This window comes from uncultured Tateyamaria sp. (assembly GCF_947496075.1).
Classification (GTDB): domain Bacteria; phylum Pseudomonadota; class Alphaproteobacteria; order Rhodobacterales; family Rhodobacteraceae; genus Tateyamaria.
The window spans coordinates 1-57436 of the sequence record NZ_CANMBJ010000008.1 but is presented as its reverse complement, the minus strand read 5'-3'; the positions used below and the strand labels follow the sequence as shown (position 1 = coordinate 57436).

55 protein-coding genes (1 of these 55 cut by a window edge) are annotated in these 57436 nt (G+C 59.0%); 23 read left to right on the top strand and 32 right to left on the bottom strand.

Annotated features, from left to right (window positions below):
- The 15 genes from pqqE to Q1A51_RS23465 form a co-directional block, all read right to left on the bottom strand.
- On the bottom strand, positions 1-600 hold the 5' portion of the coding sequence (pqqE, locus tag Q1A51_RS23535; RefSeq protein ID WP_299606566.1) for a pyrroloquinoline quinone biosynthesis protein PqqE. Its footprint begins 486 nt before the window's first position; the window shows 600 of its 1086 coding nt (coding positions 1-600); its start codon is at positions 598-600; its stop codon lies off the left edge, out of view.
- A complete protein-coding gene (gene pqqD, locus Q1A51_RS23530) occupies positions 584-862 on the bottom strand; it encodes a pyrroloquinoline quinone biosynthesis peptide chaperone PqqD (RefSeq protein ID WP_299606569.1) in 279 nt (92 codons plus the stop codon). The genes pqqE and pqqD overlap by 17 nt, the downstream gene beginning before the upstream one ends.
- Positions 859-1605, bottom strand: a complete 747-nt coding sequence (pqqC, locus tag Q1A51_RS23525) for a pyrroloquinoline-quinone synthase PqqC (RefSeq protein ID WP_299606572.1) — start codon at positions 1603-1605, stop codon at positions 859-861. The genes pqqD and pqqC overlap by 4 nt, the downstream gene beginning before the upstream one ends.
- Positions 1602-2489, bottom strand: coding sequence for a pyrroloquinoline quinone biosynthesis protein PqqB (gene pqqB / locus Q1A51_RS23520; RefSeq protein WP_299606576.1), 888 nt, complete (start codon positions 2487-2489; stop codon positions 1602-1604). The genes pqqC and pqqB overlap by 4 nt, the downstream gene beginning before the upstream one ends.
- A gap of 14 nt (positions 2490-2503) precedes the next feature.
- Positions 2504-2611: a pyrroloquinoline quinone precursor peptide PqqA gene (pqqA, locus tag Q1A51_RS23515; RefSeq protein ID WP_076630733.1), complete on the bottom strand. Its 108-nt coding sequence runs from the start codon at positions 2609-2611 to the stop codon at positions 2504-2506.
- A gap of 108 nt (positions 2612-2719) precedes the next feature.
- Entirely contained in the window at positions 2720-4069 is a 1350-nt protein-coding gene (locus tag Q1A51_RS23510; protein ID WP_299606581.1) for a sigma-54 dependent transcriptional regulator, read from the bottom strand.
- A gap of 4 nt (positions 4070-4073) precedes the next feature.
- On the bottom strand, positions 4074-4199 hold the full coding sequence (locus tag Q1A51_RS23505) for a hypothetical protein (RefSeq protein ID WP_299210100.1): 126 nt from the start codon (positions 4197-4199) through the stop codon (positions 4074-4076).
- A 3-nt stretch (positions 4200-4202) separates the two neighbouring features.
- Positions 4203-5477, bottom strand: a complete 1275-nt coding sequence (locus tag Q1A51_RS23500; RefSeq protein WP_299606584.1) for a c-type cytochrome — start codon at positions 5475-5477, stop codon at positions 4203-4205.
- Positions 5458-6645, bottom strand: a complete 1188-nt coding sequence (locus tag Q1A51_RS23495; RefSeq protein WP_299606586.1) for a formate dehydrogenase subunit gamma — start codon at positions 6643-6645, stop codon at positions 5458-5460. The genes Q1A51_RS23500 and Q1A51_RS23495 overlap by 20 nt, the downstream gene beginning before the upstream one ends.
- Positions 6646-6788: 143 nt before the next feature.
- Positions 6789-7397: a formate dehydrogenase FDH3 subunit beta gene (fdh3B, locus tag Q1A51_RS23490; RefSeq protein ID WP_039689579.1), complete on the bottom strand. Its 609-nt coding sequence runs from the start codon at positions 7395-7397 to the stop codon at positions 6789-6791.
- Positions 7398-7409: 12 nt separating this feature from the next.
- A complete protein-coding gene (locus Q1A51_RS23485) occupies positions 7410-10307 on the bottom strand; it encodes a formate dehydrogenase subunit alpha (protein WP_299606589.1) in 2898 nt (965 codons plus the stop codon).
- A gap of 176 nt (positions 10308-10483) precedes the next feature.
- Positions 10484-10669: a twin-arginine translocation pathway signal protein gene (locus Q1A51_RS23480; RefSeq protein WP_299210108.1), complete on the bottom strand. Its 186-nt coding sequence runs from the start codon at positions 10667-10669 to the stop codon at positions 10484-10486.
- Positions 10670-10724: 55 nt separating this feature from the next.
- Positions 10725-11348, bottom strand: a complete 624-nt coding sequence (locus Q1A51_RS23475) for a molecular chaperone (RefSeq protein ID WP_299210110.1) — start codon at positions 11346-11348, stop codon at positions 10725-10727.
- A complete protein-coding gene (locus Q1A51_RS23470) occupies positions 11348-11911 on the bottom strand; it encodes a DUF3306 domain-containing protein (protein ID WP_299606592.1) in 564 nt (187 codons plus the stop codon). The genes Q1A51_RS23475 and Q1A51_RS23470 overlap by 1 nt, the downstream gene beginning before the upstream one ends.
- On the bottom strand, positions 11908-12441 hold the full coding sequence (locus Q1A51_RS23465; protein WP_299210125.1) for a DUF3305 domain-containing protein: 534 nt from the start codon (positions 12439-12441) through the stop codon (positions 11908-11910). Before Q1A51_RS23465 ends, Q1A51_RS23470 begins: the two co-directional genes overlap by 4 nt.
- Positions 12442-12802: 361 nt before the next feature.
- Between Q1A51_RS23465 and Q1A51_RS23460 the strand changes: the two genes are divergently transcribed.
- Positions 12803-14749, top strand: a complete 1947-nt coding sequence (locus Q1A51_RS23460; protein WP_299606595.1) for a 4Fe-4S binding protein — start codon at positions 12803-12805, stop codon at positions 14747-14749.
- Here the strand turns inward: Q1A51_RS23460 and Q1A51_RS23455 are convergent.
- Positions 14743-15474: a hypothetical protein gene (locus tag Q1A51_RS23455; protein ID WP_299606598.1), complete on the bottom strand. Its 732-nt coding sequence runs from the start codon at positions 15472-15474 to the stop codon at positions 14743-14745. The genes Q1A51_RS23460 and Q1A51_RS23455 overlap by 7 nt on opposite strands.
- Positions 15475-15531: 57 nt before the next feature.
- Here Q1A51_RS23455 and Q1A51_RS23450 point away from each other — a divergent pair, with 57 nt between their 5' ends.
- From Q1A51_RS23450 to Q1A51_RS23435, 4 genes are read left to right on the top strand one after another with little or no spacing between them, the layout of a single operon-like run.
- Entirely contained in the window at positions 15532-15723 is a 192-nt protein-coding gene (locus Q1A51_RS23450) for a DUF6494 family protein (RefSeq protein ID WP_299606600.1), read from the top strand.
- 3 nt (positions 15724-15726) lie between these two features.
- Positions 15727-16788: an Mrp/NBP35 family ATP-binding protein gene (locus tag Q1A51_RS23445; RefSeq protein ID WP_299671579.1), complete on the top strand. Its 1062-nt coding sequence runs from the start codon at positions 15727-15729 to the stop codon at positions 16786-16788.
- Positions 16785-17495 (top strand): biotin/lipoate--protein ligase family protein, encoded by a 711-nt coding sequence (locus Q1A51_RS23440; protein ID WP_299606411.1) that lies wholly within the window; start codon positions 16785-16787, stop codon positions 17493-17495. Before Q1A51_RS23445 ends, Q1A51_RS23440 begins: the two co-directional genes overlap by 4 nt.
- Positions 17492-17977: a DUF6505 family protein gene (locus Q1A51_RS23435; protein WP_299606414.1), complete on the top strand. Its 486-nt coding sequence runs from the start codon at positions 17492-17494 to the stop codon at positions 17975-17977. The genes Q1A51_RS23440 and Q1A51_RS23435 overlap by 4 nt, the downstream gene beginning before the upstream one ends.
- Before the next feature lie 113 nt (positions 17978-18090).
- Here the strand turns inward: Q1A51_RS23435 and Q1A51_RS23430 are convergent, their stop codons facing one another.
- The 5 genes from Q1A51_RS23430 to Q1A51_RS23410 all read right to left on the bottom strand — a co-directional run bounded on the left by Q1A51_RS23430 (position 18091) and on the right by Q1A51_RS23410 (position 22700).
- Positions 18091-18894 (bottom strand): substrate-binding domain-containing protein, encoded by an 804-nt coding sequence (locus Q1A51_RS23430; RefSeq protein WP_299606415.1) that lies wholly within the window; start codon positions 18892-18894, stop codon positions 18091-18093.
- Entirely contained in the window at positions 18891-19607 is a 717-nt protein-coding gene (locus tag Q1A51_RS23425; RefSeq protein WP_299606417.1) for an ATP-binding cassette domain-containing protein, read from the bottom strand. The genes Q1A51_RS23430 and Q1A51_RS23425 overlap by 4 nt, the downstream gene beginning before the upstream one ends.
- A complete protein-coding gene (locus Q1A51_RS23420; RefSeq protein ID WP_299210119.1) occupies positions 19601-20305 on the bottom strand; it encodes an ABC transporter permease in 705 nt (234 codons plus the stop codon). Before Q1A51_RS23420 ends, Q1A51_RS23425 begins: the two co-directional genes overlap by 7 nt.
- A gap of 203 nt (positions 20306-20508) precedes the next feature.
- Complete coding sequence (locus Q1A51_RS23415; RefSeq protein WP_299606419.1) at positions 20509-21498, bottom strand: ParB/RepB/Spo0J family partition protein; 990 nt, start codon at positions 21496-21498, stop codon at positions 20509-20511.
- A complete protein-coding gene (locus Q1A51_RS23410; protein ID WP_299606421.1) occupies positions 21495-22700 on the bottom strand; it encodes an AAA family ATPase in 1206 nt (401 codons plus the stop codon). Before Q1A51_RS23410 ends, Q1A51_RS23415 begins: the two co-directional genes overlap by 4 nt.
- Before the next feature lie 618 nt (positions 22701-23318).
- Here Q1A51_RS23410 and Q1A51_RS23405 point away from each other — a divergent pair.
- From Q1A51_RS23405 to Q1A51_RS23330, 16 genes are all read left to right on the top strand, one after another.
- Positions 23319-24335 (top strand): replication initiation protein, encoded by a 1017-nt coding sequence (locus tag Q1A51_RS23405; protein WP_299606424.1) that lies wholly within the window; start codon positions 23319-23321, stop codon positions 24333-24335.
- 9 nt (positions 24336-24344) lie between these two features.
- Positions 24345-26306, top strand: coding sequence for a cache domain-containing protein (locus tag Q1A51_RS23400; protein ID WP_299606427.1), 1962 nt, complete (start codon positions 24345-24347; stop codon positions 26304-26306).
- Between the two features lie 368 nt (positions 26307-26674).
- Positions 26675-28648, top strand: coding sequence for an acetate--CoA ligase (acs, locus tag Q1A51_RS23395; protein WP_299606430.1), 1974 nt, complete (start codon positions 26675-26677; stop codon positions 28646-28648).
- On the top strand, positions 28648-29334 hold the full coding sequence (locus Q1A51_RS23390; protein WP_299606433.1) for an adenylate kinase: 687 nt from the start codon (positions 28648-28650) through the stop codon (positions 29332-29334). Before acs ends, Q1A51_RS23390 begins: the two co-directional genes overlap by 1 nt.
- A gap of 259 nt (positions 29335-29593) precedes the next feature.
- Positions 29594-29878, top strand: coding sequence for a DUF4212 domain-containing protein (locus tag Q1A51_RS23385; RefSeq protein WP_299209996.1), 285 nt, complete (start codon positions 29594-29596; stop codon positions 29876-29878).
- Positions 29879-29883: 5 nt separating this feature from the next.
- A complete protein-coding gene (locus Q1A51_RS23380; RefSeq protein ID WP_299606436.1) occupies positions 29884-31668 on the top strand; it encodes a sodium:solute symporter family protein in 1785 nt (594 codons plus the stop codon).
- Positions 31669-31773: 105 nt separating this feature from the next.
- A complete protein-coding gene (locus Q1A51_RS23375) occupies positions 31774-33594 on the top strand; it encodes a DUF294 nucleotidyltransferase-like domain-containing protein (RefSeq protein ID WP_299606439.1) in 1821 nt (606 codons plus the stop codon).
- Between the two features lie 3 nt (positions 33595-33597).
- Positions 33598-34116 carry a hypothetical protein gene (locus Q1A51_RS23370; RefSeq protein ID WP_299606442.1) on the top strand — a complete coding sequence of 173 codons (519 nt, stop codon included), beginning with the start codon at positions 33598-33600 and terminating at the stop codon, positions 34114-34116.
- Position 34117: 1 nt separating this feature from the next.
- Positions 34118-35527, top strand: a complete 1410-nt coding sequence (locus Q1A51_RS23365) for a 3'-5' exonuclease (protein ID WP_299606444.1) — start codon at positions 34118-34120, stop codon at positions 35525-35527.
- 63 nt (positions 35528-35590) lie between these two features.
- Positions 35591-35860, top strand: a complete 270-nt coding sequence (locus tag Q1A51_RS23360) for a type II toxin-antitoxin system ParD family antitoxin (RefSeq protein WP_299606448.1) — start codon at positions 35591-35593, stop codon at positions 35858-35860.
- Positions 35844-36203 carry a type II toxin-antitoxin system RelE/ParE family toxin gene (locus tag Q1A51_RS23355; RefSeq protein ID WP_299606451.1) on the top strand — a complete coding sequence of 120 codons (360 nt, stop codon included), beginning with the start codon at positions 35844-35846 and terminating at the stop codon, positions 36201-36203. The genes Q1A51_RS23360 and Q1A51_RS23355 overlap by 17 nt, the downstream gene beginning before the upstream one ends.
- Positions 36204-36297: 94 nt before the next feature.
- On the top strand, positions 36298-36900 hold the full coding sequence (locus Q1A51_RS24395; protein ID WP_366870337.1) for a hypothetical protein: 603 nt from the start codon (positions 36298-36300) through the stop codon (positions 36898-36900).
- 167 nt (positions 36901-37067) lie between these two features.
- Positions 37068-38132 carry a hypothetical protein gene (locus Q1A51_RS23345; protein ID WP_299606457.1) on the top strand — a complete coding sequence of 355 codons (1065 nt, stop codon included), beginning with the start codon at positions 37068-37070 and terminating at the stop codon, positions 38130-38132.
- Positions 38129-39643, top strand: a complete 1515-nt coding sequence (locus tag Q1A51_RS23340) for an ABC transporter ATP-binding protein (RefSeq protein WP_299606460.1) — start codon at positions 38129-38131, stop codon at positions 39641-39643. Before Q1A51_RS23345 ends, Q1A51_RS23340 begins: the two co-directional genes overlap by 4 nt.
- A gap of 12 nt (positions 39644-39655) precedes the next feature.
- Positions 39656-41239 carry a HAMP domain-containing sensor histidine kinase gene (locus Q1A51_RS23335; RefSeq protein ID WP_299606462.1) on the top strand — a complete coding sequence of 528 codons (1584 nt, stop codon included), beginning with the start codon at positions 39656-39658 and terminating at the stop codon, positions 41237-41239.
- Between the two features lie 99 nt (positions 41240-41338).
- The gene (locus tag Q1A51_RS23330; protein ID WP_299606465.1) at positions 41339-42010 is read left to right on the top strand and encodes a response regulator transcription factor; all 672 of its coding nucleotides are present in this window, start codon (positions 41339-41341) and stop codon (positions 42008-42010) included.
- A gap of 114 nt (positions 42011-42124) precedes the next feature.
- Here Q1A51_RS23330 and Q1A51_RS23325 read toward each other — a convergent pair whose 3' ends face one another.
- Genes Q1A51_RS23325 through Q1A51_RS23295 form a run of 7 tightly spaced genes read right to left on the bottom strand, consistent with a single transcriptional unit; the run spans position 42125 to position 50914 of the window.
- Entirely contained in the window at positions 42125-42862 is a 738-nt protein-coding gene (locus Q1A51_RS23325; RefSeq protein WP_299606467.1) for an amino acid ABC transporter ATP-binding protein, read from the bottom strand.
- 16 nt (positions 42863-42878) lie between these two features.
- A complete protein-coding gene (locus Q1A51_RS23320) occupies positions 42879-43223 on the bottom strand; it encodes a RidA family protein (protein WP_299606470.1) in 345 nt (114 codons plus the stop codon).
- Between the two features lie 3 nt (positions 43224-43226).
- Complete coding sequence (locus tag Q1A51_RS23315; RefSeq protein WP_299606473.1) at positions 43227-45134, bottom strand: propionyl-CoA synthetase; 1908 nt, start codon at positions 45132-45134, stop codon at positions 43227-43229.
- A gap of 10 nt (positions 45135-45144) precedes the next feature.
- Positions 45145-45888 (bottom strand): SDR family oxidoreductase, encoded by a 744-nt coding sequence (locus Q1A51_RS23310; RefSeq protein WP_299606476.1) that lies wholly within the window; start codon positions 45886-45888, stop codon positions 45145-45147.
- Between the two features lie 17 nt (positions 45889-45905).
- Positions 45906-47552, bottom strand: coding sequence for a hydantoinase B/oxoprolinase family protein (locus tag Q1A51_RS23305; RefSeq protein ID WP_299606478.1), 1647 nt, complete (start codon positions 47550-47552; stop codon positions 45906-45908).
- Complete coding sequence (locus tag Q1A51_RS23300; RefSeq protein ID WP_299606481.1) at positions 47549-49636, bottom strand: hydantoinase/oxoprolinase family protein; 2088 nt, start codon at positions 49634-49636, stop codon at positions 47549-47551. The genes Q1A51_RS23305 and Q1A51_RS23300 overlap by 4 nt, the downstream gene beginning before the upstream one ends.
- A 3-nt stretch (positions 49637-49639) precedes the next feature.
- Entirely contained in the window at positions 49640-50914 is a 1275-nt protein-coding gene (locus Q1A51_RS23295) for an FAD-binding oxidoreductase (protein ID WP_299606484.1), read from the bottom strand.
- Between the two features lie 117 nt (positions 50915-51031).
- Between Q1A51_RS23295 and Q1A51_RS23290 the strand changes: the two genes are divergently transcribed.
- Positions 51032-51433 carry a rhodanese-like domain-containing protein gene (locus Q1A51_RS23290; protein WP_299606487.1) on the top strand — a complete coding sequence of 134 codons (402 nt, stop codon included), beginning with the start codon at positions 51032-51034 and terminating at the stop codon, positions 51431-51433.
- Position 51434: 1 nt separating this feature from the next.
- Here the strand turns inward: Q1A51_RS23290 and Q1A51_RS23285 are convergent, their stop codons facing one another.
- Both Q1A51_RS23285 and Q1A51_RS23280 read right to left on the bottom strand, forming a co-directional pair.
- The gene (locus Q1A51_RS23285) at positions 51435-52163 is read right to left on the bottom strand and encodes an IclR family transcriptional regulator (protein ID WP_299671584.1); all 729 of its coding nucleotides are present in this window, start codon (positions 52161-52163) and stop codon (positions 51435-51437) included.
- A gap of 59 nt (positions 52164-52222) precedes the next feature.
- On the bottom strand, positions 52223-54526 hold the full coding sequence (locus Q1A51_RS23280; RefSeq protein ID WP_299606492.1) for a molybdopterin-dependent oxidoreductase: 2304 nt from the start codon (positions 54524-54526) through the stop codon (positions 52223-52225).
- A gap of 203 nt (positions 54527-54729) precedes the next feature.
- Between Q1A51_RS23280 and Q1A51_RS23275 the strand changes: the two genes are divergently transcribed.
- Positions 54730-55371 carry a VOC family protein gene (locus Q1A51_RS23275; RefSeq protein WP_299606496.1) on the top strand — a complete coding sequence of 214 codons (642 nt, stop codon included), beginning with the start codon at positions 54730-54732 and terminating at the stop codon, positions 55369-55371.
- Between the two features lie 117 nt (positions 55372-55488).
- Here the strand turns inward: Q1A51_RS23275 and Q1A51_RS23270 are convergent, their stop codons facing one another.
- Both Q1A51_RS23270 and Q1A51_RS23265 read right to left on the bottom strand, forming a co-directional pair.
- Positions 55489-56577: an amino acid ABC transporter permease gene (locus Q1A51_RS23270; RefSeq protein ID WP_299606499.1), complete on the bottom strand. Its 1089-nt coding sequence runs from the start codon at positions 56575-56577 to the stop codon at positions 55489-55491.
- A gap of 1 nt (position 56578) precedes the next feature.
- Positions 56579-57436 (bottom strand): ABC transporter permease subunit (locus Q1A51_RS23265; protein ID WP_299671575.1); only part of this gene is annotated, 858 nt, incomplete at its 5' end.

The window sequence follows — 57436 nt, the reverse complement described above, 5'->3', positions numbered from 1 at the left end:
GCTCGGCTGCAAGGCGGCCCGGTTGACCAAAGCCCAACCCTGAAACTGAACGCAGGCAATCTCGATCCGACGCGCGCCCAGCCGCAAGGCCATGTCGATGGTAGCAGGCAAGTCATCCAGGTTCTCGCGGTGCATCACCGCGTTCAGGGTCAGGGGAAAGCCAATGTTCGAGATGATCTCGGCCACATGCATCTTGCGGTCAAACCCACCCTTGTACCCGCCGATCCGGTCGGCCATCGCTGCCGTCACACCCTGCAGCGACAGCTGCACATGATCCAAGCCAGCCTCGTCCAGCGCATGCAAACGACGCTCGGTCAAACCGATGCCCGAGGTGATGAGGTTGGTGTACAGCCCCGCCTCACGCGCGGCGGCAACCAGTTCAACCAGATCGCGCCGCGACGCGGGTTCACCCCCCGACAGGTGCAGTTGCAAGACACCCAGCTTTGCCGCCTGCTTGAAGGTGTCCGCCCATGCCTCGGTACTGAGCTCCGTTTCCTTAGCAAGCAACTCGGTCGGGTTCGAACAATAGGGACAGGCCAGCGGGCAGCGGTGCGTCAACTCGGCCAGCATCGCCATGGGGGGATCAACGCGGATGGACATGCACCATCCCCTTGTCCCGCAAATCCTCGACAAACGCGATCACATCGGGCGCGATCACATCCACTGGTGCGTCATACACAGACGACAAATCGGCCGAGATCTGATCAAGGCTCGCCACCCCATCCAGACGACCCAGCACCGCCGTACCCACCTGATCCAGCACCAGAACCCGCTCGGGTCCCAAGAGCACATCAACCTTGCGCACCGCATCAAATTGCGTACGCACGCCACGCGGCAGGAAGGGCACGTCGGCCCCCGTCATGACGCCAGTCCCTCTCCCGGCTGCCACCCGCCAGGCGGGACGCGCCCCGGCTCAACATAGGCGGACCAAAGCGCATCCAACTGCGCCCACAGCACCTCGGTCTTGAAGGTCAGCGCGCGAACAGCGGCATCCTGATCCGCTTTCGTTACCGCGTGGTCCATCACCCATTGCAGACCAAAGGCGACGTCCTTCGGCGCTTCGGTCAGCCGGTTCTGGAAATAGGACAGCGTCTCACTGTTCGCGAAATCATAGTGCTCCAACAGCCCAGAAATCCGGTTCTTGTGGATGGCTGGCGCGAACAGTTCGGTCAGCGATGAGGCCACGGCGGGAAGCAGCGGTTCGTCCCGCACAAAGCGCACATAGGCATCCACGGCAAAGCGGGTGGCAGGCAATATCCCCACCTCTGACGCGACATAGTCGGGGTCCAACCCCACGCCCTCGGCCAACTTCAGCCACCGCGCAATTCCCCCTTCACCGGGCGCAGAACCATCATGGTCCTCAATCCGTGACCGCCACGCACGGCGCAGGTTGGGATCGGACACACGCGACATGAATGCTGCATCCTTCATCGGGATGCGCGTTTGATAATAGTAACGATTGATGACCCATGCCCGCACCTGATCCGGCGTGCATCCGCCGGAATGCAGCAAGTGGTGAAACGGATGCTTGTCGTGATACTGCGCATCGCCAACAGCACGCAGCCGCGCCTCGAACACCTCCGAGCTGTCAGGTTGATCGGTCATAAGGTGATCTCCATCCCGTCAAAGGCAATCTCCCATCCCTTGCCCAAGACCTCAGCCCGCTCGGGGCTGTCAGGTTGCAGGATGGGGTTCGTGTTGTTGACGTGAATGAACACTTTGCGCCCGCCCACATCTGACAGGCGGGTGAGACTGCCCAGCTCACCGTTCAACGGCACGTGGCCCATCCGGGCCCCCGTCTTTTCTCCAGTTCCGGTCCGTTGCATGTCGTCATTGTTCCATACAGTGCCGTCAAACAGCAGCAGGTCCACCCCGCCAAGACGATCGATCAGCCAATCAGGGATCGCCGCGCATCCGGGGATGTAAGCGACACGCGCCGACGCGCTCTCCAGCAAAAGGCCAACGGTCTGCTCGCCCACTTCCTCAAGGTTGAGCGTGTCACCTTCGAGGAACAACGCCACCTTCCCCGGCACCGCAAAGGGCGTCACTGTCAATCCGGGCAAGGGTTCAAAGGGCGCCTCAAGCGACACAGCGTGCTGCGCCACAAGGTCCGGGTCCAAGACGCCAAAGACCGAATTGCTGCGCAGGATGTCGAGCCCTGAAGAGGTCGCGTAGACATCAAATGCCGTCTTCTCCCGCAGGGTCAAAAGCCCGGCGATATGGTCGATATCGCCATTCGTCAGCACCACCGAGGAAATCGGTGACCCGCGCAACGTCGACGGGTGCATTTGTGGGCAAGCGTCTACCTGCGCACGGATATCCGGCGACGCATTCAACACCACCCATGCCTGCCCGTCCAGCGACACAGCGACAGAAGATTGGGTCATGCGCGGGATCGCCCCCGCACGGGCATCCGTGCAATTGCGGCAGCCACAATTCCATTGGGGCAGCCCCCCTCCGGCGGCTGCCCCAAGAACAATCAGTCTCATGTAATAAGGTTGGCTTAGATTACGTCGCGCTCAGCGCCGCGATCATCGTCTTCGCCCGGGCCATACATGTTGATTTCCATGCCGCACTTCACTTCGCGTGCCTTGGGTTTTGTCCATGCCATTGCGCATTCCTCCTCTATTGCCTGGATACGATAGCGTCCTGCTAACTAGCTATATATGCGACTTTAGCCCTACGTCGCGGTCGGCACGGATCACGATTGCGCAATCGGTCAGCCCGACCAAGCAGCCATCTTTCGGTCGATCGTCTTACGCGACACGCCAAGACGGCGCGCGGCCTCTGCCCGGTTGCCGCCACACAGGTCCAGCATCCGCAGGATGTGGCGCTGCACCACAAGGTCCAGATTCTCGATGGCCTGCGCGCCGGTGACACTGCCCCCACCCGAAAACTCCTCGGGGAGCGCACCCAAAATGACCGAGCGTTCGATAAGATTGCGCAATTCCCGCACATTGCCCGGCCAGCTATAGCGGCGCAGCTTAAGCAGCGTTTCCTCATCCAGATCCAGCGAGGGCATGGCCAGGGACGCAGAAAACTGCTCCATGAAATGGGCTGCCAGTTCCACAATATCCTCCATCCGATCCTTGAGCGGCGGCATGTGGATCTTGACCACGTGGATGCGATGATAAAGGTCCGCCCGGAACCGGCCCGCCTCTACAGCAGCCTCGATGTCATCGTTGGTGGCAAAGAGGAACCGCACGTTCAGGCGTATCTCGCGTTCGGCTCCAACGGGGCGCACCTTCTTATCTTCCAGTACACGCAACAGCGCGGCCTGCACTGTTTCCGGCATCTGCGCGATCTCATCGAGCAACAGCGTGCCACCATCGGCGAGCAGCAGCAGCCCTGGTTTCAAACGGTCCTCCGCCTCAACCACACCGAACAGCTCCTCTGCAAAACGATCAGGCTGGATCGTTGCGCAGTTCACAGGGACAAAGGGCGCATCCGCCCGATCCGACAGGTCGTGCAAATGGCGGGCAGCCATTTCCTTGCCCGTGCCACTGGCCCCGGTGAACAGCACAGGTGTCGGCAAGGGTGCCAGCCGCGACAGTATCGCGCGCACGTCTTCCATCGGTTCGGAGTTGCCCAGCAACTTGCCATGCCCGTTGCCGCTGGAAAGCTCGCGGCGCAGCAGGGTGTTGTCGCGCTGCAGATACTTGCGATCCAGCGTGCGGGCCACGGCGCTCAGGATCTGGTTGGCGCGGAAGGGTTTCAACACGAAGTCGCTGACGCCCGCACGCAACGCCGCGATGGCAGTCTCAAGATCGGCATAGGCCGTGATCAGGATCGCGTCAGCAAACAAGCCCTTGCGCTTTTGTTCGGTCATCCAATCCAGCCCGGTGCCGCCCGGCATCAGGTTGTCGATGATCACCAGATCATATTGCGCCTCGTCCAGTGCCATGGTTGCCTGCGCAGGCGACCCCACAGCGTCCACACGCTTTACCCGCGTTTCAAGCGTCTTGGTCAGGAAATGGCGCATCCCCGGTTCATCATCGATCACCAGGACCGAGGCACCGGCCAAAGACGTGCCATAGATGTCCGGCGTGGATTTGTGCGGGGCGTTCATGGGATCAGTCCAACCTCACGGCATCGCCTGAACCACGGGTCTCGGATGAAAAACCCAATTCTTGCAGCGCGAAATACGAGCCCACGGAAATCACGATCAATGCGGCAAAGCCCAGCATCATGGCTTTCATGGTTCACTCCTTTTGTGTGGCCGTCCGCAGAAAGGCGATCAGGTCCGCCCGATCCTGCGCCCCGGCGATCACCTGCATCGGCATCTTGGAGCCGGGGATATAATGATCGGGACCCTCGTCAAAGAGGGCATCGATGGTCGTGTCGTCCCAGACAATCGCAGACCCGTCGAGCGTTGGCGAGTACCGATAGCCGGGCACGACCCCTGCCCTGCGCCCGAACACCCCATGCAGGGTTGGTCCCGCCTTGCGCGACGGCCCGTTCTCAAGACTATGGCAGATCGAACATTTGCGCATGAACTGCCGTTCGCCATTGCTCATCGTGTCGGCATTGCGCAGGAAGCTGCGCGTGTCCCCGCCCGCCGGATCATAGGTATCCAGCAGCGCCACGGGCCAAGCATAGATCACGTCGTCGATCCCACCGGCATGGATCACGGTGCCATCCTCCGAAAAAGCCAGTGCCCAAACCGGCCCCTGCCGCATCGCGCGAAAATCGCGCGTGATCTGCCAGTCGTTGGTGTCGACCACCATAATGTGGCCCTCACCATCGCCGATGGCCAGTTGTCCGGTCGATGCGTGAAGTTCCATCGACAGGATCGGACGGCGGTCGAGGGTGAAGTCATGCCGCGCTTCGCCCGTTTCGGCATCAATGACGCGCGTACCGCCATCGACCGCGCCATAGGCGAGCCAGCTGTCACCCACAACAAGGCGGTTCACGCCAAATCCATGGCGTACCAAAGGGCGCGGCGTGTCTCGGGTCGCCATGTCATAGCGCAACACATCGCCCTTGGACGTCGCGGCATACAGGAACGCACCATCGGCCGAATACGCCACCGCATTCACCCCGGCACCGGGATAGGGCAGCGTCTCCGCCTCTCCTGCCCCCAGAGGCCACAGCACGATATCACCATCCCACGACCCGGCAGCGATCACCAACCCATCGGGGGACGCCGCAAGCGATGTCACCTTGCCCTTGTGCTGCCCGATCTTGCGCGGGCTGTCGCCCCAGTGCCATACGGCGAAATCATCGCCGCCCGTCACCAGTGCACCGGTCGTATCTTCGGCAATCGCCGTCACGGCGGCATCATGCCCTTCCAACCATTCCGGCGCTTGGCCGTTCCAAACCCCGACGGAGTTGTCGAAACTGGCTGAAGCAAGCGTGCCATCTTCGGTCACGACAAGCCCCATGACCGGCCCACCATGCCCTTTATATGTGGTGAACTCTTGCGCCCCGGCGGGCAGCGCGATGCACAGGAACAGGCTACTCAGCAGGCGTCGCATCTTTGGGGGCCGCCTTGCCTTTTGCCTCCAGCTCCTCCAGCCACAGCGAATGGTGCTGCCGGGCCCACGCTTCGTCCACTTCGCCCGATCCCATCGCGTCATAAGCGCCCTCCATACCCACCGAGCCGATATAGATGTGGGCAATGATGATCGCCATCAGAACAAAAGCAACGATGGCGTGCCAGGCTTGGGCGTATTGCATCTCTTCATGCGGGGCCATTGCCGTGGGCAACGGACCATAGATGGGCAAGCTCTCGATCCCGACACTGCGCATCAGGTCAAAGGTCTTCATGAACATCGGGAAGTCAAAGGGGAATAGCAGCGAAACCCCCGACAGCGAGATTGAGCCGCCCAACAGGATCACAGACCAGAAGATGATTTTTTGACCGCCGTTGAACTTCTTGGCCGGCGGGTGCTTGGACCCCACGATACCGCCCGCTTGTGCAAACCACGTGATGTCGGTGCGGTTCGGAATGTTGTGCCAGACCCACATGACGAATACCGCCACCAGCGCCACGATAAAGGCCCACGCGACATTGTTGTGAATGTATTTGGACGCCATCAGCAGGGTCGCATTGAACTCTTTCGAGATATACGGCGCGATGAACATCCGACCAAACAGGGTCAGCAAACCGGTGATGCCCAGCAGGATGAACGATCCGGCCAAAAGCCAGTGAGCCGCACGCTCGAAGGTCTTAAAGCGGGTGACGGTGTGCCCAGTCTTTTCATAGTCCAGCCTGATGCGACCCCGCAGGACAAAGAACACGATCAACAGCGCGATGGTGCCCAAAAGCAGATAGCCACCGTATTTGGCCAGCGGTCCCTTGCGGAACTCCAGCCACGCCATGCCACCATCCTGCACAAGGACGGTTGCAACCTCCCCCCCTGCAGACACCGTAATGTCTGCCGATCCATAGCGTAGCGCACGCCACAGGTCAGGATCAGACGCGCCACCCAATGTGCCAAGCTGGCCCGTCAGGTCGCGCGCGTTTCCGGCAGCATCCCCGGTCTTGGGTGCAACCTCTTCTCCGCGCTGACGGGCCATGATGTCTTCAAGCGTCTGCGCCCCACCCGTGGCGGACCGGTCCGGCGTTGGGGCCGTGTCCTGTGCCATGGCGGGCAGAGCCAAAAACAATGCTGTAATCGCAATCAGAAGGGTTCGCATCATCGTCCTCGATTGGTGCAAGGAACCGTCTTCCTCGAAAGAAAACGGAACGGAAACTTTGTAAGTTTCAGGGCAGATTTTAGAAATCCGCACCCGGAATCAGAAGGCGCGATTGCGTATCGCGCCTTCCGTCTTGTCGATGTGGATCAGCCGTCCTGACGACCGTAGGCTGAACCCCAACCCCAAGCACCTGAGCCGAAACCGCGCGCCACGACGCGTTCGCGGTAGATGGCCGACACCACGTCGCCATCCCCGGCCAAGAGCGCCTTGGTAGAACACATCTCGGCGCAGATGGGCAGCTTGCCCTCTGCGATCCGGTTGCGGCCGTACTTGGCGAACTCCGCGGTCGAGTGGGTTTCCTCGGGCCCACCGGCGCAGAATGTACATTTGTCCATCTTTCCGCGTGAGCCAAAGTTGCCAGCCTGCGGGAATTGCGGCGCGCCGAAGGGGCACGCGTAGAAGCAATAGCCACACCCGATGCAGAGGTCCTTGGAGTGCAGAACCACACCTTCCTCGTTCTGGTAAAAGCAGTCCACAGGGCAGACCGCCATACAAGGTGCATCGGAACAGTGCATGCAGGCCACGGAAATCGACCGTTCACCGGGATCACCATCGTTGATGGTCACCACGCGGCGGCGGTTGATGCCCCAGGGCACTTCATGCTCGTTCTTACAAGCCGTGACGCAGGCGTTGCATTCAATGCAGCGCTCGGCGTCGCATAGGAACTTGGCTCTCGCCTGTCCTCCTAATGCCATGTCGTTTCCTCCTTACGCTGTCCAGATTTTGCAGAGAGTCGCTTTGGTCTCCTGCATCTGGGTTACTGAATCATAGCCATAGGTCTGGGCGGTGTTGGTGCTTTCGCCCAACACGTATGGATCGGCGCCCTCGGGATATTTCGAGCGTTGATCCTCACCCTGGAAATGACCGCCAAAGTGGAAGGGCATGAAGGCCACGCCTTCGCCCACCCGGTTGGTGACCATCGCCATAACCTTGACCTTGCCGCCTTCGGGTCCTTCGACCCAGACCTGACTGCCGTCCCGCACGCCCAGATTGTTGGCGTCGCGCGGGTTGATCTCGACAAACATGTCCTGCTGCAACTCGGCCAGCCACGGGTTCGAACGGGTCTCGTCCCCGCCGCCCTCGTATTCGACCAGTCGGCCGGATGTGAGGATGATCGGGTAGTCCTTCGAAAAGTCCTGTTTCTGGATCGAGGCATACAAGGTCGGCAGCCGGTAGGCGTGACGGTCCTCGTATGTCGGATAATCCGCAACAAGATCCCTGCGGTTGGTATACAGCGGCTCGCGGTGCACCGGGATCGGATCGGGGAAGGTCCAGACGACCGCGCGGGCCTTGGCGTTCCCGAAGGGCGCACAGCCATGCTTGATCGCCACCCGCTGGATGCCGCCCGAAAGATCGGTCTTCCAGTTGGTTTCGGGACCCGCGACCGCATCAATCGCAGCGCGTTCATCGTCCGTCAGATCACCGTCCCAGCCAAGGTCCATAAGCATCTGCATCGTGAACTCAGGATAACCATCCTGAATCTCCGACCCGACGCTATAGACCCCTTCGGCCAGCAGGTTGTCACCGTCCCGTTCGACGCCAAAGCGCGCGCGGAAGGTCAGACCACCTTCAGCCACAGGCTTGGACATATCATACAGGTTCGGCGTACCCGGGTGGTTCATCTCAGCCGTGCCCCAGCTGGGCCATGGCAGACCATAATAGTCGCCATCTGCCGGACCACCAATGGCCTGCAGCGTCGTCCGATCGAACGTGTGCTGGTTTGCCATGTGCTTCTTGAGCCGCTCAGGTGACTGACCAGTATAGCCAATGGTCCACATGCCGCGATTGATCTCGCGCAGCGTGTCTTCTGGCTCAGGCGTCAGGCCGTCCTCTTCCAACTTGATGTTGCGGAAGATGCGGTCGTGGAAACCGAACTTCTGTGCGAACAGCGCGATGATCTCGTGATCGGGCTTGGACTCGAACAGCGGGTCTATGATCTTTTCCCGCCACTGCAGCGACCGGTTCGATGCCGTGACAGAGCCACGGGTTTCGAACTGCGTCGTGGCCGGCAACAGGTACACCCCGTCGGTCCGATCATGCAGCACGGCAGACACGGTCGGGAAGGGGTCGATGACAACCAGCATATCCAGCTGTTCCATCGCCTTCTTCATCTCGACCATGCGGGTCTGCGAGTTCGGGGCGTGGCCCCAAAGAACCATGGCACGCACCTTGTTCGGGTTGTCCATGTTGTCCGGGTCTTCAAGAACACCATCGATCCAGCGCGAGACAGGAATACCGCTGAGGTTCTGCAGCGCCTTTTCCTTGCCATCCACACCGGTGGTCGTCGCAAACTGGTCAGCCAGCCATTCAGGGTCTTCACCCCAAACGCGGGCCCAGTGGCCCCATGCACCTGCCGACAGGCCGTAGTAGCCGGGCAGCGTGTGGGACAGAACACCAAGGTCCGTGGCACCCTGCACGTTGTCGTGGCCGCGGAAGATGTTGGTGCCGCCACCGCTGGTGCCCATGTTGCCAAGGGCCAGCTGAAGCACACAGTAAGCACGGGTGTTGTTGTTGCCGTTGGTGTGCTGCGTGCCACCCATACACCAGATCACTGTGCCGGGGCGATTGTTGGCCATGGTCCGCGCAACGCGCTTGAGCTGCGAACCGGGGGCACCGGTGACACGCTCAACTTCCTCGGGCGTCCACTTGGCCACTTCTTCCTTGATCTGGTCCATGCCCCAGACGCGGGTGCGGATGAATTCCTGATCCTCCCAACCGTTGTCGAAGATGTGCCAGAGGATCCCCCAGACCAGCGCCACGTCAGTGCCTGGACGGAAGCGCACATACTCGTCCGCATGGGCTGCGGTGCGGGTAAAGCGCGGGTCACACACGATGACAGGGGCGTTGTTCTGCTCCTTGGCGCGCAGCAGGTGCAGCAGGGACACGGGGTGTGCCTCAGCCGGGTTGCCGCCGATGATAAAGATCGCCTTGGAGTTATGGATGTCGTTGTAGCTGTTGGTCATGGCGCCGTAGCCCCATGTGTTCGCAACACCCGCAACGGTGGTCGAGTGACAGATACGCGCCTGGTGATCCACGTTGTTCGTGCCCCAGTAGGCCGCGAACTTGCGGAACAGGTACGCCTGTTCGTTGTTGTGCTTGGCTGACCCCAGCCAGTACACACTGTCCGGGCCGCTTTCTTCCCGGATGTTCATCATGCCGCCGCCGATCTCGTCGATCGCCTGCTCCCAGCTGATTCGCTTCCATTCCCCGTTTTCTTTCTTCATCGGGTACTTGAGGCGGCGCTCGCCGTGGGCGTGCTCGCGGACCGATGCGCCCTTGGCGCAGTGAGCACCCAGGTTGAACGGGCTGTCCCAGCCGGGCTCCTGCCCCGTCCAGACACCGTCCTGCACTTCCGCCACGACCGTACATCCGACCGAACAGTGCGTGCACACCGATTTCTTCAAATCCACTTTGCCCGCTGCCGCCGTGGCAGCGCTGGCCTGGGTGACAGTCCCGCCTGTCGCAGCAATTGCCGACAAGCCCCCGATCACCAGTCCCGACCCGCGTAAGAACGCACGCCGGTCTACCGAAGCATTCGCCGCTTCAGTCAGGATACTTGTCCGCTGGGGGCGTCGCGCAACCCCGTTGGTCTTTTTCCTAAGCATGTTGCATCTCCCTTGCTTGCTTCCCGCCTGCGCGGGTCACTCGCTTGGCTTCCTTTGGGTCTCAGCAGTCGGGCGTCACGCAACCAGTCGCTGATCTCCTGCCTCGTCCGGGCTTATTCCCGGGCGCGGCCTTCCCTCCCGTCGCGCGCTGTACCGCGCGCGCAAAGTCACGCCGCTCAGAAGCGGGCGCTGTCAAAATACGCGCGCGTGTGCGCGGTATCCTGCATCTTCTCAGAGGTCAGATCCGGCTCCGCCGCCTCTGCCTGCGCACCGGTCGCAACCGCCACCGCCGCAATCGGCGCTGTGGTCGAGGCCAGCTTTAGAAAGTCGCGGCGCGATGCACCGTCTTCTTTCTTGCTCATCGACAAGTCTCCTCTCGATGTTGTGGGGCAGTTGCCCGCCCCCTTCTGACGCCGATCACTCGGCGCCGCTCATCCGGAAGGCTTCCGCCTCCACAGACATGAAAATCCGACCCACTGTGCCCACAGGTGTGTAGAAGACCGATGTCTTCGCCTCTTCCAGGTCGGTAAAGAAATGTCCGGCCCATGGGCCAATATGTTTGTTGAAGAACTGCTTTTGCGCATTGATGTCCGCAGGTGTGCCAAAACGACCCACGATCATGGCGGCCATCATCTCCATCAGGCTGGCAATGCTGTCTTCGGGTTCGAACACGGTCTCAGACCGCTGCATACCTTTGGTGGCCATGTCCTGACGCAACAGCGCCAGCGGCTTTTCATTGAGAAAGCCGGTCAGATAGTAGCTGGCAAAGGGCAGCAACTCGCCCCGGCCCAAGCCGATGAACAGCTTGTTGAATTCGGATTCAGCCGCCTTGGGCTTGGTAACCCGCGCCAGCTTGGACAAGGTGCCGATGGCCTGACCCAGATCAGTATCGTCGCCAGTCAGCCCAGCCGTCTGCGCGAGCAGCATCTCGTCTGGCGGTCCGGCCAGCAATGCGCCGAGGAAGTTGTAAAGGTCCGCACGGGCGCGGTCCATGTCGGCGATTTGAATGTCTTCAGCGGCTGTCACGGTCTTGTCTTCCATTATGCTGTATCAAAGGCGAAGCGCATCCGGCGCTGCGGCATTGCGGTTGGTTCGGGTTCCGGATCTGGCAGCGGAACAGGATGAGCCGACGCGATCAGCGGCACCTCCTCTTCCTCGGCCTCAATCTCTTCGACCTCTTCTTCGGCAGGTACCTCGTCCACGGTCTCCGCCCCGTCTTCCTCGTCCTCAATGAACGCGGTCACCATGCCCTTGCCCACCTGATAGACGGTCTGCATGTTCTCGATGACCGTTGCGGCGTCGGTGTAATCCTCACCGTAGTCCACCAACCCATCCAGATTGGCGAGCAGCGGGTTCAACCGCCACAATCTGCGCAAGGCGCGGGTCTTGAGGCGCTGAGGCAACTCGGCCTTGAGGAAGTCACGCACCGCATCCGCGCTCTCTAACGCCTCTGGCCCTGGCAGGTTCAGCTCTGCCAAGATCTCCTCGTCCGGCCGTTCTTCCAGCTTGGCAACTTCGGCCTCAACAACATGCGCTTCAAGCGCCTGCTCTTCGGCCTCAACCTCGGCACGCCGCCGGGACCAGAAATCACGACCCGAACTCAATGCACCCGCCTCCGCTGCCGCGCGGGCGAGGCATAGATGTCCGCCGCGGTTGCAATGCGCGGATCGCCAATACCGTCCTGCGTCAGGTCCGTGCGCGTCTTGTCACGCTTGCGTTTGACGAACGCTTCGTCCTGGTGGAAGTCGGTGACAAAGCCCTGCACCCACGCCATCAGACCCGCGGGCATTGGTACCTTCTCGACAATCTCTTCGCCGCTGTCGGTGTAATCCTGCGCCTCATAAGGCGACGCGGTGACAAGCACGACTTCAAGCGGCTGATCCCCCGGACACTCCCGCATCACCACATAAATGGCAGGCTCCGCTGCCGACAGTCCATGCAGATACGCCTCGGTCTCTGCACCGTGCAACTCCAACAGCAGCGTGGCGGCATGGTACTCAACCGCTTCCCCTTCTCGGCGCAACTCCTGCCAATCGGCGGATCCGGCGCCCGGCAAAACGGCTACGGCTTTCCAGCTGTAAGAGGCCCAGCGTGTCACACCCGGCAGCCGTCGCAAAACGACGCCCAAAGGCATGGTTCGGTACTGGTCGGGGTTTCGGATCACCCTATGTCCTCCCTTGCCATCATCAAACTGCCAAAAAATTCATCCGAGAAGTGTCTTATGCAGGATTTCCCGTATCGCATTGACGCAAAGGCAGTTTGGCCAGCCTGTCCAAGGGATGCCGCGTCAAAGGGACTAAATGTCTAATTCGAGCGTTTCGCTCGGGAATACGATGGTGTACCGAAACGCGAATCACTTCGCCGTTTTCCATGCCCTTCCGCATGGTGCGATTGCTTGAAAACGGTTTGTGAAGCACCACGAATCAAGTCTAGGCTGGCGCCGGGACGCATGTGGACAGGGGCCGAAAATCAGCCCTGCCGCAAGGGAGGAATACGTGGTCAAATCTTTGATAACATGCGATTGTTTGGGCACCCAGACCATCGATACCAAGGGGCTGTCCGATGCCACGGGTTTGGACGTGCGCCCACCGTGTTCGGCCCTCTGCACCACCCAGTTGGCCCAGGCCGAAGCCGCCCTTTCGGACCCGGATGTAGTTTTTTGTTGTACCCAGGAAGCCCGTGTTTTCGAGGAGCTGGCAGAGGGGTTGGACCGCCCTGCCCCGCCCGTTCTGGATCTACGTGACCGTGCCGGATGGAGCGACGATACCGCCCCGAAACTGCCCAAAATGTCCGCACTCATCGCCGACGCCATGCTGCCCGCCGAGCCGGAAAAAACGCTGGATGTGGTCAGCGAGGGGCTGTGCCTGATCCTTGGGCCATCCGCCGTCGCGCTGGATGCCGCTGAGCAACTCAAGGACCATCTGGGCGTCACCGTTCTGCTGTCCGACTCGGCCGATATTCCCGACACCCGCGCCTATGACGTGGTGGTGGGCAAGCTGCGCCGCGCCTCAGGGGCCTTTGCCCAGTTCGAAGTGGTGATCGACGCCCTGCAGCAGATCGAACCGGGCGGGCGCGGAGCCTTCACCCTGACCGATCCGCGCGACGGCGCCGTGTCGCAATGCGATGTCATCCTGGATTTGCGCGCCGACACCCCCCTGTTTCCGGCCCATGAAAAACGTGATGGGTACTTGCGGGCCGAACCGACCCACGCCCCCGGCGTGGCCGCAGCCATCATGGCCGCCTCGCATCTCACCGGCACGTTCGAAAAGACGCTCTACGTCAAGACAACCCCGCTGCTCTGCGCCCATTCCCGCGCCGAGCAGACGGGGTGCACCAACTGTCTCGACCTCTGCCCGACCGGAGCGATTACGTCTGCGGGCGAACATGTCGCCATCGACCCGATGATCTGCGCGGGCTGCGGGGCGTGTTCCGCCGCCTGCCCGTCCGGGGCGATCACCTACGACGCGCCAGCCGTCGATCGGACCATGCGGCGCGTGCAGACCATGGCCAAGGCGTTCCTCGACGCTGGCGGCACCGCCCCGCGCCTGCTGGTCCACGATGACCACGGCGCCGAAATGGTCCGCCTCTCTGCCCGCCATGGCCGTGGATTGCCAGCCGACGTGGTTCCGCTTGAGATGGCGGCTATTGGTGCGTTTGGCCATGCCGAAGCTGTTGCGGCCCTAGCTGCCGGTTTTGCCAGCGTCACGCTCTTGCCAGGCCCCAAGGCGGATATCCCCGCATTGGAGACACAAATTGCCCTGACCAATGCCATCGCCGGCGAAGGAAAGGCCGCGCTGCTCGACACCCCCGACCCCGATGCGATGAGCGACGCACTTCATGGGGCCGAGGCTCCTGCCCCCGTCGCCACGCCCGTGCGGCCCATGGGCACACGGCGGCAGATCACACGGCAAGCAGCCAAGGCTTTGCACCCCGACACCGACAGCATCGCACTGCAGGATGGCGCGCCTTACGGGGCGGTACTGGTCGATACGGATTCCTGCACCCTCTGCCTGTCCTGCGTGTCGCTCTGCCCCTCCGGCGCGCTTGGCGACAACTCGGACAAACCACAGCTCAGGTTCCAGGAAGACGCCTGTCTGCAATGTGGCCTCTGCGCCAATATCTGTCCCGAGGACGCGATCACCTATGAACCGCGACTGGACCTCACCGACGCAGCCTTGCGCCAAGAGGTGTTGAACGAGGAAGAGCCCTTCCCCTGCATCGAATGCGGCGCGCTCTTTGGCTCAAAGTCGGCCATCGACCGGATCACCGACAAGCTCAAGGATCACGCCATGTTCTCGGGCGACAAGCTGCGCATGATCCAGATGTGCGACAATTGCCGGGTCACGACCCAGTTCCATTCGACCGACAACCCGTTTCAAGGCGGCGAACGCCCCCGCGTGCGCACCACGGACGACTACCTGTCAAAGCGGCGCGATCACTGATGTTCGAGGGGTTTGCCCAGATCGGCAGGGTCCAGCACAGCCACGTAGGCCAGGATCGCTTCAAGATCATCAAGCGTCAGCTCGATGGGCGCGATGGGCGACGGACGGTCGATGGGGAACGGGTCGGTCACGCCTTCAAGCTGGGTAAAGGCCGCGTGGGGTTTCAGCGCATAGAAGCCCGCGAACCGCGACTGCCAATCCTCAAATCCCCGCATCACGAAGAAACTCGGCGTGGAGCCAATACCAAAACCATCCTTGCCCCGCTCGGTCACGTGACAACGCCCACACTTGGCCCAGGACACCCCCTGCCCCGCGATGGCATCACCCGTCATCTCGACCTTGGCCACGACGCGTTCCTGCACCTGCGGCTCGGTGAAAAGCACCTCACCATCGGGTGCAAAACCCTGTACCGTACGGCGGCCGACATCGGACGTCAGCCAATCCGCAAACCGTTGCGCCCCCTTGCCATCGCCGCGCAGATCCATGTGCCACGTCTGGCCCAAACCGGAAAACAGCGCCCTGCCATCCGATCCCAAAACAAGATCGGCGACCGCTGGATCGTCCACAGTTTCGACCCTAACCTGGGTCTTCAGCGAAAAACGCGGGGCAATATGCTTGATAAGCCCACTCTCGACCAACGCAGGCGGGGCATAGAACACCACCCGCTTGTCATCGGCCATTGCCAAACCCGGCAACAAGGCCAAGATCAGAACCAAGATGCGCATTACGGCAGCCTACGGCCCACCGGCGCGATCCGTCAACGTTAGGGAGGGGAAAGCCCCATGAGCGACGATTTCAACATGTCCATGCGCAAGTTCCTGAAGCAGGTCGGCGTGACCTCGCAACAGGCGATCGAAGAGGCGATGCGCAATGCGGGTGGCAGCGGTAAGACCTATGCCGTCAAAGCGGTGGTCACCATCGAAGAGCTTGACATGACCCACGAGGTCACAGGCGAGATCAAGGGACAGGACTGACGCGTGAGCACGAGCAGAGAACAGGTTCTCGAGGTCCTCAAGGGCCTCGACGCGCCGGGGGGCGACATCGTGTCATCCGGCGTCATGCGAGCGTTGAATGTCGATGGCGGCACCGTGCGCTTCGTGATGGAGATCAACCCGGCGCAGGCCGCCACCTATGAAGGCGTGAAAGCTGAGGCCGAAGCCGCCGTGGGCGCGCTCGATGGCATCGAAAGCGTGTCGATTGTGCTGACGGGCCATACGGAAAAGACCCCGCCCCCCGATTTGAAACCGCAGCGCCCTGCCGACCCGAAAGGGCCACAGAAGGTCCCGGGCATTGACCGCATTCTCGCGATCGCCTCGGGGAAAGGCGGCGTTGGTAAGTCCACCGTGTCGGCCAACCTCGCCTGTGCGCTGGCACAACAAGGACGGCGCGTGGGTCTGCTCGATGCGGATGTCTACGGCCCCTCTCAGCCCCGGATGTTGGGCGTGTCTGGTCGCCCCGCCTCCCCCGATGGCAAGACAATCCTGCCGATGCGCAACCATGGCGTCACAATGATGTCCATCGGCCTGATGATGAACGAGGATCAGGCGGTTGTCTGGCGCGGACCCATGCTGATGGGTGCATTGCAACAGATGATGAGCCAGGTGCAGTGGGGTGCGCTTGACGTGCTGCTGGTGGACCTGCCCCCAGGCACCGGCGACGTGCAAATGACATTGGCCCAAAAGTTTGTCGTGGATGGCGCGATTATTGTCTCTACACCGCAGGATGTGGCCCTTTTGGACGCGCGCAAAGGTGTGGACATGTTCCAGCAATTGCATGTGCCGATCGTCGGGATGATCGAGAATATGAGCACGCATATCTGTTCCAATTGCGGGCACGAGGAACACGTGTTTGGGCACGGTGGGGTCAAGGCGGAAGCCCAGAAACTGGACGTGCCGCTGCTGGCCGAAGTGCCGCTGGATCTGCAGATCAGGTTGGCCGCAGATGGCGGCGCACCCGTTACGGTCAGCCAACCTGACAGCCCGCAAGCCAAGGCGTTTCAGGACGTGGCCGCGGGCCTTGTCACAGCGGGGGCGGCATGAGCGACGGATCGCAGGTCACCTTCCCTCCACTGATGTGGGGAGAAGAAGCACCGGACGGCGCCTTTGACCATGCGGTTATGCGAGCAACGCTGGGCTGTGATGCCGGCCTTATCTCTTACAAATTGGGTGCAGCCGAGATGGAGGCCGCGCTGGTCTTTGCACCCGAAGTGCCATTGTCCAAGGCGATTGCCATGTTGCCGCTCTGCGGTGTGGGTTTCCAAAATGCCCTTGGTGCATTGGCACCCCCCGAGGTGGCGGTGCATCTGGATTGGTGGGGCGGCATTCGCGTCAATGGTGCGCGCTGTGGCAAGTTCCGCGCCATGGCTTCGGGAACCGAGCCCACGACGGTGCCGGACTGGCTCGTTGTGGGCTTCACCCTCCCCCTGATCCCGGCGTCCGAGGACACAGGCCTGACCCCGGACGAAACCGCCCTGTTTGCCGAAGGCTGTGCCGAGGTGTCGCCCCCGACCCTGCTCGAATCCTGGTCGAGACACACGTTGAACTGGCTGAACCGATGGGAAGATGAAGGCTCTGCCTCTCTGCACTCGGAATGGCGTGGACTGGCTGAAGGTATCGGGGAAGAGACTGAAAATCAGTCTCTAACCGGTACATTTCTGGGTGTGGACGAAGAGTTCGGAATGCTTCTGCGGGACACAGAGACAACGCACTTGATCCCGCTCACAACTGTGTTGGAGGACCCGTCATGAAACTCGCCCGCGCGATCCATTTCGACGAAAGCGATATGAACGTTTTCGCCTCCCCTGCCCGCACGGGCGAATGGTGCATCTCGGGTGGGTTCGAGTTTTCGAACTGGGGCGAGAGCGACCTGACCGGCAAGGCGCGCCAGGCTTTTGCCAACGGGTGGTTCGGGCTGGAAACCGGGGGGCGTGTGACCTTTGTTGCCGTCACCCAGCTGGAACAGGCAGAGCTGGAAACGCTGACCGCCCTGCTTGCCCAACACTTCGTGACATATTACGGTGCCCCATCCGTTGAGGCGGCGCAACCCGTCGCGACCGAGGAACTGGCGCAGATGATTGATCTCTGCGAGGACCATGACCCCAACACGCTGCTGACGGTCGCACGTGAGCTGACGGAAGCGGGTGTGCGCGAAGCGTTCCGGACAATTCAACCGCAAGACGCCGGGCTGGATCAATTCGCGGTCCACGGGGATACGGATCACGGTCACTGATACTTGTTTCGAATTGGCTTTGCCAATTCGACTGATACGAGAGGGTTGTTATCCGTCCCGTGCGCTCCCCACCGAATTTCCGGTCAGAAGAAGCAAAAGAGCCTTGTCAGAGCCTATTTTGCATTGAATACGAACAGCGTTTCACCGTCAATCATGTACCCGTCAATCAGTGATTGCGCGCGCTCGGATGTTAGCCACTCTTCCAACTTGGCCGTAAGATCAGTTTTGACATGATCATGCCGCGCAGGATTGACCGGCAGGTAAGCGTATTGGTTGAACAGCACCGGATCGCCAGCAAACAGCAGCGCCAGATCACCCTTGTTTCCGAAGTTCAGCCAGCTTGCTCGGTCTGAAAGCACATAGGCGTTCAGGCCCGATGCCGTGTTCAGTGCTGCCCCCATGCCCGCACCGACAGCATTGTACCATGCGTCGAATGTGTCAGCGTCCAACCCCGCATCCACCCACAAGCTCAGTTCTTTCTTGTGGGTGCCGCTGTCATCACCACGACTTACAAAAGCAGCACTGGCGGACCAGATCTTTTGCAGGGCATCAGCGGCCGTTTCGGCCTCGGCAATCGCAGCCGGATCGTCCGCCGGGCCAATGAAGACAAAATCGTTATACATGATTTCACGCCGATGTGTGCCATAGCCACCGTCCACAAATGCATCTTCAGCCGTGCGGGAATGCACGAGGATCGCATCCACATCGCCCGCCTCTCCTAGCTTGATGGCCTGCCCCGTGCCGACCACCAGCAGCTGAACCTCAAGATCGAGGTCCTTTGTAATCTCTGGCAGCAATACATCGGCCAGCCCTGAATTGTGGAACGACGTTGTCACTGCCATACGCATCTGATCAGCCGCCTGCGCGATCCCGGCGGCAAAAACTGCCAAAAACGTGAGTATCAGGGTCTTTTTCATTCCACGATGTCTCCATTCAAAAAGGCCCGTGCTTCGGGCGTTTGCGGCGCGTCAAAGAACCCCTGCGCAGGGCCGGTTTCGTGAACCTTGCCGCCTAGAATGAAGATTACCCGATCCGCAATCCGTCTGGCTTGACCCATGTCATGTGTCGACAAAATAAGACGCGTGCCGTCAGCCTTAGCTTGCAGCAGAATCGCCTCGATCTCGCGCATGGCGCGTCCGTCCAGCGATGCCGTGGGTTCGTCCAGAAACACAAGTGCCGGATCGGTGATCAGAGCGCGGGCGATGGCCAGTTTTTGCTGTTCACCCCCGGACAGAACCATGGCGCGGCGGGTCAGGTGCGCGCCCAATCCGACCCGCTCGGCCCATGTACGCGCCGCCGTCCGCGCAGTCCTTCGATCCGCGCCTCGTAGGCGCAATGGGTACGTCAGGTTCTCTTCGACCGTGCGTCGCAGAACGACCGGTTGCTGAAAGACAAACGCCTGATGATGGCGGGCCGTTTCGGTATCGCAGGCCCATTGCACTGTGCCCCCCGTCAGACGCGCCGTTCCGTGCATAAGGCGCAAAAGCGTTGTCTTGCCGGACCCGTTTGGACCCAGAACCACACACAGCCCCTGCCCATCCAAGGTCAGGTCCACCGGGCCCACCAGCCGCTTGCCACGACGCGAGGTTTCGGCCCCCGTGAGCGTTACGGGAAAAAGCTCGGTCACCATCGGCTGTCCCGCTCTGTCTGACCGATCCAGTGGATGGCAAGGTTGACCCCCAGGGCCAGGGCGATGAGGACGAACCCAAGAGCGAGCGCCAGAGCGAACTCACCCTTGCCCGTCTCAAGTGCTATGGCCGTGGTCAGAACGCGCGTCGCATTGTCGATATTGCCACCCACAATCATGATAGCGCCCACCTCTCCGATCCCGCGCCCAAACCCGGCCAGCGCTGCCGTCAGCAGCGCCCGCCGGGCATCCCAGATCAGCGTGCGCATTTTCTGCACCTGCGTGACATTCATCGAGATCAGCAAATCGTGGTACTCGGCCCACAGCTCGCGCAAGGACTGGTGCGCAATGGACGCTATCAACGGAACAATGATGATCACCTGCGCCACAATCATGGCTGTAGGTGTGAACAGCAGGCCGAGCGCGCCAAATGGACCTGACCGGGACAGAAAGATGTAAACGATCAGCCCGACAACGACCGGCGGCAGGCCCATCAGCGCGTTGAGCAAGGCAATGGTCGCCCGCCGCCAGCGAAAACGCCGCACAGCCAGCATGGCCGCCAAGGGCAGGGCGATCAGACAAGCAATCACCAATGCGGTGAGGGTGACGCGGAGCGAGCGCAGCGCAATCTCTGCCAGCTCTGCATCAAACGTGACGACCAGCCAAAAGGCGTGTCGCAAACCCTCCCATAGATCGACGATGGCCGATCCTCCCGTTGTTTCTTTTTCCTGAAATTGGACGGTTTTGCGCGTGGATACCAGCCCTGTTATGCCAGCCTGTCAGGTTGTCTCTGGCAGAGCCGTGACGAGTACAGTTAGGGGTCAGTTTGTCCGCCAGGCAAAAAAATTGCCCGCGGGCAATTTCCGCGGGCAGGATAAGAATTGCCCATGGGCAATTCTCCGAACTAGCTGTCGAACTCGGCCTTGAGGTAGGCGTCGAACGCTCCCTGCAATTGCATACGGCTCATACCCGCTTCAAATTCGATCCGCACCTTACGGCCTTTCTGAACGACGGCAATGCCCTTGTCATGGACACTCCGGCGGAACACCTTTCCCTCGGGTTCTGCCTTGGGCTGTGCAGGTTTGCCTGCCCGTGACAAACGCCGCATGACTGTGGCTGCATCCACAAAGGATCCACGCCCGGTGCGGGCTCGCGCCTGTTCGCGACCAATGGCGCCCGCTTCTTCCAACACCGCGCGCGCTGTATCCGGCTGTGCCAGAAGCGGCTTCAATTCGCGTGCATTGCGCTCACGGATCTCTCGGATGTTCGGAAAGGCGTCGACAATGGCTTGCGGCAGCTTCGCCAATTGCAGGTAGCGCGACAGCCACGGCTGGCTGACCTCAAGCCGCTCGGCCATCGCCTTTTGCTTGCCGCCATAGTAGCGCGCAACCGCATCCGCATAGTCCAACGCGCGTTCGTAGTCTGAGATGTCTTCGCGGTCGCGGTTCTCGATATCCGCCAGCCGGAAAGCCTCTTCGTCCGACAGCTGCCGCGCTTCCACCAGGTATTTGAACTGCGTGTAGTTGTTGGCACGCAACCAGCTTACAGCGAAGTGCCGACGCGCGCCGCAGATCACTTCGAAATCATAATCCTCGTCATCGACGGGCCGCACTATGGCAGGAAACTCCTGCTGCCCCTGAGAACGGATACCGTCGATCAAGTCGCGGCAATTGTCTTCGGTCAGCAGAGCATAATCTCGGTTATGCCGCTCCCACATGCGGCACCGGGCCGGGTCGATCCAGCGCAGTGTCTTTTCCTCGACCTCTCCAGCCAACCTGTCGCTGATCGCCGTGGTGCGTTTGAGAAAACGGGCACCGGCGCGGTCGGACGCATCGGGCACGGCCTCCAAATCGCTGAGAACATCGTCAAAAATAGCATCATGTTTGCGGGTCATAGCAGTCCCTCCTTGCGCAGCCCTGCGTGATGGCTTGGCCATGTCTTGCGGATCAGCACTTCGATCTCGCGGTTCACAGCGTCCAGATAGGCGCGGCAGCGTTTGTGCGTCTCGGTCCGGGTGGCCGGGCCGGTCAGCTCGTAGACGGTGGACAGGTTCGCCGCGGCATTGTCGATCTCGGCGCTGTCCTTGAGCACCGATTGCAACATGTCGAGGGGGAAGACCGCGTCCATCATCCGTTTGATCGCCATATGCGCTGATTTCGAGTCATTCATCTTGGTTGCGAGGATCTTAACGAAGGCATAATCGCGCGTACCCCCATGGCGGGCGAGCTCGTTGAGCGTGGCACCCAGCATTTTCAAAAAGTGCGCGGTAGAGCCAAAATCGATGTTGTTGGGCGGGGCAGGGATCACCAATGCATCCGCTGCGCGCAACACCGAAAGTGACAGCATCCCGAGGGCAGGGGGTGGGTCCAGCAGTATGACATCGAACCGGTCCTTGATCGTCTCCAACCCGTTGCGCAGGCGGTCGAGCACGAACACCTGTTCGCGGGCCATGCGGGCGGCAAATTCGTATTCCGCGTCATAGAGACCGAGATTTGCAGGGATCAGCGCGATGTTGGGCCAGTAGGTGGCGCGCAGAGCATAGGACAGGTCTTGCGGTCCGCCGTGGCGGAAGAAGGGGTAGAGCGTGTCCTCTTCTTCATCCACGTCCACATCGGGGTTCAGGCCAAAGACAGAGGTGGTACTGGCCTGGCTGTCACAATCAACGACGCAGACGCGGTAACCGCGCAGGGCAAGGTGCTGGGCGAAGTGGCAGACCATCGTGGATTTGCCGACGCCGCCCTTGAAGTTCTGGATGGCAAGGACCATCGCTGGATCGCTGTCGGCGCGGTGGGGCAGGGTACCGAACACCTGCCGCATCCGGTTGACGTCTGCGAGGGAGTATCCCGTGCGGCGCCCTGTGTTAGGGTCTTTTTCCGGCATTGGGAGACGGCCATCTGCTTCGGCATCACGGATCAGCTTGTCACTACGTCCCACCATGTCTGCGGCGCGTTTGACGTTGAAACGCAGATCGAGCGTTTTTTGTGCACCGGGCGCATAGAGCCTATCGCGTAGCCGATCGATCACCGTCGAGGCGCGAGTGGCAAGTTTGTCCAACTCCTCAAGGGAGACGGTGGGAAGGGCGGACTGCTCCATCATGGACCTCTTATGGGGGCGTTGGTCCGAATCATGACGGGTGCAGGCGTTTGCCTCAAGTGCAAACTTTGGAGGATAGGGGCGAAAAAAGCGGAAATTGGATGATAGGCGCCCAATGGTCAGAAATTGAGGGATCATTGCGTTCTGTTCGGAAGTTTAGCGCATCTTAAGCGCGACAGAACCCACTATGTATGTGGTTGGCTTCGGTGAGCCGCCGTTTGCCACAAAACACAATCAAAACCTCAAACAGAAAACACCCCTTTATTCTAATTTCATAGTGTTCAGTGTTCCCGCAGCTCAAAGCGCTGAATTTCATAGGAAAAGAGGCGCTGGGACTTACATTCCGGGGCGGTTCTGCTTACGTCTTGGGACGATAACTCCTACATCTGGGGGAGGCAAAGCTTACGTATCGGGTGGCCTCCAATCCTTACGTTTTGGGTGAGTCTCAGCAGCGACTCAGCCCTTTGATTTTTGGGCGTTATTCGAATCACTTGGCGGGACTGCTGATTCCCTTATGCCCGTTTAACCTTACAAATTGGGTGCCTTCGTTTTCGTGGACGCGTCCCGCGCCTGCTGTTATTCTTACGTCACACTGCCCGTCAGAGGTAAGAGAAGAGCAGCATGGCGGATCGCCCATCTCAAACATACCGGACGATTGACGCCCGGCCAAATGCGCAAAGTCTGGTGAAGCCGGGCGAGCTGGTGGACCTGGTCGAGGTCACGCCGCTGACGCTGGCCGACCGGCGCATCTATAACCAGCTTTTGGAAAACGCGTGGGATGCCATCGAAAAGCCGGTGACCCATGTAATTGCCAAGTCCGATCTGCGTGGGTCGCACAATTCCAATGACAGGGTGGGGGAGTCGGTCGAGCGGCTGATGTCGGCCATCGTCAAGGTGAAGGTCACGCATGAGGGCGAAGATGCTATCGAGCGGGTGCAGCTTCTGGGCGGCAACATCGAAACGACGCGCCGGGATGGTGTGCTAGAATACGAGATCCCGCAGCGGCTGCGGAAGATCATTAAGGACTCGACTGTCTTTGCACGGCTCCAGCGCGAAGTGATGTTTGCCCTCAGCTCCAAATATGCGCTGACCCTTTATGAGATGATCCAGAAGCGCGGGAATCTGCGTTATCGGTCGTCTGAAAAATTTGCGCTTGATGACCTGCGCGGGGTGCTGGGCGTGCCCAAGGGCAAACTGACCTCTTGGTCGAACCTCAAGCTTCGGGCGATTGAACCGGCGGTGGCCGAGGTGAACATGCTTTCGGACTACGTGGTCGAGATTGAGCCGGTGAAGACCGGGCGACGGGTCACACATATCGAGCTCAAGTGGTGGCGCAAGGATGGGGCAGGGACGGCCGAGACGGAGCGTGAGCTGTCCTTTTCCAAGATTGGGCGCAAGGCCCGGATGACCAATACGGCCGAGGACCTGAAGCCCCGGCCTGCGTGGCTTGAGGCCGCGGGTCCGGCGCTGCGCACCGAAACCTATGAAACAGCGCGCCTGCGCTATCCGGGCTATGACATCTACCACGTGGAAAAGGAGTGGCGGTCCTGGTCTGCGGGGAAAGAGCCGCCGCGTGACGCGGACCGCGCTTACCTCGCCTTTTTCCGGAGCTTTGCGGAAAACAACCCGCTGCGCTAGCGTGGACCCATGAACTCCGTTCGTTTCCGTCTGTTGATCCTGGCCCTTGCGCCGATGGTCGTGCTGATGCCGCTGCTCTTGTTTTTGGGCATGACGCGGTGGACGGCGGATTATGACGAGGTGCTGATCGCCAATGTCGAAAGCGATCTGCGGATTGCCGAACAGTACCTGTCACGCTTGATGGTCCAGACAGGGGACGAGTTGCAGGCCGTCGCCGGGTCGGTCGAGTTTGCACAAACGGCCCCATCGGGACGCGATGCATTCTTTGATGATAAGCGCGCGGCGCTTGGTTTGGATTTCCTGTACTTCTTGCCGCGCGCGGACATGACGGATGTCTGGCCTGTCATCCAAAGTGCGGCGCAAGGGCAGGGCCGCACCGAGATCGACATTTTCAGCGGAGAGATGTTGGCCGCAATCTCGCCCGACCTTGCTGAACGTGCGCGTCTCCCGCTGATTGATACAGAAGCCGCCGTGCCGACAGATCGCACGGTCGAGGATCGTGGCATGGTCATCCATTCCGCGATTCCCGTGACCCTGCCGGGGCGCGATGGCGTGCTGGTGGGCGGTATCCTGTTGAACCGCAACCTTGGCTTTATCGATACGATCAATGCACTGGTGTATCAGGACGCTACAGGCGGTGGATCACGGCAGGGGACGGCGACGCTGTTTCTGGAGGACGTGCGCGTGTCTACCAACGTCCGCCTGTTCGAGGATGTGCGCGCGCTCGGCACCCGCGTGTCGGCGGCCGTGCGGGGCAAGGTGCTGGGTGAGGGGCAGACGTGGCTGGACCGCGCATTTGTCGTCAACGACTGGTATATCTCGGGCTATCTGCCGCTGACGGACAGTTTCGGTGACTATGTTGGTATGCTCTATGTCGGATTTCTGGAAGAGCCGTTCACCATAGCCAAGCGCAACGCCTTCCTGGCCATCCTTGGCGCCTTTGTTGCCGTGCTGCTGTTGTCTGCGCCGGTGTTCTTGCGGTTGGCAAAGGGCATCTTTGCCCCGCTTGAACGTATGACCCACACCATGTTTCTGGTGCAGCGGGGCAACCTGTCAGCGCGCAATGGTGAAGAGGGGGGCACGGGTGAGATTGGAGAGGTTGCCGGCCACCTTGATGACCTGCTGGACCAAGTACAGGAGCGGGACCAGGACCTGCGTACCTTGAACGAAGAGTTGAACGTGCGCGTTGAAAGGCGCACGGCCCAGCTACAAAGCGCCAATGAAAAGCTGGAAGAGACGTTTCGCCAACTGGTGATGAGTGAGAAGCTCGCCTCGATTGGTGAGATCACCGCAGGTGTTGCGCACGAGATCAACAACCCGGTGGCCGTCATTCAGGGCAACATGGACGTGATCCGAGAGAGCCTTGGGGAAAACGGTTTCGCCATCCGGACCGAGTTGGGGCTGGTCGATCGCCAGATTGCACGCATTCAGACCATCGTGGGCAAGTTGCTGCAATTCGCACGGCCGGGGGAGTTTGCAGATCTGGAGCAGACTGTGCCGCTGGAGCCGGTGATCACGGATTGTCTTGTGTTGGTCAATCACGTGATCTCGCAGTCGGATATCAAGGTCGAGACGCAGTTTGATGCTGTGCAGGACGTCCGTATTGATCCCGGTGAACTGCAGCAGGTGTTGATCAACCTGATCATGAACGCGGTGCAGGCAATGGGATCGGAGGGGCTGCTGAAATTGCAGACGGAGGATGTTGCGCGTGATGGTGTAGCGGGTGTGTGTGTGATCGTGTCGGATACCGGGCCGGGGATTGCGCCCGATCAAGTCGATGATGTCTTTGCGCCGTTCTACACCACCAAGCAGGCCGAAGGGACCGGGCTGGGCCTGTCGATCTCGCAGACCTTGATCCAACGGGCAGGCGGATTGATCAGTGCGCGCAACCGCACGGGAGGCGGTGCTTGTTTCGAGATTTGGTTGCCCGCCGCGGAACAGGAAACCGACGCTTTGTCGTTCAGTGCGTAGCGCCGAGTCAGGTGTGCACCGGCTACGTGATTCTGGGTATGTGCCTCATACGTCACCGTCGGCTGACAATTTGTCACAGTCAGCACTGTCAACTTGTCTTACGCTAACAGTATACAAACGGATACCGTTCTATTTTTGCGAGAAAATGCTATGCCGCAGAAAAACATGGAAAAATCTGTTCTGATTTAAAAGAGTTTACAAATCGGGTAGTGTCTCAGAACAGAAATTTACAAAAAAACTGTTCAAGACCAGTGCCCAACGCATGATTTTACAAAACCGTGTATGGTCAAATTCGACAGGCGAGTGATGCACGCCCCGGGTGATGAAGCCGATGAAAAGCGGATCTGATCCCAAACCGGAGGAGACACATGAATATTCAAAGCACGCCGAATTCGGCGACCTTCCCCCCATCGGAAGAGACTAAGGCACGCGCCCATTTGGACGCGGAGGGCTATGCCAAGATGTATGCTGCGTCGGTGGATGATGCGGAAGCGTTCTGGGGGGAGCATGGCAAACGGCTGGATTGGATCAAGCCTTATACATCAGTCAAGAATACGTCATTCGAACCCGGCAACATCGACATCCGCTGGTTCGAAGATGGCACGCTGAATGTGGCGGCCAATTGTATCGATCGGCATCTTGAAACACGCGGCGATCAGACGGCGATCATCTGGGAACCGGATGATACGTCCAAGGTAGAGCCGAAACATATTACGTATCGCGACCTGCACAGCTCTGTTTGCAAGATGGCAAACATCCTCGAAGAGCTTGGGGTTCGCAAAGGCGACCGGGTTGTCATTTACCTCCCCATGATCCCGGAAGCCGCTTATGCGATGCTGGCCTGTGCCCGCATCGGCGCCATCCATTCCATTGTCTTTGCCGGTTTCTCCCCGGACGCGCTTGGGGCGCGTATCAACGGTTGTGACGCGAAGGTCGTCATTACCGCCGATTACGCGCCCCGAGGCGGACGAGAGACGCCGCTGAAGTCGAACACCGATGCGGCGCTTCTGCATTGCAAGGACAGCGTGAAGTGTCTGGTGGTGAAGCGGACAGGGGGTCAGACGACCTGGACCGATCGCGACTATGATTACAACGAGATGGCGCTGGAGGCGTCGGACTACGCCGCGCCAGCCGAGATGAATGCCGAAGATCCGTTGTTCATCCTCTACACCTCCGGCTCGACCGGTCAGCCGAAGGGTGTTGTGCACACTTCGGGCGGCTATCTGACTTATGCCGCGATGACCCATCAATACACATTCGATTATCACGAAGGCGACGTGTTCTGGTGCACGGCGGATGTCGGTTGGGTCACCGGCCACAGCTATATCGTCTATGGCCCGCTCGCCAACGGTGCGACCACCATCATGTTTGAGGGTGTGCCGACCTTCCCCGATGCGGGCCGGTTCTGGGACGTGTGTGAACGGCATAAGGTCACGCAGTTCTATACCGCTCCCACGGCCATTCGTGCCCTGATGGGCGCTGGCAATGAATGGGTCGAGAAATACGATTTGTCGTCGCTGCGCCTTTTGGGCTCGGTCGGTGAGCCGATCAACCCCGAGGCGTGGAACTGGTATCACGAGGTGGTCGGCAAGGGGAATTGTCCTATCGTCGATACGTTCTGGCAGACCGAAACCGGTGGTCACATGCTGACACCGCTGCCCGGCGCCACGGACCTGAAACCTGGTTCTGCCCAGCAACCGTTCTTTGGCGTGCAGCCGGTTGTGTTGGACCCGCAAAGCGGGGTGGAACTGGATGGCAACGGCATCGAAGGGGTCTTGTGCATCAAGGACAGCTGGCCCGGTCAGATGCGCACCGTTTGGGGTGATCATGAGCGGTTCGAGAAGACCTACTTCGGGGACTACAAAGGGTACTATTTCTCGGGCGATGGCTGTCGTCGGGATGACGATGGTGACTATTGGATTACGGGTCGTGTGGATGACGTGATCAACGTGTCCGGTCACCGGATGGGCACGGCCGAAGTTGAAAGCGCGCTGGTGGCCCATGCCAAGGTCGCGGAAAGTGCCGTCGTTGGGTATCCACATGAGGTGAAGGGGCAGGGCATCTATGCCTACGTCACCCTGATGAACGGCGAAGAACCCAGCGACGCGCTGCGCAAGGAGCTGGAGGTCTGGGTCCGGACCGAGATTGGTCCAATTGCCAAGCCCGACCTGATCCAATGGGCGCCGGGCTTGCCCAAGACACGATCAGGCAAGATCATGCGCCGCATTCTGCGCAAGATTGCCGAGGATGACTTTGGGGCGTTGGGCGATACCTCGACCCTTGCTGATCCGTCGGTCGTCGAAGATCTGATCGAAAACCGTATGAACCGGAGTGATGTCTGATGGATGGTGCTCAGGTAACGGCCACAGCGCCTGTTTTCATCCTGCTTGGACCGCCCGGAGCAGGGAAGGGGACCCAAGCGCGTATGCTGCAAGACGCCCATGGCTTTGTGCAGCTTTCCACCGGCGATCTGCTGCGGGCCGCTGCGGCTGCGGGCACGGACGCTGGCGAGGCGGCGAAAGCTGTGATGGAAGCGGGCGGGCTGGTGAGCGACGAAATCGTCATTGCCATTCTCAAAGACCGCTTGGGCGATGAGGACTGTGCCCACGGCGTGATCCTTGACGGGTTTCCCCGCACGACCGGGCAGGCTGAAGCGCTGGACGAATTGCTGGCCGAAGCTGGGCAGCACATCAATGCGGCCATCAGCCTTGAGGTTGACGATGCAGCGATGGTCGCCCGTATCTCGGGCCGTTTCACCTGTGGCAACTGTGGTGAAGGCTATCATGACGTGCACAAGCCTACGGCTGTGTTGGGCACCTGTGACAAATGCGGGAGTACCCATATGAAACGCCGGGCCGATGACAATGCCGAAACGGTCGCCCAACGGCTGACCGAGTATCACAAACAGACAGCGCCGCTGATTGCCTATTACGAGGGCAAGGGCGTGCTGCAATCCCTGGATGCGATGGGAGAGATCGACGCAATCGCGGCGACCCTTTCGGGGATGGTGCGGGAGGCTGAGGGCTGACGCCCAAACCCGCCTGACGAAACTGCAAAACGCGGCTGTGTGTGTGGCCGTGGCTGCGCCCCGCGAGGGCGCAGATGGGTCCCCGTGTGCTTGGGTGCCGGGAAAGATCGCTGTGCCTGCCTTGATCTGGGTCATCGCTGACGGCCCCAAGGTGCAGCACAGTGACTGAAATTTCGAAGGCAACCCGCAACATCATTTGGGTGCCATAGACCAAAGGGGCCACGCGCGCCCCGCAACGGAAACGATAGGAGGAGCTACGATGTCGGAGGAAACGACAAACATTGCTCAAGTCACGGAGAGGGACAAAGGCTATTGGGCGGCCAATGTCCGGATGATCTTAATTTCGCTGGTGATCTGGGCCCTTGTGTCCTTTGGCTTTGGCATCGTCCTCAGGCCAGTCCTGAGCGGAATTTCCGTGGGTGGCACGGACCTGGGCTTTTGGTTTGCGCAGCAGGGTTCGATCATCGTCTTTCTGGTGCTGATCTTTTTCTACGCTTGGCGGATGAACAGGCTCGATAAGCAATACGGCGTGGACGAGGAGTAAGAACGATGGACCAGTTTACACTCAACCTGCTGTTTGTGGGCGCGTCCTTTGCGCTTTACATCGGCATCGCTGTCTGGGCCCGCGCGGGCTCGACCAGCGAATTCTACGCTGCCGGTCGCGGCGTGCATCCTGTCACCAACGGGATGGCCACTGCAGCCGACTGGATGTCGGCCGCGTCGTTCATCTCGATGGCGGGTCTGATTGCCTTTACCGGCTACGATAATTCATCCTACCTCATGGGTTGGACGGGCGGTTATGTCCTGCTCGCACTGCTTCTCGCGCCTTATCTGCGGAAGTTTGGCAAGTTCACGGTGTCCGAGTTCATCGGCGATCGTTTCTATAGCTCATCGGCCCGCATGGTGGCCGTGATCTGCCTGCTGGTGGCGTCGATCACCTATGTGATCGGTCAGATGCAAGGCGTCGGCATCGCCTTTGGTCGCTTCCTTGAGATTGATGCGACATGGGGGCTGCTGATCGGGTCTTGCGTGGTGTTTGCCTATGCCGTGTTTGGCGGCATGAAAGGTGTGACGTACACGCAGGTGGCGCAGTACTGCGTTCTGATCACTGCCTATACCATTCCGGCGGTTTTCATCTCGCTGCAACTGACGGGCGACCCAATCCCCGCGTTGGGTCTGTTTGGATCGACTGAAAGTGGTGAGCCGCTACTGGCCAAGCTCGACCAGATCGTGACTGATCTTGGCTTTGCCGAGTACACGGCGGCCCATGGATCTACTCTGAACATGGTGCTTTTCACCTTGTCCCTGATGATCGGGACGGCGGGTCTGCCTCACGTGATCATGCGCTTCTTTACGGTGCCCAAGGTGTCGGATGCGCGTTGGTCCGCTGGTTGGACGTTGGTGTTCATTGCTCTGCTGTACCTGACGGCTCCTGCCGTGGGTGCCATGGCACGGCTGAACATCTCTGAGCTGATGTGGCCCAATGGGATTGACAGTGCTGCGGTGAGTGTTGAGCAGATCGACAGTGACCCGGAATATGCCTGGATGGAGACATGGCAGCAGACTGGTCTTCTGGATTGGGAAGACAAGAACGGCGACGGTCTGATCCAGTACTACAACGACGAAAACGCTGATCTGCAGGCCAAGGCGGCCGAGAACGGATGGGTGGGCAACGAGTTGACTAAGTTCAACCGGGATATTCTGGTGCTGGCGAACCCAGAGATTGCGTCCCTTCCGGGTTGGGTGATCGGCCTTGTGGCCGCGGGTGGCCTTGCGGCGGCTCTGTCCACGGCGGCAGGTCTGCTTCTGGCGATCTCTTCCGCGGTGTCCCACGACCTGTTGAAGGGTCAGCTGACGCCGAACATGTCAGAGAAGTCCGAGCTGCTTGCGGCCCGTATTTCAATGGCGGCGGCGATTGTGGTGGCCGTGATCCTGGGCTTGAACCCGCCGGGCTTTGCGGCCCAGACGGTGGCGCTGGCCTTTGGTCTGGCAGCGGCGTCGATCTTCCCTGCGCTGATGATGGGCATCTTCTCGACCCGCATCAACAATGTGGGGGCTGTGGCTGGCATGCTGGCCGGTCTGGTTGTGACCTTGCTCTATATCTTCTTGCACAAGGGTTGGTTCTTTATCCCGGACACCAACATGTTCACGGATGACAATCCACTGTTGGGGCCGATCAAGTCGACATCGTTCGGCGCGATCGGGGCCATGGTCAACTTCGCCACAGCGTACGTGGTGTCCGGCATGACCAAGGAAACCCCGCAAGAGATCAAGGACCTGGTGGAAAGCGTGCGTATCCCCCGCGGGGCGGGTACCGCAGCCGCGGACCACTAAGGCCCTCGGGCGCATCGCAGTCTCTCTTCCCTGCGATGCGCCTTTTGATCCTGAACCTGTCCGCGATCCTCGTGGGCAGGTTTTTGTCCTTCGCAGGGTGATGTGATGCCTCTTGAGACTGAACACGCGCAATTCCTGGCCTCGGTCCATCCTTATGACGCGCTGAGCGCGGATGATCTGAAGAAACTGGTTGGTCGATGCACGGTCGAGACATTTGCCGACGGCGTGCCCGTGTTTCAGGTCGGGGACGCGATCCGGTATCTTTATGTCATCGTTGCAGGCGAGGTTGAGGTCACGGATGAGACGGATGTGCAATTGTCCCTATTGGGCCCGCGCAACTCATTTGGTGAACGCGCTTTGCTGCGAGGTGGCCCATCACAGCGCACGGCTGTCGCGATTGGTCAGACAACGCTGATCCTGGTACCGGCCCAGGTGTTGCACGAATTGATCCGTGAGCATCCCAAGGTGGCACGGTTCTTTGATCGTCGTCGTCCGGCGCAGGCGGCGGCAAAGGATTTGACGGTTTTACCCGTTGATCAGTTGATGACCCGTGATCCGGTCACATGCCTGCCGGATGATACGATCCGTGCGGCGGCGCAGCAGATGGCACAGCACCATATCTCATCCATCTGTGTGGCGGGGTCGGAGTGTTTTCAGGGGATCGTCACGGTCCGCGACATGAATGCCAAGGTTGTTGCCGGTGGTGTGGCTTCTGGTCAGGCTGTGTCCACAATCATGACGCCCGATCCCCTGACCCTGCCGCCAAGTGCGTTGGGCATGGATGTGCTGCACATGATGATGGAACGGTGCATTGGCCACGTGCCTATTGTCGAAGATGGGCAGCTGTTGGGCATTGTCACTCAGACAGACTTGACACGGTTTCAAGCGTTGTCCTCTGCCGATCTGGTGCGCCGTGTGGCCGAGGCGGACGATGCGTCTGTCATGGCACGTGTCACGGCCGAGATCCCGGCGCTGTTGGCACAGTTGGTGAACATGGGGACTCGGCACGATGTTGTCACGCGTCTGATCACCGATATCGCCGATACCGTGACCCGGCGCTTGCTGTCTTTAGCTGAGGCAGAGTTGGGTGCCCCGCCTGTGCCGTATCTGTGGCTGGCCTGTGGATCGCAGGGGCGGCGGGAGCAGGCGGGTGTGTCGGATCAGGACAATTGCCTGATCTTGTCCGATGACGCGACGGATGCGGACTTGCCCTATTTTGCGAAACTGGCGCGGATTGTTTGCGATGGGCTCAATACCTGTGGCTATGTTTATTGCCCCGGCGACATGATGGCGACCAACCCGCGTTGGTGTCAGCCGTTGTCTGTCTGGCGCGCGTACTTTACCGGTTGGATCGCCAAACCCAATCCCGAGGCGCAGATGCTGGCCTCGGTCATGTTCGATCTGCGGCCTATCGGCGGAGACGAAAGCCTGTTTGACGACCTGCAGGCCGAGACGTTGGCGAAGGCGTCGCGCAACTCGATTTTTGTGGCGCACCTGATTGCCAACTCGCTCAAGCATTACCCACCTTTGGGGATGCTGCGTGGGCTGGCGACCATCCGGTCGGGAGAGCATCGCAATCGGTTGGACCTGAAGCACAATGGTGTGGTGCCGGTCGTTGATCTGGGCCGGGTTTACGCCTTGCAGGGGCAGCTAACAGCAGTGAACACCCGGGCGCGGATCGAAGCGGCAATGGCCGCAGGCGGGCTATCTGCCACGGGTGGCGCCGACCTGCTGGACGCCTATGATCTGATCGCCACTGCGCGGCTGGAACATCAGGCCGCACAGGTGAAGGCGGGGCAGGGGCCAGACAACTACTTGTCGCCTGCGACCCTCTCGGATTTCGAGCGCAGTCACTTGCGGGACGCGTTCGTGGTGGTCAAAACCATGCAGTCAGCCATCGGTACGGGTAAGGGAGCGTTGGGATAGGCCATGTTTGTTGAATTGATCGCCACCATCTTTGCCGGGATCGGCTGTGCAGGCATTGTCATGGTGTTGAACATCGCATTGAACAAGCGCCTGCCCAAATGGTTGATGCCTGTCGCGGCGGGTGCCGGGATGATCGGTATGACCATTTCCAACGAATACACGTGGTTCGGACGCACGGCAGAGCGGCTGCCCGCAGGTGTAGAGATCGCGATGACGGTGGATGAGCAGAGCTGGCTGCGACCCTGGACGCAAGCCTACCCGTATACAAAACGGTTTGTGGCGGTGGACATGGCGACCCTGCGCCGGAACGATGCGCAGCCGGATCAGCGGTTGGTTGATTTGTATTTCTTTGGCCGTTGGTCGCCGGTGAACCAGACACCCATGTTGCTCGACTGTGCCAAAGCGCAGTCGGCCATTTTAATCGACGGCGCAGATTTTTCGACCGATGGTGCGGTTGTCGATGCAGACTGGCAGGCGATGCCCGGCGATGATCCAATCCTGACGATGGTGTGCGAGACCTGACATGTTGACGCGCCTTTCCCTGCGCTTGCGCATTTTCCTGTTTTTCTGCCTTGTGGCGGCAGGCGGGGCAGGGCTGGCGGCAGGGGCGCTGTACTTTGGATGGGTGCGCGCCGAGCCCACATTGCCGACCGGACCATTCGTGACGGCCTTTGTTGTCTTCGCATTTCTCAACACCGGGTTGGCTGTCGTGATCTGGCTTTTGTTCGATGAGAATGTTGCCAAGCCGATCAACACGCTTGCTGCCAACTTGAGGCTGCGGGCACATTCAGGTGTTGAGGGAGAGTTGGATGTGGATGCGGCTCGTTACCTTGGGGATCTTGCTCCGGCTGCGCAGGCCGTATCGCACACGCTTAGCTCAAGCGTCATGGACACAGCATCCGCCGTGGCGCACAAGACTGCGCGACTGCAGGCAGAGGCCGAACGTCTGACCGCTCTCTTGACCGAGATTCCGGTTGCCACGATCATGGTGAACGAGCGTATGGGGATCGTCCTGTACGACGGGCAGGCAGCGGACATCTTGTCTGGCATTGCGCCCCCGCGCCTCAAAGCACCTTTGGTTGACTACTTCTATGCGGCTGATCTGGGGCGGGCGAAGTCCACGCTGAACCAGATGGGGGGCGAGGTGGCCTTTGACCTACGGGACAAGGACGCAACAACGACATTTATGGCGAAGCTGAAGCCGCTGGATGGGGCAGGGTACATGCTGCTGATCGACATGCCCGAGGTGCCCTTGAAGCCCGAGGCGGCGCGCCCGCTGGTCTATGACTTTGATCTCTTGAATGCCGGTGACGGCGTAGACATGCAGGGCACGGCGTTGTCCGAGCTGTGTTTTGTGGCGTTTGATTCCGAAACAACGGGTCTGTCCACTGACAAGGACGACGTGGTGCAGTTGGGGGCGGTACGTGTTTTGAACGGACGGATTGTCGAAGGCGAAGTGCTTGACAGTTATGTCGATCCTGGCCGTCCGATACCCCCTGCATCGACGGCGGTGCACCGTGTGTCGGATGCCCATGTCGTAGGGGCGCCAGATTTCGCCACGGCGGGCCGTGCGTTGCATGGGTTCTGCCATGATGCGGTTCTGGTCGCGCATAACGCCCCATTTGATCTGGCGTTTTTGCGCCGTGCCGAGGGAGGGATGGGTGTGACATGGGATCATCCCGTTCTGGACACCGTCCTTTTGTCCGCGATTGTCTTCGGTACGACCGAAGAACACACGCTGGATGCGCTATGTGACCGCCTTGAGATCATCATACCGTCCGAACAGCGGCACACAGCCTTGGGGGATGCGCAAGTGACTGCGGAAGCATTGGTCAAGCTGATCCCGCTTCTGGAAGGAAAAGGGCTGCGCAGGCTTTCGGATGTGATTGCAGAAAGCAAAAAGCATGGAAGGCTGCTGCAGGATTTGAACTGATGCATCTCTTGCGTCGGACCATTTTGCCCCTTTATACTACTGAGTAGCAATGGGAGACATGCCATGTCTGTGAAAGCCTCTGTATCGATCACGGATCAACAGGATGAGTTTACCCGCCGATTGGTTGCGGATGGGCAATATGCCAGCGTTAGCGCGGTTGTGCAGCGCGGTCTTGAACTCGTCCGGTCCGAGAAAGAGCGTGAAGCGGCAGAGTTGGCCGCGCTACAGGCCTTTTTCGCCGAGCGGGCGGCAGGCCCATTTGTGGCGGCGGATGAGGGACGCGCCCGAACCGAAGGTATGATCGCGGCCAAAACTCGTGCACACAGGGTTTAAGGTACTCCGCAGCGCAGCTTGTGACGCGGATATCGAAGTCATCTTTGATCATCTGTTCCAATCATACCGCGATCTTGGCGAGCCGATTGATGATGCTTTAAATCATGCGGCCAGTCGCGTGCGCGGTGTCGAGGATGCACTAGCCGGTCTGGGCGATGTTCCGTTCCAGGGCACGCTGGTGCCGCAGATCATGGATGGGCTGCGGCATGTGACCAAGGATAGCGCCGTTTTCTACTTTATTTCGGACGCGGAACGGATGGAGGTGCGCGTTCTGGGTATCTTTTTTGGTGGTCAGAACCATCGGTCGCACATCCTGCAACGGATTGTGAAAAACAGCCTGTAAGCTTAATTATGTTAATTTTATAAGCAGTCAGCACCTTGATTTCGCATAGAGTTGCGGAAGATCGCCTGATTGTATCCAGGATGTAGGGCATCGGATGCTGTTCATCTGGCGTTCATCTTTGGTAGTGGCTAACGTTCATCCACACATGCAACTTACTACTGCTTTTGGGGCATACCCTGCATGTAACGCGGGTAGTATCGGGCATAGAATGGTGTACAGAACCAGCAAGCACGCAGATGGCGGTCACGCCATTGCTGCGGCGGACGTATCGGTTCGCCCGCGCAGGCTTCCAAAGAGCCTGCTCTTTGCGCTTGTTGTCAGTTTCGCATCGTCTTCGGCGGCACTTTGTCAATCAGCGAGTTTCCGATCTGTGGACACTAATTCCGACGGAATGCTCAGCTTTGATGAATTGGTGGCGGCCTTTGGGCGCGACGGCGCCAGACAGCTGATGCGAACCAATGACCACAACGGTGACAACAGAATCACCATTGGTGAGATTCGCAGAGGCGCGCGCGACGAACCCGAAGAGGGAACAAGCCGCCGTGGTTCGGATGCCGACGACAACGATGATGACGACGACGATGATGATCGGGATGAAAGAGACGATAATGATGACAATGGCAGCGGCAGCGACGGAGGAGGTGGAGACGGCGGCGGTGATGATGGAGGTGGAGACGATGGTGACAATGATGACTAGGGTGAGAATCCCCCAGCCATTGATTGCGGATACGCTGATCCGGTGAACGCCACCGTTCATCTTGCGTTCATCCACATTTCCGGCAGCGGTTCATTTGTCTGCCGGACAGCCATCATCCGGGTCGGCGAAACAAAGGTCATTCAAACGCTACACTACGGAGCAAACCAATGACCAAGATTTATCCTTTGACCCCCGCCCTCTGCGAGATCGCGAAATGGGCGTTCACAACACGGCGCGTTGATCGCAGCGACGTCCGGGGTCTGTCCGTCAGTTTTCAGACAGCCAAGGCCGGTGATCTGATGCTGTGCGAAATCGTCGAAATCGGCCAACACAAAAAAATGCAACTGGCAGAGCGACGTGTTTCGCTAAGCTATCCCGGAGATCTGGTCGTCGTGTGTCTGGGTGACCGTTATGCGCCTGATCAGTTCCTGGCGAGTGCCATCATCGACGACGATCTGATCGACTTGGTTGCGGGCGGCGGTGTTGCCGGGCGCATTGATGCAGCGCATGACTTTATGGACGATGCCACCCGGTTGAAGCCTTTGGGTCTTTTAACCGGCGAACACGGTCGTGTGATGAATGTCGCGGACTATGCACTGCCGCCTCTGCCAGCCAATGACCGCGTGACGGTGATTGGGGTTTTCGGTGCCTCGATGAACTCGGGTAAGACCACCGCCGCCTCAAGCCTCGCCCATGGGCTTATGCGGTCCGGGTATTCGGTGGCAGGTGTCAAAGCCACCGGTACGGGTGCCTTTGGTGACTTCAACAGTTTTGAGGATGGTGGTGCCCCTGCGCTCGACTTTACCGACGTTGGCATGGCGACCACCTTCCGTAGGCCGCTTGAGCAGATCGAACAGGGTTTTGACACGCTGGTCAGTACGGCAGCCGCGCGCGGTGCCGAAGTGATTGTTGTCGAAATTGCGGACGGTGTGTTTCAGCAGGAAACGCGTGACATCCTGAAGGCCTCGCATATCCGCGATCGTCTGGATGGTATCCTATTTGCTGCCCCCGATGCGCTGAGTGCACTGGGTGGCGTGATGGTACTTGAACGCCTGCAGCTTACGCCATTTGCAATATCGGGAATGGTGAGCTGCTCTCCGCTTGCAACCGCAGAAGCGGCTGAGGTAACCGGCTTGCCCATTCTGTCACGCGAAGATCTTTGGTCGCCTGAGGCGATTGCGCTGCATGTCGCACCATTGATGCGCCGGGACCATCAAGGTGTGGCGGCATGACCCCCCTGCCCTCAATTGCCACTCAGGACCGCGTCATCGATGCGGTCCTGATCATATCGTGCGCCATTGTTCAGGCGATCGCGCTTGCCGTGGGTGCTTTTGCAACACGGGATGCTTTCATGGCGCTTCATTCACAGCAGTCATTGCCCATGCAAACAGTTGCTGAATTAGGGGTCGCCGGACTGGTTGCAGCGTTGTGCCATTTGTTTGCACGCAGGCGTGCTGAGGCTTTGGGGCAGAGCTATGCGATTGCGCTTCGCCGGACACTCTATTCCCAGATCGCCCGCCTTCCGAAAGCGCGTCACGAGGAGCGTCGGGTTGGCGCGTTGTCCCTTCGCTTTGTTGGTGACCTGGCTGCTGCCCGCCTTTGGTTCGGACGCGGTTTGCCTGATGTATTGTCTGCCATAGTTGTCTTGCCCGGTGCCATGTGGATCTTGTTCAGCCTCAATCCCACCCTTGCCGGAACAGGGCTTGTCCCCCTTGGCGTTGCGTTGGCGATCATGTGCATCACAGCCTGGCATCTGGAACAGCGACACCGCAAGCTGAGAAAGCGTCGTGCCAATATTGCTATTTCGATGATCGAACGCATTGCGATTGCCCCCGAACTGGATCTTATGGGACGCACAAACAAGGAGCTGCGCGCCCTTGATGAGAAGGGTGCCGCTTTGAAAGGTGATGCGGTGTCTCGCCGTGGGCGGACCGCTGGTCTCCAAACCTTGCTTAAGGTCGGGACGGCATTGTCCGGGCTTCTCATGCTTTGGCTGGCCGGTCAGAATGGTCTTGCACCCGCAACTGCCGCGGCATGCATGTCGGTCCTCGCCATTGTTGCGCTGCCGCTGCAGGACCTTGCCGCATCTTGGGACCGCTATTGCGCGTGGCGTGTCGCACGGGAAAAGGCACAAAGGTTGTTGGACGAACCGACAGTCAAACGGCGGTCAAAACCCAAGAGCGAGCCGATCTCAGTCACTTTGGAAGGCCAGGTAGACGGACAGCCTGTCAGTTTCTCTGCTGGTGCTGGAAAGATCACTCATTTGAGAGGCTCGTATGCCCGCCTGTGCGCGCGCGTGATCGCCGGTCTGGATACGCACGGCGCGGTCGATCTCCGTTTTGGCAGTCAAACACGTTCGCCAAAGATCAGCTACATCGGTGACGAGCATGTCGGTCTGCAAGGTAGCCTGAGAAGGTCCGTAACCCTTGGTGCACCAAAGCGCCCAACGGACGGCGTGATCCAACAAGCCCTTGCTGCATTTGACTTGAATGAGGTGTTGCGTGCACCCGACGGCCTTGATCAACGCCTTGCAGAGAATGGAAGGAACCTGACCGCTGCGCAAACGTTGCGCTTGGACCTTGCGCGCGCGGTCCTTGCGCAGGCTGATGTCATCATCATTTCATCTCTACGCTGGGCCGCAGACCCGGACCGGGACATGCTTCTGGACACGCTGCGACACCTGACCCGGGCAACCGTTATACTCGCGGAGCCAACAAACACTTGCACTGCTACTTCGTACTGAAGGGACTATCAGATGCGCTCTACCACCCTTTTTGGCGTATACGCCGCCGTTATTGTTTTACTCTTGGGCGCATTTGCCGGCCTGACGCTTTACAGTGTGGAAAAAGCGCGCTGGTGGGATGCACGCACACAATTGGCTCAGGAATCTCGAGCCCTTCACCTGCGGCTTGAGGCCGATGTCTATCGGTTGTTCAAACAACATGGCGACGCGCTTCTGATTGGCAATCGCGATGGCGGTGAACTGGAAACGGAACTGCGTGAGAAAATTGCCAAAACTCTTGTCGAGATTCGGAAAACCATCGGGCGGGAAATCCAATTGATTGGAGACGAGGAGATCGAGGAACTCGATCTTCTGAATGAAATTGAAGAGGAAATACAGTCGATCAATGCGGCCATCGCGACTCTGACGGAGTCGGGTGATCCAGTTGAAACCTTCCTACAGATCGAACGTTTGGCGGCCTTGCTGGATGACGACATCGATATTGAACTGGACCGCAAGATACAGGCCGCAGTCGATGAAGAGTTGGAGGAAGTACAGGAGGTTCTGGCAGATGCCGATGCCTTCCGCACGTGGAATGAGCGGTTTGTATATGGTCTGCTCTTTGTGCTGATTGGTTTGCTGATCGTCGGTGCAGTTTCATTCAATGGTCAGATCCGGCTGCCACTCATTCGTTTGCAACAGAGTATCAATCGACTGCGCAATGCGGATTATTCCGGATCTGTCCAGCTGGGGGGCAGCCGTGAATTTCGTGAACTGGGCGTCATCCTGAACAGTATGGGTGAGGCTGTGGCGAAACGGGAGGCCAGCCGTGCGGAACAGAAAGCACAGCTCGAGGAACTGGTCGCCGCGCGTACGGCCGAACTTCAGAAGATGATCGATAAGCTGGAGTTGGGTGAAGAAAACCGAAAACGGTTGATGGCTGACATAAGCCACGAACTTCGCACACCGCTTGCCATTATTCTGGGTGAGGCTGATGTTACACTGCGTACATCCAGCGGTCTGAGTGACGACGTGTCTGATACACTTGCCCGTATCCGGGAATCTGCAAAGCACACGAACCAGATCGTGGACGATATGCTGACCGTTGCGCGCCATGAGGCGGGTCAGTTGCGTCTCGATCTTGCCGAGACTGATCTGAGAAAAGTTATTCATGATGCGGTGTTGATGTTCCCCGGTTCGGTTCAGATCAACGAAGGCGATCAACCGGTGTCGGCATCTGTCGATCCTGTTCGGCTACGCCAGTCTATCCTTGCCCTTTTGCAGAACGCCCGGCGGTACGGCGGACCGTCAATTTCCGTTTCACTGGAGGATGGTACAAAGAATTATAGGATAGCGGTCGAGGATGATGGCCCAGGCCTTGATCCCGCCGAGAAAGAGCGGGCCTTCAACCGGTTCTTCCGTGGATCCAATGCATCCGGTCAAGGGATTGAGGGCAGCGGCTTGGGCCTTCCAGTCGTCAAGTCCATCGTCGAAGCGCATGGCGGCAAGGTGGATCTTGCGGATCGGTCAGGCGGTGGGTTGCGGGTTGTCATTGCGCTGCCAAAACAGCCCCGACCTCGCGAAGTGACTGCCCAAACTTCGCGCAATTCCGCCTAAACACGAAGCGGAGATTTGGATTATTCAACACAGAACGATAGCTGATGTCATGGGCCGGTTTCAGTCCCTGACACGAATTGAATTTGGGTGGAGCCAATTATGAACATCCTTCTTGTCGAAGATGAAAACCGCGTTGCAGACTTTATTCGGCGCGGATTATCCGCCGAAGGCTGGTCCGTTGACCATGCCGCTGACGGGGAAGAAGCGCTCGAACACGCAGCGTCCAACACATATGATGTCATCCTGCTTGACCTGATGCTTCCGGGCATTCAGGGGCAGGACGTGTGTCGCAAATTGCGCGCACGCAAGTCAAAAACCCCGATTTTGATGCTGACGGCACTCGATAGTCCGGAAGAGAAAGTCGAGGGTTTGAAAATTGGTGCCGATGATTATCTGCCCAAGCCCTTTGACTTTGATGAGCTCATTGCCCGTGTTGAAGCGCTTCATCGTCGCGCGACCAACTATGCGGTAGATGCCAGCGATACAGTTGTCACAAGTGGCTCACTCACCTTTGACCGTGAATCCTTGCAGGTCTGCATCAATGGCGAAGAGATCGAAATGTCAAAGAAGGAACGTGATTTGCTCCTGCTTTTTTTGACTAATCCAGGTCGCGTTCTGTCGCGCGAGCGGATTTTAAACGCGGTCTGGGGGCTGAACGCTGACCCGCTAACCAACGTGGTTGATGTGTATGTGGGGCGTCTTCGTCGCAAGATTGGCGACGAGGGTGCGCGGATCGTGACCCTGCGCAATGTCGGATACCGAATGAACTGAGCGGTATGGGTCAGGCTTGTCTGCATAGTGCAGACTCAAGCGCGAGCGATGCCTGCTGCGGATGCCTTTTCGCAGCAGTGCAGCACGTACGCGGCTTGGAACCGGCGCTGTGATCTAGTGACTGAGAACCTGATCAAGGAACGTCTTGGTGCGACCGCTTTTGGGGGCGCTGAAGAAGCTTTCGGGATCACCCTCTTCGATGATTTCGCCTGCATCCATAAATATCACACGGTCGGCGACCTTGCGCGCAAAGCCCATTTCGTGCGTGACGCAGATCATCGTCATGCCTTCCTGGGCTAGCGTAACCATCACATCCAGGACTTCACCGATCATCTCCGGATCAAGCGCCGATGTTGGTTCATCGAACAACAGGATTTCGGGTTTCATGCACAGCGCGCGGGCGATGGCGACGCGTTGCTGCTGGCCACCTGACAATTGTCCGGGAAACTTCTCGGCCTGATTGGCGATCTGAACCTTTGACAGATAACCCATGGCTGTCTCTTCGGCTTCTTCGCGTGAGATTTTGCGCGCTAGCATTGGTGCCAACGTGCAGTTGTCCAGGATGCTCAGATGCGGGAACAGGTTGAAATGCTGAAAGCACATCCCGACTTCGCGCCGCATTTCCTCAATGTTCGGTGCGTCTGCGCTGATTTCTTCCCCGTTGATCATGATTTGGCCGGACTGGTGTTCTTCCAACTGGTTGATCGTGCGGATCATTGTGGATTTGCCGGACCCGGATGGTCCACACACAACGATTTTTTCGCCCTTCATCACCCTCAGGTCGACGTCCCTTAGTGCGTGATAGGTGCCGTACCACTTGTTGACTTGCTTCATTTCGACAGCTGGCTGCATGACTATCTCCCTTGGGTCAGTCTTTTATGGCTGCGGTTACGATGATTTCGACTTTCAGAACATCACGGGCCAGCCTGGCTTCGCCGCAGGCGCGTGCGGGCGCATGTCCTTGCGGCACCCATGCATCCCAGACAGCGTTCATCTCAACAAAATCGGCCATATCGGCGAGCCAGATCACGGCCTGCAGTATGTGTTCTCGATCCGAACCTGCTTCTGTCAGCAGTTCATCGACACGCGACAGACAATCTGCAGTTTGTTCTGCAACACTGTCCCCTGCCCCGACTTGGCCGCACAGATAGGCAACACCGTTGTGCTTGACGATCTTGCTCATGCGGTTAGAGGTGTGGAGCCGTTCAATCATGATCTATCCAATCAGGTTGCGCGCGTTCAAAGCGTCGGTGATTTCGGTCAGGATCGCGGGGTCATCGATTGCGGCAGGCTGTTTGTAGTCCGCAGCATCCGCGATATTTTGCATTGTTCCGCGCAGCACCTTGCCCGACCGTGTTTTGGGCAGGCGGATCACGGGCACGGCTGTCTTGAACGCTGCCACGGCACCGATCCTGGCGCGCACCAGTTTCACCAGTTCCTGTTCAAGCTCTGCCACGTCGCGGTTGACGCCATCGTTGGTAACGTAGAAGCCAAGTGGCATCTGCCCCTTGAGCGCATCGGCCTTGCCGACAACTGCGCATTCGGCAATATCGGGATGGCTGGCAATGACCTCTTCCATCGCACCTGTAGAAAGGCGGTGGCCCGCGACATTGATGATGTCATCGGTGCGCGCCATTATGAAGACATAGCCGTCTTCATCAATGATGCCTGCGTCCGAGGTGGCATAGAAGCCCGGGAACTCATCCATGTAGGAGGATAGGAAGCGTTCAGGTGCATTCCACAATGTCGGGAAGCCAGAGGGCGGCAGCGGCAGTTTGCACACGATGTTGCCAAGCGTGCCCGGGGGGACCGGGTTGCCTTCGTCATCCAAGACCCGGATGTCGTAGCCTGGCATGGGTTTTCCGGGTGAGCCAAGCTTGATCGGAAAGGCGCCAAGCCCCACCGGGTTACCGGACATGGCCCAGCCGGTTTCAGTTTGCCACCAGTGGTCAATCACAGGCCGATCCAGTTTCTCTTGCGCCCATTCGATGGTCGCGGGATCCGACCGCTCACCGGCCAGAAACAGTGTCCGAAAATGGCTAAGGTCGTAGTCAGCGATCAGCGCCCCGGTCGGGTCTTCCTTCTTGATGGCGCGGAAAGCCGTCGGCGCGGTGAAAAGGGCCGCCACCTTGTGATCCTGGATGACGCGCCAGAAGGCACCCGCATCGGGCGTACCTACCGGCTTGCCCTCGTACATCACCGTGGCACAGCTGTGCAGCAGTGGTCCGTAGCAGATATATGAATGACCCACGACCCAACCCACGTCCGAAGCGGCCCAGAAGACCTCGCCCGGCGTGAGGCCGTAATGGTGTTCCATCGTCCATTTCAGGGCGACCATGTGACCGCCGGTGTCACGGACCACGCCCTTGGGTTGGCCGGTCGTGCCGGATGTGTAAAGGATGTATGCCGGGTCTGTGGCTGCAACCGGGATGCATTCGGTGCCTTGCCCTGCGTTCAAAGCCGCATCGACCTGCTCGGCATAATCCAGATCGCGCCCTTGTGTCAGTTCGCAGGGATGCACCTGACGTTGCAGGATAAGGCACGCGTCCGGCTTTGCGGTTGCAATGTCAATGGCTTCGTCGAGCAGCGGTTTGTAGGCTACGACACGCCCCGGCTCGATCCCGCAGGAGGCCGAGACGATCACCTTGGGCGCGGCATCGTCGATCCGCGTAGCGAGTTCGCTGGCCGCAAAACCGCCGAATACAACCGAGTGGATGGCCCCCAACCGTGCGCAAGCCAGCATGGCAAACACCGCTTCGGGCACCATTGGCATGTAGATGATCACCCGGTCGCCCTTGGTCACACCTATGCCGCGTAGAACATGTGCCAAAGCACTCACGCGATCCGTCATTTCGCTGAACGTGAAACGCGATACGCTATCTGTTACGGGGCTGTCATGGACGAGGGCAAGGCGATCCCCATGTCCTGCCTCAACGTGCCGATCAAGGCAGTTGTAGCAGGTGTTGCACATCGCCCCCTCAAACCAGCGCCCATAGACACCAAGATGAGGGTTAAACACTGAAGTTGCTGGTTCGAACCAGTCGATGCCCTCCGCCGCCTTGCCCCAGAAAGCAACCGGATCATCCCGCCATGCGGCGTAGGTTTCAGCGTAGCGGGAAGACATCGTCAGGGCCTCAGCACGTGTAGTTCAGGCCAAGGCGTCCACCATCAACATAGATGGTCTCGCCCGTGACATAGCTGGATTTCGGAGAGCACAGGAACGCGACCACATCGCCGATTTCCCGGGCGCTGCCCGCGCGGCCCAGCGGTGTGCGAGACATGGCTGTTTTGAAGGCCTCGGGGTTGGCGTTCACACCTGCCATCATCTCTGTGTCGATAGAGCCGGGGCCCACGGCGTTCACGCGGATGTTGTTCTTGGCCAGTGCCAGCGCTGCAACCTTGGTCAATTGCATGACGCCCCCTTTGGACGCGCAATAGGCTGGGATCGCCGGGATTGCGACCTGCGCGTTGATCGACGACATGTTGACGATTGCGCCCTCGATCCCCTTGTCCACCATGGTCCGTGCCGCCCGCTGGGTTGCCACGAAAACGCCGCGCAGATTGACGCCAAGAACAGTGTCGAACGTGTCGAGTTCATAGCTGAGGAAGTCACCCGGCATAGCAATGCCCGCGTTGTTCACCAATGCGCTGACCGGCCCATGTTCGGCTTCGATGGTGTCAAACAGGGCGTTGATCGCATCCACGTTGCCGAAGTCGCAGATGTACCCTGCTCCGCCCAGTCGCTCAGCCTCGGCCTTCACGGTATCCTTGATGTCAGCCAGGATGACTTTGTAGCCGTCTTCAGCAAGCGCTTCGGCGCAGGCCAGTCCGATCCCTTGAGCGGCGCCGGAAATCAAAGCGATGGGTGTGTCTGTCATGGTCAACGATCCTGTGTCTATTCGTATCCGTAGTCGGATTTGGCTTGTTCGGGTGTGATCAGACCAGCCGCAATGTCAGCTGCAACCTGGCTCTTGTCACGGTTGGATGGCGCACCGTAGCCGCCACCCCCCGGAAGGCTCAACCGCAGACGTTGACCGTTCTTGATTAACTGACGACCTTTCGAGCGCAGCGCGGTCCCATCCGACAATTCAACGCGCCCAAGAGCGCCAGGATTGCCGCCGTCCCGGCCACGCGCGGCGTTGTGCACGCGGTCAAACATTGCGTTGAAATAGAAATCATACCCTTCGCGCGGCTCGATCTCTATCGTCTGACCTAACCCACCGCGCAGTGTTCCAGCCCCGCCCGATCCGGCGCGAAGGTCTTTGCGCCAGACGGTGATAGGGCCGACATGTTCCGTGGCTTCCACGCTCATTGTAGAAACGCCAGATGGAAAGGCTGTGGCGGACAGCCCGTCATGCGCTGGCCTCGCGCCGGTTCCCCCCGAATTGAACATCAACACTTCACGATTGGGCAGATCGCTGGCAGGATCGCTGGCGCGGGCAGAGATTTGAATGTTCCAAAGGGCTGATGACCCTTCTGCCGGGACGGTTTCCGGCATGGCCTTGTGCAGTGCGCCTAACACGACGTCCGGCACCAGATGCCCCATCACGTGGCGCACAGAGACTGGTGCTGGGCGCTTGGCGGCCAGAATACAGCCTTCGGGTGCGGTGATCTGAAAGGGTTCCAGAGAGCCGGTGTTATTGGGCACCTGCGGGGCGATCGCGCATTTCAGGCCATAGCAGGCGTAGGCGCGGGTATAGACCTCGGGGCAGTTCACGCCGAACTTGCTCATGCCCGATGTGCCTGCAAAGTCGGCCAACAGGGTATCGCGCTTGATGTCCAGCCGCACTTCCATATGCACAGGTGCATCGTAACCATCGACCTGCATGGTGTGAGTGAAGCTGCCATCGGCCACTTTTGAAATCGCTTCGTGCGTGGCCTTGCGGCTTGTGTCGATGATGAAGTCGGATAGGTCGTCGATATTGTCGATGCCGAACTCGTCCAGCATGGCCTGCAAGCGCCGGTCGCCCGCCTCGTTGCAGGCGGCCAGCGAGTAGATATCGCCAACCGTCTGATCCGGTGTGCGGACATTGGCCCGGATCAGGCGCAACAGATCCTTGGAGACCTGACCACGCTCGGCAAACTTCATGATCGGGATCAGCAGACCCTCTTCATAGACCTCGTTCCCGTCCGGCCCAAAACCACGCCCGCCGATATCCACGACATGCGCCGTGCAGGCGAAGTAACCAATGTGCGTCCCCTTGCGGAACACGGGTGAAACGATGGTAATGTCGTGCAGGTGCCCCGTCCCCAGCCAAGGGTCGTTGGTGATCAGTACGTCCCGTTCGAACATGTCCTGCGCGCCGATCTCGGCCACGAAGTGGGTCACACTCTCGGCCATCGCGTTCACGTGTCCGGGTGTCCCTGTGACCGCTTGCGCGATCATTCGGCCCTGTCGGTCGAACAGGCCAGCCGATAGGTCGCCGGCCTCGCGGACAGAGGTGGAAAAGGCGGTGCGGATCAGCGTTGTCGCCTGTTCCTCGACCACTGCGATCAGACGGTTCCACATGATCTGAAAGTCGATGCTACTGGGGGTGCTCATGGGGCGTCCTCCTTGCGCAGAAGAAGCAGGCTGCCATCCCCCTGCCCTATCACTTTGTAGGCTGATGTGACGATGGTGGTGGTTTCACGCTCGACAACAATGGCGGGGCCGTCGATGGTCATTCCGGGGGTGAGCGCCTCGCGTGCGACTTCCTGTGCTTCGACAGTTTTTCGTTTGGCGGCGTCATAGAATGTCCTGCTGCGCAGCGCGTTGGCCCCGGCGCCATTTGAGTGGCGCTCTGCTCTGGCGACCGCAGGCAACACGGTTGAGACAATCAACGACCAGTTTGTTATTTCACAGGCCAGCCCATCAATCGTCCGACCAAAGAGCGCGCGATAGGCGTCCTCAAATGCAGCAAGGATCAAAGTGCTGTCGGACTCTTCAAACACCTTGTGCGGGAGCGGTACGGGTATCTCCCATCCCTGCCCCGAATACCGCATGAAGGCGGTGAGCTTGGTTTCGGTCTCCTGACCTTTGGCACCGGCATCGACAAAGGCGCGTGCCTCGCCCTCCAATTCCTGCAGCATGGCGTTGACTGCACTGGCATCCAATGCGGCCAGGCGCTGGAACATCCCGCGCGAGGCTTCGTAGCTGAACGGTGCCTTCAAGAACCCGATGGCCGAACCGACACCCGCCCCCGGTGGGATCAGCAGCGCCTTGATGCCCAGTTTTTCGCACAGGCGGCAGGCGTGCAGCGGGGCACCCCCACCAAAGCCGATCATAGTGAAGTGTTCGATGTCGCGGCCATTCTCAACCGTGTGGACGCGGGCTGCGTTGGCCATGTTTTCATCGACCATCTCGGTCACGCCGAAGGCCGCGTCCTGTACGCTAAGCCCGGTCGTTTCGGTCAGGCGCGACGCAACGGCCTTGTCAGATGCATCGGGGTGCAATGGAATTGCACCGCCGGCAAAATTCTCGGGGTCCAGACGACCCAGCAGCAGGTTGGAATCCGTGACTGTCGGTTCCTGTCCACCTCGCCCATAGCACGCTGGTCCGGGTTCGGAGGCTGCCGATTTTGGGCCGACCTGGATACGGCCCATCGCATCGATGGAGGCGATGGACCCGCCACCTGCGCCAATCTCGACCATCTCGACCACCGGGGTCGAGACGGTCATGCCGGACCCCTTTTTGAAGCGATAAGTGCGCGCAACCTCGAACATGTTGGCGGTTTTGGGCGCCCCGTCTTCGATCAAACACATCTTGGCTGTCGTGCCGCCCATGTCGAAGCTCAGCACCTTGCCCAGCCCATGCGCGCGGGCGTAGTCAGCGGCAAAGATGGCACCACCGGCTGGTCCGGATTCCAGTAGGCGCACAGGCTGCTCTGCTGCATCTTCAACCGACATCAAGCCACCGCCCGAGTGCAGCATGAAGACCGGCGCGCCGACGCCTGCGTCTTTGAGCCGCTGCACAAGGCGGCCCAGATAGTCTGCGACCTGTGGCTGCACATAGGCATTTGCAATGACGGTGTTGAAGCGCGGCAGTTCTCGCATCTGCGGGGAAATCACGGACGAGATCGAAATCGACAGGTCGGGCTCTGCTGCGCGCAGCGCCTCTGCCATCTGCACTTCGTGCGCGTCGTTGGCATAGGAATGTATCAAACCAATGGCGACAGCGTCATAGTCACCTGCCGTGATCGTCTGAACCATCTGCTCAACTTCGTCTCGGTCCAAAGGAAGCAGCACTTCACCGGATGGGCCCATCCGTTCGTTCAAGGTGAGCCGGTGTTGTCGCGCCACCAATGGTATAGGAAGTGTCAGGTTGAGGTCATATTGTTCAAACCGGTTCTCGGACCGCATTTCGATCACGTCCCTGAACCCTTCGGTTGTGATAAAGGCCAGCTTTGCGCCCCGACGCTCAATCAGGGCGTTGGTGACCAGCGTGGTGCCGTGAATGACCTGTTCAATCGCACCCAGATCAATCCCTGCCTGATCGGCAGCAAGCTGAATGCCGTCCAGAATCGCCTGTTCCGGCTGCGCGTAGTTGGTCAGAACCTTGCATGTCGAGAGACCGCCCGCGTGCGCAAGTGCAACATCCGTAAAGGTCCCGCCAATATCAACGCCGACGCGGGTCTTGAAATTCGTCATGTTCTATATTGCCTTGAGCACTTGGTTGGCGGTGAATGCAGACTGATAGATGCGTGAAACGATTGGTGCGGTCGGGACGGTTTGTAGGGCTGTCATTGGCAATGGCAGATCGGCGCGATCCATACCTGTCAACAAACCCGCCATCGTTTCGCCGAACATAGTACCGGTTGTAATCCCGCGCCCGTTGTACCCGATGGGTGTGAACAGATTGACGTCCAATTCGTAGATCCGCGGCAAGTGATCGGGGGTCATGGCGATCTGTCCATGCCATGCTTCGTCAAACTCAAACTGTCCCAAGTTGGGGAAGATGCGGGCAATCTGCTTTTTGGCCCAGCGATGTGACAGGCCTTGGTCCTTGGACCCTATAACCTTGCCCATGGAGCCGACCAGTAAACGATTGAACGCATCACGGCGGATGTTGAACATGATCTGTCCCGTGTCCCAAAGTCCCTGCTTGCCGGGCAAGATGTGATCAGCTTCTGGTCCCAGGGGTTTTGTCGCCAGCTGGAAATAATGGATCATCGTGAAAATGCGGCTCAGATTGGGCCATAGATCATCCGTATAAGCATTTGTGCCCAGGATGACCGCTTTGGCCGTCACCGTACCTTTGTCAGTTTCCACTTTCCAAAGACTGCCATCCCGTTCCAACTTGGTTGCTCTCACCCCGGTACTGATCGCGGCACCTGCCCCCATCGCGGCACGGGCCAGACCACGGCAATAGCCCATTGGATTGATGGTGCCACAGCGATGGTCAAGCAAACCGCCATGAAAGTGGTTGGTCCCAATCATGTCCGAGACCTGTTCGCGCGAAAGCAGGTCCACCGGTTCACCAAGCCGTTGCCATTCTTCGTGGCGTTCTTTGAGATCAATGTAGCCACTGGGGCCGTGCGCCGCGTGGATTGTCCCGGTGCGTGTGACCTCGCATCTGATCTGGTGCTTTTCGATCAGTGAGAAAACGTACTTTGGGCCACTGCCGAACTTCTTGATAAAGCGTGGGCCATATAGAGTGCCCAGCTTTTCGCGCACTTTCTGAGGTTGCAGCCACAGGGCGGCGTTCACCAACCCGCAATTGCGGCCCGACCCTCCATATCCGATCTGCTTGGCTTCCAGAACATGCGCCGACAGGCCCTTTTCGGCGCAATGCAGTGCCGTTGAAAGTCCAGTGAAGCCGCCACCTACGATGGCAACGTCAACCGTAACATCGCCCAGAGTTTCGTTTTCATAATCCGCCTCTGCGGCTGACGTGTCCCAAAGAGAAACGGCGGTATCTTTTGTCATGATAGCGACCTCTTTCAAGGTTCAGACCAGCGGTCACATGCGTTACCCTCAAGGTTGCAACACGCAAGATTGTGTGTCAATATATGAAATACATATTCTAAATAACGGCACACTCAGATGAGCAAACTCAAGACAACAGCAGCAGACATGGTCAAGGCGGCCCGCGACCGGATCGAAGAGATTGAAACGGCGGATCTGATCGGTATGGTGGATGACCCGGACGTTGTCATCGTGGACATTCGTGACATTCGCGAGCGGCAGCGCACAGGCGCAATCCCCGGATCGGTTCACGCACCGCGTGGCATGATCGAATTCTGGGTCGACCCCGACAGCCCTTACTACAAGGATGTGTTTGGCCAGGAGGACAAGAAGTATGTCTTCCACTGTGCGTCAGGATGGAGGTCCGCTTTGACCGTTGCCACGTTGCAGGACATGGGTTTTCAGGCGGCGCATTTGAAAGAAGGTTTCTCGACCTGGGCAGACAAGGGTGGTCCGGTTGAGATGATAGAAAAGAAGTAGCCTAGGTTTTGGCGACCTTGCCAGAAACGCTGGCTGCGGCGTGTGCCACCAATGATCCCAGCCAATCGATTCCTTTGTCCGGCATGTTTATGTTGGGCAAGGAAATGCCCAAGGCTGCAATCGCTTGGCCATTCGGGAGGCTGATTGCGGCACCCACACTCAGAATCCTATCCCGGAACTCGCCCTTGTCATAGGCATAGCCTTGGCGGCGTGTTTCATCGACGTCAGCGTCAAGGTCAGTCAGGTTGGTGATTGTCAGGTCTGTGTGCCGGGTCAGTCGTCCGCTAACCTGAGCCCGCAATGCGTCATAGTTCTGTGCAAGAATGGCTTTGCCCGTGCCCACGCAATGTATGGGCGCTGATCCACCTACGGGATTCCACGACCTGATCGGTTTTGAGCTCTCGCGCTTGTCGATATAGATCACTGAAAGATCTTCAGGCACTGCCAGATAGATAGCTTCGCCCGTTTCGCTCGAAAGGTATTTCATTTCGGGTGCAGCGAGTTCGCGCAGGTTGAGATTATCCAGAAGGATTCGGCCCACCTGCCATGTTTTCAGTGTGGCTGCATAAGTTTTGTCCGGGCTTTGGCGGACGTATCCGAGCACGGTCAGGGATTGCAGCAACCGGAACGTATTGGACTTGGTCAAGTCCAACGCTTTGGAAAGCTCGGTCACACCCATGCTTGAGGGTGAGGACGCCAACGTTTCAAGAATGGACAGGCCCTTTGACAGGGTCGAGTCGACCTTGGGTTCCTTCGTCTCAGTGATTGTGTCGTCCTCCGCTCTGGTCGCTATGAACCGCGCCCCGGCTCACTGTATAGAGTGGGCGCGTCATGTACAGTGATGTCCGGTAGGTCACCTTCAAAACGATGCAACGAAACTCTGGCCGAATGCGACGCTGGTGACTGCGACAGATTCGACGTCCGCAAATCGTGCGTCAGGACATTCGGGTTCCCATGCCGATCGCGGGACTGAGGGGCGCTAAAGTCCGGATCCCACCACGCGCCTGTCCAAAGGAAGATAGACCCTTCCAGGATTTCGTCAGTGACCCGGGCGCCGGCCATACAACGGCCACGCGCGTTGAATATTTCTACGATATCCCCGTCCGACACCCCTCGTCGGGTGGCGTCCTTTGGATGGATCAAAACTGGTTCACGCCCCTTGATCTTGTGGCTGAGGCTATAGTCTCCGTTGTCCAGCTGGCTGTGCAGCCGCGTTTTGGGTTGGCCGGACAAGAGATACAGGTCACCTTGACCCGTCTCCAAATCGCGAGGCGGGAAGAAACTGGCGTGACCTTTGCAATCCGGTAGGTCAAAGGACGCCAGTGTTTCAGAATAGATTTCGATCCGTCCGCTTGGAGTTGGCAGCGGATTGGCAACAGGGTCTGATCTAAATTCGGCCAGAAAGACCTGATTTGGCGATGGATCTGGGATCTTAATAACGTCGCCAGCTTGGAAAGCGTCCCAATCGGGTAGATCAACGCCATGGTTTGCACCGGTCTCTTGCGTCTGGTTCCAAATGTGTTTCATCCAGTCGAGGCTGCTGCGCTGTTCGCTGAAGGCATTCTTTGTGCCCAACCTGGCCGCAAGATCACAATAGATGTCATATTCAACGCGCGCTTCACCTGGAGCATCTGCAAGTTTATGCATTGGGACAAGCGCGTTGTCTGATTTCCCGGCTCCGAAATCCTCCCGTTCCTGCGCAGCCGCAACAGGCAGAACGATGTCCGCGTGTCGCGCCATCGTTGTCCAGTTCAAATCATTGACGATCACAGTTTCCGGGCGCTGAAACGCGTCGTGGAGGCGGCCCAAGTCCTGATGATGGTGAAACGGATTGCCGCCCGCCCACCAAACAAGGCGCGCATCAGGGAAGGTACGGGTTTCACCACGATATGGATAAGTGCCACGAGGGTTCAGCAGCATCTCGGCAATCATTGCAACGGGGATGTAGTTACCGACCGGGTTCTTGCCTTGCGGCAGGCTTCCCCATCGAAACAACCTCTCCATATTGCCGACGTTGCCGTTCACCCCGTAACCGATCACATAGCCACCACCGGGCAATCCGATTTGTCCCAGCATTGCGGCCAACGTAACCGCCATCCAAAGCGGTTGTTCCCCATAGTCCGCGCGCTGTACTCCGGCGGCAACGGAAATCATGCAGCGGCTTTTGGCCATACGGCGGGCGAGTGTTCGGATACCATTGGCGCTGCATCCCGTATAACCCGCCGCCCATTCGGGTGTTTTGGGTATGCCGTCGGCCTTGCCTGACAGGTATGCTTCGAAGTGATCGAAACCTACGCAGTAGCGTTCGAGGAAGGCATGGTCCAAAAGATCTTCGGACCACAGAACGAATGCCAGTCCAAGCATCAAGCCCGTATCTGATCCGGGATTCGCCGGCATCCATTCCGCCTTCAGGACCGGGTCGGTATCCGAACGCAAAGGGCTGATGTTCACGAACTCAACGCCGTTTTGAGCACATTTGCGTATGTTGTCTTGCATTCGGTGTGTCGCAATTCCGCCGTCGCTCACTTGCGTGTTGCGCTTTGCCATACCGCCAAACATGACCACCAGATCACTGTGATCCGCAATGACAGTCCATCGCGTTGCCTGCGCCACATGCTGGCGAAACGGACCGACAATGTAAGGCATCATGACGAGCGCAGCATTGTAGCTGTAGTTGCCTTCCGAGAACGAAAAGCCGCCGACCGTGTTTAGAAACCGTTTCAGTTGACTTTGCGCATGGTGGAAGCGGCCGGCGCTTGACCAGCCATATGATCCGGCAAAGATGCTTTCGTTACCATGGTCGCGGCGCACACGCTGAACCTCGTCGGCAATCAGGTCCAGTGCGTGACCCCATGACACTTCGACGAACGCATCTCTGCCGCGTGGCTTCGCCGTTCGGTTCCCCTCCAGCCAGCTTTTGCGGATGGCTGGCCGTAGAATGCGTGCACGACCGTTCAAACTGCTCGCAATATTGTCATTGATGGGAGAGGGGTCCGGATCGTCCAGGTGGCCGGTCACTTTTGCAATACGTCCGTTGACGATCTGGGCGCGCCCAACACCCCAATGATTTGCCGTGAGCCTTGATGTCGTCACCCGGTATGCCTCGATGTAATTGTGCTGCTATGTTGAACAGTAATGCTTGATATTGACACAATATTGCAGCTCTGTCAGGGTGAATTCAATATGGGATCACTCAATACCCAATTCATCAAGCCGCATGACTATTTCTAACCATTTTGTTCAATACGGGCGGCTCGCAAAGGCGGGTGGATTGAAATCACAAACGGACCCGCACCATGCCTAACAACAAGATCGACCATTTCGCCATAGGAGCAGATACGCTCGAACAGGGCATTTCAACACTAAAGACTACGCTTGGTGTTGATGTGCCGCGCGGCGGCAAGCATGACGCGATGAGCACCCACAACTGTGTTATGCAATCTGGCAACGACAGCTTTTTTGAGTTGATCGCCATTGATCCAGATGCGCCCGCCGATCCCGGCCGGGCGCGTTGGTTCACACTGGACGATCCAAAAACTCAGACGCGGTTGCTGGAACGGCCTCGCGCGCTGTGCTGGGTGGTTGGCACAGATGATCTGGATGCTGTCATAGCCGCGTCACCAATCGAGTTGGGGGAGGTCGTGCTGTTTACCCGCGGTGACCGGTCGTGGCGCTTGACCGTGCCAAAGGATGGTAGCCTGCCGATGCAGGGCCTTTTGCCAGCTTTTATCGAATGGTCCCCGGGCCCGCACCCCTCAACTGGTCAACAGGATTTGGGTGTGACCCTGGAGGCTGTGCACCTGAACCACCCTGATCCTGCAACGCTGTCTGCAACGCTGGTTGCGCTTGGCGTTGATCATCTTGCGCAGGTGCATGAAGGGGATATGGCCATGTCGTTTGAACTGAACACGCCGAATGGCTCCGTCACCTTGGACTGACACCAGAGATATCTAAGAACCACGCCTAAAAAGTCATCGGCAAAGGCGTGGTGACCAATCCAGAAAGCAAAAAAGAGCTGCCGCTTGGGCGGCTTTTTAAGTTGCAGAGAGGTTGTTTTAACGCTCTGAAATCGCCATCCGACCCTTCAGATACTCGCCGTATTGACCGAGGGAAAAGATGAAAATCCAGTAGATAGCAGCCACAAAAACGTAGACTTCCAAATAGTATGGTGCCCATTCACCCGTACCGAACGCAGCCTTGGCCGACGCCATCACATCAAAGAAGCCGATGATGATAACGATTGCCGTTTCCTTGAAGGTGATCACTACCATGTTGATGGTCGAGGGGAGGGCATGGCGGAACACTTGCGGCAGTACGATCCGACCCAGAATCTGCCAATAGGTCAATCCGAGCGCCTTGCCTGCTTCGAACTGGCCTTTCGGGATGGCCTGAAAACCGCCACGGAATACTTCAGCTTGATAGCACGCAAAGAACAACGCGAAGGCGATGACTACGCGCCAGATTTTGTCCCCCTCCAACCAGCTTGGCAGGATGATTGGCAGCACAACGGCGGCGGTGAATAGCGTGGTCAAAAGTGGCAGAGATCGAACGAAATCGATCAGCACCACGGCGAAACCACGGACCAATGGCATTTCCGAACGCCGCATCAGCGCGAGGCCCAGGCCCATGGGCATACCCAACAGAACGACTGACGAGAACAAAAACAGTGTGAGTGACAAGCCACCCCATCCATCAGTTGTGACCTGTTGCAGACCCAGCAGGCTGCCTTCCATCAGAAGGTAGTAGGTGGCAAAGCCAGCCATCCAAAGTGTCGCCAACCGCTTGGTGCTCCACATGATGGGAAAGCAGGACAAGACGACGGTTGCTATGATGGCGGCACAGGCTAAGGTTGACCGCCAGTGTTGGTCAAACGGGTACAGGCCGAACAGGATCAGCCTGTGGCGGGCATCAATGACGGCCCAGCACGCCCCTGCCCCGGTGCCTTTTCCGCATTGGCTGACATTCTCTTCAAACCAGACCGCGCGGATGACGGCCCAGTCAAACAGGGTCCAGGCCAGCCAAGCCAGAAGACCAAAGACGACAATCGACAAAGCTGCATCGCTGGGCGACGAAAACGCTCGTTTCCGCAATGCCTGTAGCGCTGACTGTGTCCGGTTTGGTGGAGAAATCGAAAGATCCGCCATGTCAGTGCGCCTTCAGCTTCATACGGGCGTTGAGCCAGTTGGTGAAAACAGCCAGCCCGCCATTCACCAACAGGAATGCCCCCATGAGGATTGCGATTAATTCCAGGGTCTGCCCGGATTGAGTGATGGAGATCGATACAATGTAGAATAGGTCGCTGAACCCGATCGCGACCCCGATCGTTGTCGCCTTCATCATAAAGATCCACTGGTTGCCAAGCGGCGGGATGATGGAGCGAAGAGCCATAGGCATCTTGATGCGCGACCAGATTGCCGCTTTGGTCAACCCAAGAGCCTGGCCTGCCTCAGTCAATCCTTTTGGCACCTGTGCCAAACCACCCCTGACCACCTCGGCAATATAGGCGCTGCCGTAGAGAGTGATCGCGATAATCATCCCGAACAGCTCAATGGGAATGGTTATCCCACCCCGAAACCGCAGGCCCTTAAGTTCCGGGACAGAGAACATTCCGGCGCCCTCGGGTCTAAAGGCAGCGGTAACGGCGAGGCACAGAACGATGGATCCACCGATCCAGACCGCCAGACCACGAAAGAATGGCAGCTTGGTCCAGATCAACAGTACGCCCATCGCCAGCGAAGCTAGTAAAAGTGCCACTGCGATGCCGGGAGAGACGCTCAGGCCCGGCAGCATCATGCCGCGGTTTGACATAAAAACAGTGTCTGCCAATGACATTGCCTGCCGCGGTCCCGGCAAGTTGATCAGAACAGCATAAAGAAACACAAGCTGCAGGATCAGAGGTATGTTCCGAAAGATCTGAACATATACCGTCGCAGCAGTCTTGACGGCGAGGTTGGATGCGTCTCGCGCAGTTCCAATCAAGAACCCGAAGAGGGTGGTTAAAAC

Coding starts and splice junctions, on each gene's coding strand:
- Q1A51_RS23270 (WP_299606499.1), bottom strand. CDS start 56,577: ATGGCGGATCTTTCGATTTCTCCACCAAACCGGACACAGTCAGCGCTA.
- Q1A51_RS23430 (WP_299606415.1), bottom strand. CDS start 18,894: ATGAAAAAGACCCTGATACTCACGTTTTTGGCAGTTTTTGCCGCCGGG.
- Q1A51_RS23325 (WP_299606467.1), bottom strand. CDS start 42,862: ATGCAGCCAGCTGTCGAAATGAAGCAAGTCAACAAGTGGTACGGCACC.
- Q1A51_RS23335 (WP_299606462.1), top strand. CDS start 39,656: ATGCGCTCTACCACCCTTTTTGGCGTATACGCCGCCGTTATTGTTTTA.
- Q1A51_RS23300 (WP_299606481.1), bottom strand. CDS start 49,636: ATGACGAATTTCAAGACCCGCGTCGGCGTTGATATTGGCGGGACCTTT.
- Q1A51_RS23295 (WP_299606484.1), bottom strand. CDS start 50,914: ATGACAAAAGATACCGCCGTTTCTCTTTGGGACACGTCAGCCGCAGAG.
- Q1A51_RS24395 (WP_366870337.1), top strand. CDS start 36,298: ATGCTGTTCATCTGGCGTTCATCTTTGGTAGTGGCTAACGTTCATCCA.
- Q1A51_RS23370 (WP_299606442.1), top strand. CDS start 33,598: ATGTTTGTTGAATTGATCGCCACCATCTTTGCCGGGATCGGCTGTGCA.
- Q1A51_RS23310 (WP_299606476.1), bottom strand. CDS start 45,888: ATGACAGACACACCCATCGCTTTGATTTCCGGCGCCGCTCAAGGGATC.
- Q1A51_RS23290 (WP_299606487.1), top strand. CDS start 51,032: ATGAGCAAACTCAAGACAACAGCAGCAGACATGGTCAAGGCGGCCCGC.
- Q1A51_RS23360 (WP_299606448.1), top strand. CDS start 35,591: ATGTCTGTGAAAGCCTCTGTATCGATCACGGATCAACAGGATGAGTTT.
- Q1A51_RS23440 (WP_299606411.1), top strand. CDS start 16,785: ATGAGCGACGGATCGCAGGTCACCTTCCCTCCACTGATGTGGGGAGAA.
- Q1A51_RS23380 (WP_299606436.1), top strand. CDS start 29,884: ATGGACCAGTTTACACTCAACCTGCTGTTTGTGGGCGCGTCCTTTGCG.
- Q1A51_RS23390 (WP_299606433.1), top strand. CDS start 28,648: ATGGATGGTGCTCAGGTAACGGCCACAGCGCCTGTTTTCATCCTGCTT.
- Q1A51_RS23320 (WP_299606470.1), bottom strand. CDS start 43,223: ATGATTGAACGGCTCCACACCTCTAACCGCATGAGCAAGATCGTCAAG.
- acs (WP_299606430.1), top strand. CDS start 26,675: ATGAATATTCAAAGCACGCCGAATTCGGCGACCTTCCCCCCATCGGAA.
- Q1A51_RS23505 (WP_299210100.1), bottom strand. CDS start 4,199: ATGAAAGCCATGATGCTGGGCTTTGCCGCATTGATCGTGATTTCCGTG.
- Q1A51_RS23375 (WP_299606439.1), top strand. CDS start 31,774: ATGCCTCTTGAGACTGAACACGCGCAATTCCTGGCCTCGGTCCATCCT.
- Q1A51_RS23480 (WP_299210108.1), bottom strand. CDS start 10,669: ATGAGCAAGAAAGAAGACGGTGCATCGCGCCGCGACTTTCTAAAGCTG.
- Q1A51_RS23315 (WP_299606473.1), bottom strand. CDS start 45,134: ATGTCTTCCCGCTACGCTGAAACCTACGCCGCATGGCGGGATGATCCG.
- Q1A51_RS23340 (WP_299606460.1), top strand. CDS start 38,129: ATGACCCCCCTGCCCTCAATTGCCACTCAGGACCGCGTCATCGATGCG.
- Q1A51_RS23500 (WP_299606584.1), bottom strand. CDS start 5,477: ATGCGACGCCTGCTGAGTAGCCTGTTCCTGTGCATCGCGCTGCCCGCC.
- Q1A51_RS23485 (WP_299606589.1), bottom strand. CDS start 10,307: ATGCTTAGGAAAAAGACCAACGGGGTTGCGCGACGCCCCCAGCGGACA.
- pqqB (WP_299606576.1), bottom strand. CDS start 2,489: ATGAGACTGATTGTTCTTGGGGCAGCCGCCGGAGGGGGGCTGCCCCAA.
- Q1A51_RS23475 (WP_299210110.1), bottom strand. CDS start 11,348: ATGGAAGACAAGACCGTGACAGCCGCTGAAGACATTCAAATCGCCGAC.
- pqqD (WP_299606569.1), bottom strand. CDS start 862: ATGACGGGGGCCGACGTGCCCTTCCTGCCGCGTGGCGTGCGTACGCAA.
- Q1A51_RS23385 (WP_299209996.1), top strand. CDS start 29,594: ATGTCGGAGGAAACGACAAACATTGCTCAAGTCACGGAGAGGGACAAA.
- Q1A51_RS23400 (WP_299606427.1), top strand. CDS start 24,345: ATGAACTCCGTTCGTTTCCGTCTGTTGATCCTGGCCCTTGCGCCGATG.
- Q1A51_RS23275 (WP_299606496.1), top strand. CDS start 54,730: ATGCCTAACAACAAGATCGACCATTTCGCCATAGGAGCAGATACGCTC.
- Q1A51_RS23345 (WP_299606457.1), top strand. CDS start 37,068: ATGACCAAGATTTATCCTTTGACCCCCGCCCTCTGCGAGATCGCGAAA.
- Q1A51_RS23405 (WP_299606424.1), top strand. CDS start 23,319: ATGGCGGATCGCCCATCTCAAACATACCGGACGATTGACGCCCGGCCA.
- Q1A51_RS23455 (WP_299606598.1), bottom strand. CDS start 15,474: ATGCGCATCTTGGTTCTGATCTTGGCCTTGTTGCCGGGTTTGGCAATG.
- Q1A51_RS23510 (WP_299606581.1), bottom strand. CDS start 4,069: ATGAACGCCCCGCACAAATCCACGCCGGACATCTATGGCACGTCTTTG.
- Q1A51_RS23435 (WP_299606414.1), top strand. CDS start 17,492: ATGAAACTCGCCCGCGCGATCCATTTCGACGAAAGCGATATGAACGTT.
- Q1A51_RS23330 (WP_299606465.1), top strand. CDS start 41,339: ATGAACATCCTTCTTGTCGAAGATGAAAACCGCGTTGCAGACTTTATT.
- pqqC (WP_299606572.1), bottom strand. CDS start 1,605: ATGACCGATCAACCTGACAGCTCGGAGGTGTTCGAGGCGCGGCTGCGT.
- fdh3B (WP_039689579.1), bottom strand. CDS start 7,397: ATGGCATTAGGAGGACAGGCGAGAGCCAAGTTCCTATGCGACGCCGAG.
- Q1A51_RS23495 (WP_299606586.1), bottom strand. CDS start 6,645: ATGATGCGAACCCTTCTGATTGCGATTACAGCATTGTTTTTGGCTCTG.
- Q1A51_RS23450 (WP_299606600.1), top strand. CDS start 15,532: ATGAGCGACGATTTCAACATGTCCATGCGCAAGTTCCTGAAGCAGGTC.
- pqqA (WP_076630733.1), bottom strand. CDS start 2,611: ATGGCATGGACAAAACCCAAGGCACGCGAAGTGAAGTGCGGCATGGAA.
- Q1A51_RS23305 (WP_299606478.1), bottom strand. CDS start 47,552: ATGAGCACCCCCAGTAGCATCGACTTTCAGATCATGTGGAACCGTCTG.
- Q1A51_RS23425 (WP_299606417.1), bottom strand. CDS start 19,607: ATGGTGACCGAGCTTTTTCCCGTAACGCTCACGGGGGCCGAAACCTCG.
- Q1A51_RS23365 (WP_299606444.1), top strand. CDS start 34,118: ATGTTGACGCGCCTTTCCCTGCGCTTGCGCATTTTCCTGTTTTTCTGC.
- Q1A51_RS23465 (WP_299210125.1), bottom strand. CDS start 12,441: ATGCCTTTGGGCGTCGTTTTGCGACGGCTGCCGGGTGTGACACGCTGG.
- Q1A51_RS23410 (WP_299606421.1), bottom strand. CDS start 22,700: ATGATGGAGCAGTCCGCCCTTCCCACCGTCTCCCTTGAGGAGTTGGAC.
- Q1A51_RS23415 (WP_299606419.1), bottom strand. CDS start 21,498: ATGACCCGCAAACATGATGCTATTTTTGACGATGTTCTCAGCGATTTG.